The following is a 57347-nucleotide window of genomic DNA, read 5'->3' on the forward strand; positions in this document are numbered from 1 at the left end:
TCCTCAATCTCCGCCAGCAGTTCCAGAAATGTCTGGTTCATTCTCGTACCTCCTGTCGGGGTTTTGGGGCGTTTTCGGTGTTTCTTTGTATTCTACCGCAGGGAAGGCTTTCTTGGGATGAACTTACACTTCTGAGTTGCCGTTTCCTCTCTTTTCGATTTACAGGGGCCTTGTCAATTTACAGGAACCTTGCTCGGAAGATTTTTCGTAAGCGATTGACCTGCCAGAGCAGTGACCGGATCTCCGTGCGCCGGAACGGAAACGCAACATCTTCTTCGGTATGCTTGGTTTGAATATTTGCTCGTAGAACACCAGTGGACACAACTGATGAAGATAATTTTACAATGGGGCTATCTTACAACTAAATATTTGAAACAGATCGCTCATTATAGCCAAGTCCCATTGTTTTTATTGCAAAAATTTTGAGATAGCTTAAAATAAGCACCAAGAATAGACACACTCTCCAATTAATCGAATAAAAATGATCTTCTTGTGTCCAGAGCCAAAGAAATATTCAAATGGAACGATACATGACGGGAGGCTCGCTCATGGAGCTACTTCAGCTACAATATTTCATTAAATTAGCGCAAAGGCAACATTTGACCCAGACTGCGAAAGAACTCATGATCTCAGCCTCCTCTCTCAGCGCCACAATCAGAAAGCTGGAAAAAGAGCTAAATGTCGAGCTTTTTGAGCGTAAGGGGCGCAACATCCGCTTAAGTGCCAGCGGTAAAACTTTTTATAAATATATCAGTCAAGCTCAGGCTTTGTTTGACACTGCAGTAGCGGAAGCACAGCGCAGCCGCCAATCGCAAACGCTGCTGATCTTTGTAGAAAATACGCATATCTGGGCAGAGACTTTCCTTGACTTCAAAAACAAATTCACAAATATTCAACTTAATATTACTCCGCTTGTCGACTTTGGCCAATTAACAGAGCCTTTTGACTTTTATCTAGGGAATGTATATAACGTCACCGATAACAAATTTAAATACCACATTTTATTCAAACCGGAGAAGTACTATGTCCTCATGAGCAGTGGTCATCGTCTTGCCAAGCGTGAAAGCGTCAGTCTCAATGATCTGAAAGATGAGACCTTTTTTCAGTATTACAAAAAAGCTAACCCACGTAAATACCAGCACTCACTCACGATTTTTCGAGACAATGGAATCAATCAGCCCAAGATTCTTGAAAGCGATGAAATACTACGATACGATCTGATTCGAGCTCAAAAATGTGTTTTTATTACGACGAACGTTGGGCTGGGTGCTAATTTCTCGCGTCTTGAAGGGCTTACCGCCGTTCCTTTTACCTCCCTCATTCGTGAACCTCGAACACAGGTTATTGCATGGAATAAAGCGATTGAACTGACGAACATTAGGCGCACTTTTTACACTTTTATCGTAAACGCAGCGCTATCCCTTGAGAAAAAATTTCACATCGACAGCTTCAAACCACTAGTCTTCCCCAATTCGTCAAGTTAGGGAGGCGTCAAGAGCGCTGACTTCAGTTTCTGGAATGTCAGTAGATATCATCTTGGGCAGAATGAGATTTTTGAGAAAATGCCATTCATCAGCGCTTTCCTAAAAATATCCTGGAGTGCCTTTAGCGTCTTGCAGCTGGAAAAGATCCAGATTCTGCAAGATGTTTTTATTTTTCTCTACAAGACTGTCCCACTCAAAAACTGTTTCATAAAGCAAGAATATTACGTAATAGAGAATTGATGATTATCAAGCTTTATCCTTGTCATAACATGAAATGCACATCGAATCCTAATGAGATCAAAAAATAATTTTCGTTTGAGGTCAAAGCAGTTATGATTTGACCGTGGCCACGATGACGATATCCTTGAATACCTGCGCAGGCTACTTACTAGTCGCGACTTCGCAAAACGTACAACATTCTTTTGACAATCAGTGGATTGGATGGAGGTGTTTTCCGGATGGAGAATAATATCAGCAAACTTACCCTGTCTCAGCTGGTGTGGTTGGCGACGGGACAGGTGGTCGGCGCCGGCGTTGTTACAATTGTGGGGGCAGCCCTTGGCGTTACGGGATATTCGGCATGGTTCGCTTATTCTGCTGCAGTAGTTATGGGGCTTGCCCGAATCTTCCCGCAAATTTTCTTTTTCAGCACGGAGGTTGTTCCCGGCGGCATTTACGGAATGGTGACACGTACTTGTGGACGTCAGTACGGCGGCATGATTACCATCTCATCGCTGGTTAACTGGATGGCACGCGGTACAGCTGTCCTTTCCATAGGTAATTATTTGGCGGCCATGTATCCCTCGCAGAATCGCATCGTCATGGCTATTGCCGTATGGGGAGTACTGACATTGGCCAACCTTTTCGGTGTCGATGTGATGGCCAAGATTCAGTCATTTGCGACTCCCTGCTTGTTGATTTGCTTGTTTACATTCTCTGCTGTCTGCTGTTTCCAAATTCAGCCCGGTTATCTGGATTTTGATAGTCCAAAGATGTTTACCAATGGCTTGATGGGCTGGCTTTCAGCGGTTGTGTTACTCAACTACTCAACTAACGGACATTCGCTGGTCGCAAATTTCGCGCCACGGGCGGAAAACCCCAAAAGGAACATTCCGCTTGCCATGCTCATTACGACGGGTATTATCTTTCTACTTTATACCGCCGTAGGATTCGCATCAGGCGCCGTGCTTCCTCTTGAAAAAACAGCCAACGGTACTATGACTGATACCGCCAGGGCCATATTACCGACGTTCTTGTATTATATGTTCATGTTTGGCGGTCCCATTTTTGCTCTACTGACAACGATGAATTCTGGCATCATGAACTCTGCTCTGCCTGTTCTGGCAGGTGTCAAAGAAGGCTGGCTGCCGAAGTTTTTAGCAAAACAGAACCGCTTTGGCGCGTATTGGGTCGCGATTATAATTATTTTTGTTATCGGTTGCTTGCCTATCTGTACGGGGATGAGCGTTAAACAGATTACCAACTCAACATTGATTCTCAGCGGTTTCCAGAATGCTCTGATAATTATGTCGGGATTTATCTTCCCCATAAAATTTGCAGAGAATTGGAAGAGGTCTTGGCTGCATATGCCAAATTCTGTCTATTATGTTTTGATGTTTATCAGCGGCTGCGCTCAGGCATATATTATTTACAAGTCCGTTATCGATCTTAATATGCAATTGGCCGTCATCAATGTATGCGTTCTTGCTGCAGCTGTTATCTACGGTATCATTCGCATGCGTACCACAAAGATTACTGAAACGGATTTTGTATGAATCATTTCATTCGAGCACTAAGCATCTCCAAAATCATAGAACGGAAAGGGGTTATGAGATATGAAAATTACGAGTATGAAGGTCTTTCTAACAGAATATGATCGTTCCAAAACTCCGGAATTCCCTAAGAAAAGTAAGGTTGTTGGCGTCCGTATTTTTACCGACGAGGGGATTTACGGCGATGGTGAAGTCGCCGGCATTCACGCAACGTATGCGGCCTATGGAATGATTCGCGATCTGTGGCCTCTGATCGTGGGGCAAGATCCTTTTTCCAACGAAGTCCTTTGGGATCACATGATGCTTCGCACCTTTTGGGGGCAGAACGGCGGCGCTTTTTGGTACAGCGGCGTAAGCGCCATCGACATCGCGCTGTGGGATATCAAAAGCAAAGCACTGAAGATGCCCCTGCATAAGTTGCTGGGGGGCAAGCGTCGTAACAAGGTTCGCTGCTACGCAAGCCAGCTGCAATTTGGCTGGGGAGAGTACGACTCGCCCGCCGTCACGGTGGAAGACTATGTCGAGCGCGCTAAATTGGCACTTGCTGATGGTTACGATGCCATCAAGATTGACTTCTTGAACTGGGACGATAAAGGTAATATTCTTCGCGAAGACGGTCGTCTCGGTCTTCTGTCTCCTTACTACGTCAATATGTATTCCGAACGCGTTCACGCGGTTCGAGATGCTATCGGTCCCAATGTCGATCTGATCATTGAGAACCATGCCGGTACCAACACACAATCGGCTATCCAACTGGCTGCGGCTGTCCAAGATTGCAATATATACTACTTCGAAGAGCCCAATACGCCTGTGTTCTACAACAACAAGAACGTTAAAGACAACATTAAAATGCCAATTTCGCATGGCGAACGCATCTTTGGCCGCTGGGAATATCTCCCCTATTTCCTGAACAAGTCGGTGCAGGTCATTCAACCTGACCTTGGTAACGCCGGAGGTATTACCGAGACAAAGCGCGTCTGTGACCTTGCCTACGTGTTTGATATTGGAGTTCAAATTCATACCTGCGCTTCGCATCTGCTTACGCCTCCGTCAGTACAGATCGAGGCCTGTCTGAATAACTTCGTTATCCATGAGCAGCACGTGCGCAGCAAGAATCCAACCAACATGGAGTTGACCGACAAGATCATCATGCCCAAAAACGGTTACTTAGAAGTTTCCGATGACCCCGGACTTGGTATCGAATGGTCTGAAAAAGCGCTCGCTAGCCCCGAACAATATACCTTGGAAGCATGAAAAAAAGTTTTGTGTTAGAAAATATTTAGAATTTGTTTGCTATAGTATATAAAAACTTTCCCTGGAACAGTCCATAGTTCTGTTTCAGGGGAAATTTTTTATAAGTGACATGGGTATTTATAAAAGGTCTCCCCAAACTAAAACTGTAACACTAATACTATTTCTTAATTAAGAAGCCGAACGCAAGGGCGTTGTAGGGGGGATTCACAAAACGAGCTGCGCAGCAGTCGAGGTAGTTCTGAGCGACTGAACTCCCCCAGCGGCGCCTGTTATCCCCGATTCCGGTTCAGCAGCAGGTCGACGGCGTCGAGGTAGCCTTTCAGGCCGCGCCCGGCGATCTGGGCGACGCAGGCTTCGCGGGTGTAGGAATGGCGGCGGAAATCCTCGCGCGACTGGATGTCGCTGACGTGGACTTCGACGGCGGGGATGCCCACGGCGCGCAGCGCGTCGGGAATGGCAACGCTGGTATGGGTGTAGGCGGCAGGATTGATGACGATGCCGTCGACGTTCCCATAGGCTTCCTGGATGCGGTCGACGATCGCGCCCTCGTGGTTGCTCTGGAAGAATTCCACGTCCGCGCCGGCGGCGGCGCAGTGGGCGCGGATCATTTTCTCCAGGTCGGCCAGCGTGGCGCGGCCGTAGATTCCCGGCTCGCGCACGCCGAGCATGTTCATGTTGGGGCCGTTGACGACGAGGATCTTCATAGCTGCAAAGCCTCCTTGATTTTTGCGGCGGCATCCTGCGCCGACGACGCGGAAACGGTCAGGTCGGCCCAGGCGCGGTACAGCGGCAGACGCCGGCGGCGCAGTTCTTCCACGCCGACGGACTGCGACAGGGGCCGTCCGTCGACGGGCAGTTCGCCAGGGCGGTCAAGCCAAACGCAGACGCCGTTCTGACGAAGCAGCGGACGGTTGCGCGGCTGCGTGACCACGCCGCCGCCGGTGGCGATGACGATGCCGCTCTCCTTGGAGACGCCGGCCAGCGCTTCGGTCTCGAGCCTGCGGAAGGCGGTTTCGCCGCGTCGCGCGAAGATTTCGGCGATCGGACGGCCTTCGCTCGCCTCGATCAGCTGATCGATGTCGCGCACGGGGCGCCCCGTCAGCCGGCCGAGCGCCCGCGCCGTTGTGGTCTTGCCGCAGCCGGGCATGCCGATGAGCGCGACGTTGCCGGTACGGCGGGCGATGGCTGCGGTGATGCGGTCTGCCAGTGTCGCGGGCAGTTCGCGGCCGAGGAACAGTTCGCCGGCGCGCACGGCCTGGGCAGCCAGCATCGCCAAGCCGCCGCGCGCGGGGAGGCCGAGCTCTTCGGCCTGAAGGAGCAGCGCCGTGCGCAGAGGGTTGTAGATCACGTCGAGCACGAGCCGGCATCTGGGAAAGAGCCGCAGGTCCACGGGGGAGGCGCCGTTTTTCGGGTACATTCCCACGGGCGTCGTGTTGACGATCAGTTCGGCGTCGGCGTGTCGTTCGAGGGTGGCATAGGTATCGTCCCCCGAGCGCGAGATCACGGCGAAGGGAATGCCGCAGCTTGCCAGCACAGCGCGCACGGTGCGCGAAGCGCCGCCGTTGCCCAGCACGAGCGCGGGACGGCCGCGCAGGCGTTCCGCATCTTCCCCGAGCAGATGCAGAAAACCGTCCCAGTCTGTGTTGTCGCCGCGCCATTCCCCGTCGGGCAGGCGCGTCACGGTGTTGACGCAGCCGATGGCGCGGGCGCGCTCCGACAGCTCGCGGCAGCTTCGCATCGCGTCGATCTTGTAGGGAATGGTGACGTTGAAGCCATCGCCGTCGCTTGCGCGCAGAAAGCCGTCCAGCGCTTCCGGCTCCAGGGGATAGAGCTTGTACTCATAATCGCCGATCAGGGCGTGGATAGCGGGCGAGAAACTGTGGCCGAGCGCGCGGCCGATCAGGCCGAAGCGCCCCATTTACACCACCTCGGAGTAGCTGCCCAGATATTTGAGCGTGGTGACGGCGCCCTGCAGGTCGTCGAAGACGCGCAGGAAGGAATCGTTATAGACGGAGGAGTCGAGGTCGAAATAGAACATGAATTCGAAATCGCTGTTGGCCAGCGGCCGGCTCTCCAGTTTGAGCAGATTGATGTCCAGGGCCTTGAAACGAGACAGCACGTGCGACAGCGAGCCGCGCTTGTGCGGCAGCACCATCATCAGGCTGGTGCGGTTGGCGCCGGGATAGATCTCCAGATCTTTGGCGATGCAGATGAAGCGCGTGAAGTTGCTGCCAGCGTCCTGCACGGAAGCTTTGAGGCAATCCAGACCATAGAGTTCGGCGCAGCTGCGCGACGACAGCGCCGCCAGATCTTTGCGCCCCGACTCGCGCACCATCTGCGCGGCGACGGCCGTGTTCTTGACGGGCGTGACCTTGACCCCCAGCGACTTGAGGAAGCTCTGGCTCTGCGCCAGCGCCTGCTCGTGAGAGATGATCTCTTTGATGTCGCCGATGGAAACGCCGGGATTGGCAAGCAGGCAGTGGTCGATCTTGACGCGGCAGCTGCGCACGATGTAGCAGCTGTGCTCCATCATCAGATCGTAGATGCGGTTCACCGAGCCGGCCGTGCTGTTCTCGATGGGCAGCACGCCGTAGCGGCACAGCCCCTGCTCGACGGCGGAGAAGACGTTTTCGAAGTACTGAAAGTACATGATGCTGCCCGAGGGGAAAATGCGCTCGCAGGCCATCTGCGAATTGGCCCCTTCCACGCCCTGGCAGGCGACCGCAGAACGGACGGGAAACTGCGCCGGCGTATTGGCCAGCGCCAGCGAGATCTGCTGTTTGAGCGGCGAGCCGCCGGCGATGATGCGGTGCTGCTCGGAACGGCTCAGGTCGAAGATCAGCGAGAACAGCGCGTCCATGGACGGCGCCAGCTCTTCGCCGACCGAATCGGCCAGATCGTTGAGCTTCTGACGTTCGCGGGCGGGATCGTGGATGGGAATGTTGTTTTTGGCCTTGTAGGCGGCGATATCGCGCACGACGGCGAAGCGTCGCGTGATCAGGTCGACCAGGCCGCGGTCGATCTCGTCGATTTGAGTGCGAAGATCTTTCATGTCCATTTTCATTCGGCTCCTTTGAGCGGTTCATAGTTTCCCGGAAGCAAGGCGTCGCAGAGGGCGACGGCGGCGGCCGCTTCGACGGCGGGGACGGCGCGCACGGCCACGCAGGGATCGTGACGGCCTTTGATATTCAATTCCGTGAGCTGCATGGCGCTGAGGCTGAGGGTCCGCTGCGCGCGGGCGATGGAAGGCGTCGGTTTGAAGGCGGCGCGGAAGATCAGCGGCATGCCCGTGGAAATGCCGCCGAGAATGCCGCCGGCGTTGTTCGTGGCCGTGACTACGGTGCCGTCCCGCAGCGCGAAAGGATCGTTGTGCTCGCTGCCCCTCATGGCCGCGGCCGCGAAACCGCTGCCGAATTCCACGCCCTTGACGGCGGGAATGCCGAAGACCAGGGAGGCGATCCTGTTTTCAAGCCCGCCGAACATCGGCTCGCCGAGCCCCGCCGGCAGGCCGGCGGCGGCGCATTCGACCACGCCGCCGAGCGAATCCCCCGCGGCGCGGGCGCCCTCGATCGCCGCGGCCATGCGTGCCCCGGCGGCCGCGTCGAGCACCGTCAGCGGCGAGAAGAGGCGTGCGTCGAAGTCGGCTCGGGAGACGGACACGGCGTCGAAAGCGCAGTCCTCCACGCCGCCGACGCTTCTAAGATGCGCACCGACGAAAATTTCCCGCGCCTCGAGAATTTGCAGACAAACGCCGCCGGCCGCGGTCAGCGGCGCCGTGAGCCGGCCGGAAAAATGGCCGCCGCCCGAGGCGTCCTGAAAACCGCCGTATTTGACGGAACTCGTGTAGTCGGCGTGCCCCGGCCGCGGCACGTCCCGAAATTCGGAGTAATCGCCGGGACGCGCGTCGGCGTTGCGAATGATCAGACAGAGCGGAGAACCGCACAGCCGCCCGCCGGCAAGCCCCGAAAGGAACTCGATCCGGTCGTCTTCGCGGCGCGGCGTCGCCAGCGGGCCGCCGGGCGCGCGGCGTTTCATGAAGGCGTCCAGACGCTCCATGTCCACGCGGAACCCGGCCGGAAGCCCCTCGATTACGGCGCCGACGGCGGCCGAATGGGACTGCCCGAAGATGGAGAGACGGATGCGTTCGCCCCAGCTTGAACTCATGATCATACCTCCGTTCTGACGACGCCGCCGAGCGCGGCGAAATCGTCGAAAAAGCCCGGATAGGATTTGTCCACCGCTTCCGCGCCCGTGATCGTGACCGTCTCGGAACACAGCACCGAGGCGGCCGCGCCCAGCATGGCGATGCGGTGATCGCCGCACGCGTCGACGATGCCGCCGCGCAGCGAGCCGCACCCGTCGATGAGGATGCAGTCGCCGTCGGGTACCGCGTGCCCTCCCAGCGCGTTCAGCGCGCCGCAGACCGAGGCGACGCGGTCGCTTTCCTTGAGGCGCAGCCGCCCGACGTTCACGATCGCCGTGCGCCCTTTGACCGCGGCGGCGGCGACGGCCAGCGCGGGCACCAGATCGGGCGTGTCGCCCACGTCGATGCATGTTTCGCGCAGCTCCGCCGGCGCCACCGTGATGGAATCGCCGGCGATCGAGACCTTGGCGCTCATGCGCCGCAGAATTTCCGCCACGGCGCTGTCGCCCTGCAACGACGGCAGCGCCAGCCCCGTGACGGCGAGCTTTGCGCCGGCCGCTCCGGCGCAAAGCCAAAAGGCCGCGTTGGACCAATCGCCTTCGGCTCTCAGCCCGGCGGGGGCGACGTATCGCTGCGCGCCGGAGACGGAGAACCTGCCGGCGGAACGGCCGATGACGATGCCGAAGGCGGCCAGCGCCGCCAGCGTCATGTCGACGTAACCGGCCGATTCCAATCGGTCGGCGATGAGGACGCGGCTGCTGCCTTCGAGCAGCGGCAGCGCAAAGAGCAGTCCCGTGAAAAACTGCGACGACACCGTGCCGGGCAGACGGTACCGGCCGGCCGTCAGCCGTCCCTCGACGACGGGGTGATCCGTTCCCTTGCCGGCGATGACGACTCCATGCCGCTCCATTTCGTTCCACAGATCGTCCATCGGCCGCGACGGCAGTTTGCCGTGCAGCGTGAAGCGCGCCTTTCGCCCCAGCGCGGCCGCCAGCGGCGTCATGAAACGGTACGTGGAGCCGCTTTCCCCCGGGTCGAGTTCGACCGCGCCGCTCGCGTTCCGGTCCAGCGGCGTGACGGCGATGACGCTGCCGTCGACGGCGATCTCGGCTCCCAGCGCTCTCAGGCAGCGCATTGTGGCTTCGATGTCCTGCGAGACGACGCGGCAGGGCAGCGTCGCCGGCCGGTCGCCCAGCGCGGCGCAGATCAGCAGGCGGTGGACGTGCGACTTCGAGGGAATGGCGGCGATCGTGCCGCTCAGCTTGCGGGGCGTGATGGTGACGATCATGCCGTGACAACCTCCGTTTCGTCCGCGGACAGGGCTTCGAGCCCGTCCGCGAGGAACGCGCGCGCCTCTTCGAGCATGACCTTGCGCCGTTCCACGCTGCCGATGCTGCGGGGAAGCACGAGCGTGACCGTGTCGGAAGCGCGCTTTTTGTCGGCGAGCATGCCTGCGAAGAGTTCGTCGGCTTCGAATCGGGTCGTCTGCGGCAGGCCGCGCAGCCGCAGCGCGCCGGACAGCTGGATAAGGGTCTCCGGCGCGCAGATGCCGCGTTTGGCGCAGGCGGCGGTGACAATCATCATGCCGATGGCGACGCAAAAACCGTGCGGGATCGAAAAGCCGCTGCACTTTTCCACGGCGTGGCCGAACGTATGCCCGAAGTTGAGGATCTGGCGCAGCCCCGTCTCCTTCTCGTCGCGGCGCACCACGTCGCGTTTGATCTCCACGCAGCGGTGCACGATTCCGGCGATTTCGGCGGCGCCGAGGTTGGGCTTGCGCGCCGCGTCGAAGAGTTTGGCGTCGCGGATCATGCCCGTCTTGATGATCTCGCCGAAGCCGTTGGCCAGCTGCTCTTTCGGCAGCGTCGCCAGCGTTTCCGTGTCGTAGAGCACGAGATCGGGCTGGTAGAAGGTTCCGACCAGGTTTTTGCCTGTCTCGAGGTCGATGGCCGTCTTGCCGCCCACCGATGAGTCGACCGCGGCCAGCAACGACGTCGGCAGTTGTACGAGGCCGATGCCGCGCATATACAGCGAGGCCGCCAGCCCGCCCAAATCGCCGACGACCCCGCCGCCGAGGGCGAAGAGCGTGTCGCTGCGGATCATGCGCAGGGCGGCCATGCGGTTGAGCAGGTCAAAGAGCGAACGCATGTTCTTGTTCTGCTCGCCGGCGGGAACGACGTGCAGAGTCGGCCGGAAACCGGCGTGTTCCAGCGAGTCGACGACGCGCCGCGCGTAGAGCGGCGCCACGTTGGCGTCGGAGACGATCAGCGCCTGCCCGGCACCGCGCAGGGGCGCGGCGATCTCGCCGGCGGCGCTGAGCAGATCGGCGCCGGTGTGAACGTAGTACTTCTTCGAAGGCGTGGAAACTGTGACGCTGTTCATTTATCCGTCCACCTCTTCCTTTCTCCGGCGTCCCTCCTCGAGCAGCCGCCAAAGCCGTTTTTCGTCGCCGGCGGCGATGGCGTCGCGATACTGTCGCAGTTCGCCGAGAATCTGGTCGATCTCGAAGAGCAGATGGTCGCGGTTCTCGAGGAACAGGTCCGTCCACATCGTCGGGTTCAGCCAGGCCACGCGGGTCAGATCGCGGTAGGAGCCGGCGGAGAAGCCGTGGTGCTCGCGCGCTGTCGGGCTTTTCACGTAAGCGTTCGAGACCACGTGCGCCAGCTGCGACGTGAAGGCGATCAGCCGGTCGTGATTCTCCGCCGTCGTCACGGCGAGGCGTTGGAACCCCGCCGGCATCACGAAACTCCTGACGCGCTCCAGCAGCGTGACGTCGTCGTACACTCGCGGCACCACGACAAAACTGGCGCCGCGGAACATGTCGGCGCGACTGTTTTTGAATCCCCAACGGTGCGTGCCCGCCATCGGATGGCCGCCGGCGTACTCGAAACCGTACTGCCTGGCGAGCCGGAAGCCGAGCTCGCAAATGCGGCGCTTGGTGCCGCAGCAGTCCATCGCCAGCGCCGATGCCGGAATGAAGGGCGCGTTTGCCTCCAGCCACTGGCAGGAAAGTTCCGTGTGCAGGCAGACCAGCACGCCGTCGCATTTCCCCAGCGTCTCGCGGTTCAGTTCGCCGTCGATGGCTCCCAGCAGCCGGGCGAATTGCAGCGTGGACTGATCTTGTTCGGCGGCGTAAACGACAAACGTCTCGTCGGCCGCCTTGTAAGCGCGCGCGAACGAACCGCCGATCAATCCCAGTCCGACGATGCCGATCGTCTTCATGCCAGCGCCTCGCGTACCCGCCGCACCTTCCGCGCCACCTCGTCGAACTGCCCGGGCGTCAGCGATTGGGCGCCGTCGCACAGCGCGTGGGCGGGATCGTTGTGGACCTCGATGATCAACCCATCGGCGCCGGCCGCGGCGGCGGCATAGGACATCGGCGCCACGTAGCGCGAGTAGCCCGTGGAATGACTGGGATCGATGATCACGGGCAGGTGAGTGAGCTCGTGCAGCACGGGCACGGCGGAAAGATCGAGCGTGTTGCGCGTGTAGGTTTCGAACGTGCGGATGCCGCGCTCGCAGAGAATGACGTTCCCGTTGCCGCCGGCCATGATGTACTCCGCGCTCATCAGCAGTTCCTTGAGCGTGTTGGCCAGCCCCCGTTTGAGCAGAATCGGCTTGCGGCAATGCCCCAATTCCTTGAGCAGGTCGAAGTTCTGCATGTTGCGCGCTCCCACCTGAAGCACGTCCACCTCGGCGAACAGGTCGAGATCGTTGATGTTCATGATCTCCGAGACCAGCGGCAGCCCCGTTTCCTTCTTGGCCTCGAGCAGCAGCCCGATCCCCTCGCCGTGCAGCCCCTGGAACGCGTAAGGCGACGTGCGCGGCTTGAACGCGCCGCCGCGCAGCATCGTCGCGCCCGAAGCCTTGACGGCTTTGGCGACGGCGATGATCTGCTCGCGGCTTTCCACCGAGCAGGGACCGGCGATGATCTGGAAATGGCCGCCGCCGATCTTGACGCCGCTCACGTCGACGACGGTGGGCTCCTCGTGGAACTTGCGGTTCGCCTTTTTGAACGGATCGCTGATGCGCGTGACGCGCTCGACGATGGACAGGCTCTCGAGCATCTCGATATCGACTTTGCTGACGTCGCCGATGAGGCCGATGATGGTGTGGAACTCGCCCTGCGAAACGTGGCAGGAAAGCCCCATGCTCTCGAACCATTTGCAGAGACTGTCGCGCTGCTCCGGGGTGGTGCCGTTTTTCAAGACTGCGATCATGCAAAACTCCTCCTTAAAAAATCGTCGAAACCGTCTCGTCCTCTGCGGACGGAAAAAAACAAGGCCGTGCAGCGATTCTGCACGGCCTTATGACTCCCCGAAAAAAACTGCGTTTTACCGATCAGCTTTTTGGCAGCACAAAATCACTTTTCTGGAAGCTCCAAAAAAGTAAAAGTAATAGTATTCGGCTGCAAAAAAGCTGACGTTCATCATCAGGAACGCTCCGTCATGCCTCTGTGGGCAAGATACTTTTCGATGCTGCTAAGTATACAGCGCCTCCCCCGAAATTGTCAATGAATATTGCGAAGATTGCGGGATGATCGTAGTGCCGGTGGCGTTTGCCGCGTTTCTGCCTTACAATAGTCTCAGTTTTTCCCAACGACTTTCAAGGAGGCATGCTGATGAAAAAATTTTTGGTCTGCACGGCTGTTTTTCTGAGCGTCGCGGCGCCGGCGGCCGCGTCCGAATCGATCACGGTGTACGGTTTCGACGCCGCCCAGCTGCAGACGTTTATCCTGGCGACCTACGACGGCGCCGGTCAAATGGATGTGATCGAGCGGAACGACGCCACCATGGCGATGGCGAAAGAGATTCCCGCGTCCCGCGTGGAACATTTGATGCCGGAGTACCGCGTCCCCTCGCGCGACCCCCTCGTTCCCGACCGCTGGGAACGCGAGCCCGTGGACTTCGCCGAGGAGCGGGCCACGTTCAACTTCCGTCCCTCCCGCGACGGCGGCCTGACCGTGAGGATGCGCGCCGACCTGGTCGCCAATCCCGGCATGTGGCGCCGGGAGCGCACCGTATCGCGCGACTGCGGCGACTTCCACGCCTACGTCCGCTACGCCCAGGCCTTCTTCACGGGCGGCTGGGGCTCGGGGCTGGACCTCGAAGCGCGGAACGGCCGCATGTACGTGGCCGACGTGCTCGAAGGCAGCTCGGCCTGGGACGCCGGCATCCGCGCCGGCGACCGCATCCGCATCATCAATAAGACCCCGGCCGACAGCGTGGCGCTTGATTATTTCGGCCGCAAATACCAGTGGAGCGACTACGGCAAGCCCTTCACCGTCGAGATGGAGCGTCCCAACGGCGAACGCTACCACGCCGAGCTGAGCAACGACTACATCCCCGCCCAGACGGCGCGGCTCGAACGACTCTTCGGGGTGAGCGACGTCTGGCCGGGCTGGACGCGCGAAGAAGTGGAAGCCTCGACGCGGCGCTGGGTCTCCCCCGAAGAGAAGAAAGCGCGCGAGGCCGCCCTCGCCGTTTCGTCCAGCGGCATGGAGTTCGACGACGCAGGGCGCGTCATGTCGGTGGCCTCTGGTTCGCCGGCTGAGACCGCGGGCGTGAAGCCTGGCGACGAGATCGTCGAAATCAATTTGGTCACGTTCGGCGACATGGGCGCCGCCAAAGCTCGCGAAACCATCGAAAAGCGCGTTGCCGGCGGTCTGACGGCCATCCTCGACCTGAAGCGCGGCGGCTCGACCGTCACCGTCCGGGTGAAAAAGCCCGCTTCGGGCAAAAAATAAAAGGAGCGTGCGTTCAATGAAAGAAATCATGCGGGTCAAAGGGCTGAAACCGCGCGGACATTACGCGCTGGCGCTGATTCACGACGGACTGATCTTCATTTCCGGCCAGCTCTCCAAAGATCCGGAAACGGGCGAGAACCGCCCCGGGTCCATGAAAGAGGAAACCATGCGCGCGTTGAACAACGTCGACCTCATCCTCAGAGAGTGCGGCTCCTCGCGCGACAAAGTGCTGAAGACCACCGCCTTCGTCGGCAGCCAGGACGACTGGGCCGCAGTGAACCAGTGCTACGCCGAGTTCTTCGGCGACCGCCATCCGGCCCGCTCGATCGTCCCCGTCGGCGCACTGAACGCCGGCCTGAAAGTGGAGATCGAAGTCATCGCCGCCGTCGAGTAAAACAAGATCCGCCGCGGAGAAGCGGCGAAGCGGAGAAAAGCGAAAAACGGTTTCATGGAAATACGGCGTCCGCGGATTTTTCCGCGTCGTTGTGTCCGCGCGGCGTTTTTTGTTTTCCGATGTTCCACGTGGAACATTTTTGCGCAGATCGTTGCGGCATAACGGTTTGGTTTGTATGAGAAAAGGAGGATCACCGGAAATCGGCGATCCTCCTTTTGTCGTGTCGCGACGTCTTTGCGATTTCGCGTCGCGTGCTAGAAGTCCCAGCGCACCGTGGCGCCGACGCCGAGATCCTTCTGGTTGCTCGAGAACTGCCCCGACAGGTTCAGTCCCAGCGTCATGTTCCTGCGCTTGCCTTCCAGCTGCAGTGCCGTGCGGAAGCTGTTCTCGTCCGTCACCGCCGAGGTGAAGTCCATGGCCGGCAGCGTCGAGCCGCTGCCGAGGAATCTCAGGCGGGAATCGATGTCCGTGTCGCCGAAAGCGCGCACGTAGGCGATCTCCAGCGACGGTTTCAGCTCCCAGTCGCCCCGGTTCTTCAGGTTCCAGTCGAAGCGCACGCCCAGAGGCAGCGTCCACTGGTCGACGGAGGAGTCTTCGGAGCGGATCTTCTGCTCGATGAAGCTGCCCTTCATGTCGTAGGCGTCCTGGTCGTAGCGGCTGAAGCGCAGGCCGAGGAACGGCGTCACCTGCACGGAACCGCGGGCCGGCAGATGCCAGTTGGCGCGTACGCCCGCCGTCGCTACGTGTCCCTTGACGCCGTCGGCGCTGAACGAGCCGCCCGACAGATTCGCCGTCACGTCCGTGTCGAACCAGTTGTAGCCGAGGTCGCCCGTGAACTCCCAGGCTCCGCGTTTGAAGCCGCCGTACAGGCCCACGCCGATGAACTTGCCGTCGGCGTCGGAGCCGTACGCGCCGTCGATGTCGTACTTGCCCAGCTGCACGGCCAGACCCGTGGTGAAGCCGCGGCGCGTGAAGTCGCCGCCGATCGTGGCCCCGTAGGACTTGGTGGTGCTGTCCTGCTCGAAGACGCCCTTGGCGCCGGCCACGGTCATGCCGTCCACGTCGCTGTGCCCGTACCAGATCGAGCCCCACACGCCCTTGTCGGCCGCGGGAGCGCCGGCGTCAGGCACGAAGTTCATGCGCCCGAGACTGCTCAGGTCGCCGGTGGCGTTCTGGCGGCTGGAAGCGCGCGCGTTGAGCGTGCCCGCGAAGGAACGCGAGAGCGTCAGCGCCGTGTTGGCCAGCGACAGCAGCGCGGCCGGATCGGATTCCATGCGGAAGCGGTCGGTGAACGTCACCGTTCCCTCGTCCCACAGCGTCACGTAGCCTTCCGTGATCGGATCCCACGCGCCTTCGGGCGCGTAGGCGAGCGCCGCCTCGTCGAAGATCGCGCCCGCGTAGGGCTGCGTGTGCCAGTTCATGACGGGGCCGTAGCCGGCGAAGCCGTCGACGATGCGGTAGGGGATGTTCAGCTCCGCCTTCTGCACCATCAGCGCCGCGCCCTTTTCGACGTTCAGCGCCGCGCTTCCCGTGCCGCGCACGACGGCCATGCCGCCGGCCGTCCGCGTCCCGTCGGCGACCAGCTGCGAAGCCGCGCCGGCCGTGAAGGACTCCGTCACCGCCACGTCGAGATTGGCGAAGGCCGTCTTGCCCGATCCCGTCAGCGCCAGCGCCGGCGTGCCGATCAGATGCGGCGCGCCCGCCGTCGAGACGAAGGCGTAATCCTTTGCCCCCGCCACGGTCATCGCGCCGGGCAACACCACGGGATCGACCACGTCCACGACGTATTCTTTCGCCGTATCGTCAAAGGCGACGCGGTCGGCGTTAAAGAATTTCTCGGCGGCGCCGTTGCCGTCTTTCCAGTTTTGCGTTGCGTCGATGTCCCAATCGGCGTTGGTCGTGCCGTTCCAGACCAGATCCTTGCTGTCCTTCACGTCGAGGTAGTAGTGCCGCGCGTCGCCGTCCACGTCGAAGCCGACGGAGGCGTTGCGGTATTTCGTCGCCTTGAAGGCGCCGCCGCCGGTGATGGCCGGGCTTTCCACGGTCATGAAGTAATGTTTGCCGTCGCCGGAAGCGCCGAGGACCATCGCTTCGGAATCGTTTTTCAGGTCGACCGTATCGGCGGCGATGCGGAACAGTCCGCCCGGCTCGCCCTTCTCGCCGACGAACGCTTCGACCGCCGTCAGGTCGGCCGCGCCGCCCGCCGGAGTGAAGATCTTGGCGACGGCGTCGGGAACGCCCGCCTCGCTCAGCGCCAGCTTCTGGTCGACGAGTTCTGCGCCTTTGACGCCCAGCAGCGTTTCGCTCTCGATCGTCAGCGTGCCGCGGAAGACCGCGTCGTCGCCGGCGCTCATGAAGGCGACGCGCCCCTGCGGGGCGATCAGATTCAGATCACCGAACGTGTAGACCGCGCCGCCCAGCGCCAGCGTGCTGCCGGAAACCTTGTTGCCGGCGAAGGTGACGTTGCCGTCCGACTCGATGTCAACGTTGCCGAAGCCCGTCACCGCGCCGCCCAGCGCCACGCCCAGGTCGCCCTCGGCGGCCGCTTCGTTGGCGACGAAGTTGACCTCGCGCCCGGCGAAAATGTCATCGGGCATGAACGCCGCGCCGCCCGCCGCGAAGGCGATGGAGCGCGCGCTCAGCGCCGCGTTCGCCAGCGCCTTGAGCCCTTCCTCGTTGGCCGGGTCGAGCGAACCGACCAGGTTCACGGCCAGCTCCTTGAGCGCGTCGCCCTCGATGCTCAGCGGGATGCCCGTGCTGTTGCGGGCCAGCGCCCGGTTGCGGGTGAAAGCGACCTCGTCGGGATAGTTCGTATTGTCCGTGGAGAAGTCCGCCGTCGCGCCGCCCAGCGCCGCCGCCAGCGAGCCGTCGGCCGACGCCCGGTTGTCCGCGAACAGGACCGCGCCGCCGTTGGGAAGCGTGTCGGCGGTGACGATTCCCGCGCCGCCGATCGCCGCCGCGACCGAGCCGCTCAAACTCGTCGTCCCTTCGCCGAACGGCGTCATGCCGCCCAGCTTCAGCCCCGCGACGCTGAGCGAGATCTTCTCGCTGCCCAGCGCCTCGGCGCGGTTGCCGCGGAACTGCGCCGACACAGGATTGCCCGTGCCGGGATCAGCGACGGTCGTCATCCCGACGCCGCCGATGGCCGCGGCCAGGCCGCCCTGCGCCAGCGCGGCGTTGTCCGATACGACGAGCTTCTCGGTCTCGATCCAGCCGTCTCCGGCGATCGCGCCGCCGAACGCCGCCGCGATCGGGGCGCGCCCTTCCAGTTTGCCGAGCGAGACGGGCTGCGGAAGGAAGCCCGGCAGAGCGAGTTCAAGCCCTTCAACGTTCAGCTCCGCACCGCCCGCGGCCTTGGCAAAGGCCGTGTTGTTCGCGAGCGAGACGCGCTGCGGCGCGATCAGGTCGATGTAGCCAAGGCCGGCCAATCCGCCGCCCAGCGCCGCGGCGATGCCGCCGGACGCCGAGGCCGAGTTGCCCGACAGTTCGATCGTCTCCGCGGCTTTGGCTTCGATGCCGCCGATGCCCGCCCCCGCGCCGCCGATCGCCGCCGCCACGGGCAGCTTCAGCGCGAAGGCGCCGAGCGAAACTTTCGCGCCGGGAGCGGCGAAGCCGAGGTCGAGCGACAGGCCCTTCGCCTCGAGCGACAAACCGCCTTCCGCCGTCGCGGAAACGGCGTTGTCCTTCATCTCGACGGTTTTTCCCTTCAGCGCCGCGCTGCCGAAATCGGCGAAACCGCCGCCGGCCGCCGCCGCGAGACCGCCGGAAGCCGCCGCCGCGTTGCCGTTCAGGGCGAGCGTTTCGCTCCCCGCGTCAAGATACGTGCCGACGCCGAGCACGCCGCCGCCCAGCGCCGCGGCGAGGGAACCCTGCAGCGACAGGGAATCGAGCGACTGCTTGTAGTTCGGCGTCGCCGGGTCGGCGTCGTCGTCGTAAACGACGGAGACGCCCTCCAGTCCCAGCAGCTCGAAGTTCTGCGCCGTCGCCTGCGCGGCGTTGCCCGTGACGGAAACGCCCTTCGGCCCGATCAGATCCACGTCGTCGAAGCCGGCCAATCCGCCGCCCAGCGCCGCGGCGATGCCGCCGGACGCCGCAGCCGTATTGCCCGACAGTTCGACCGTCTCGTCGGCGGTGACGTCGATATCGCTGACGGACGCTCCCGCGCCGCCGACCGCCGCCGCCAGGGGCAGGCGCAGCGCGCCTTTTTGCAGTTTCAGCTCGGGGAACGGAGGCAACACGCCGTCAAGCGCCAGCCCTTCGACGGTCAGCGCCACGTTTCCGTTTGACGCCGCCGACGCCGAATTGCCCTTCAGCGCCGCGGATTTACCGGTGATCTCGATCTCTTCGACCGCAGCCAGACCGCCGCCGGCCGCCAGAGCGAGCGCGCCCGACGCCGCCGCCGAGTTGCCCGACAGCAGAACAGCGCCGTCGTTGCCTTTTACTTCGATCCAGCGGCCGGAGAAAGCCGCGCCGCCGGCCGCCATGGCCAGAGAACCTTCGAGGGAAACGCCGTCGAGGATCTTTTTCGGTCCCGGCAGCGCCACGGCCCCGACTTTCAGACTCAGCGGGCTGTTTACCTGGGCCGAGGCCGAGTTGCCCGCGAGAGCGACGCCCTGATCGCCGTCGAAATCGACGTTCCCCATCACGCTGAGGGCTCCGCCGCCCAGCGCTGCGGCGATGCCGCCCGACGCCGTAGCCGAGTTGTTCGAAAAGTCCACCGCGCCGCTGTTGCTGACGATTTCCGCCGGTCCCGTCATGGCCGCCGCCGCGCCGCCGCCGGCAAGCGCCAGCGAGCCTTCGAGAGCGACGTTTTCAACCGTGGCGACGCCCGTTACCTCGAGTTTTTCGACAGACGCCTTGAGCGGGGCGCTTACGTGCGCCGCAGCAGAGTTGCCCGCGACGCTGACGTCTTTGTCGCCGTCGACGGAGGCGTCGCCCATCACGCTGAGAACGCCGCCGCCCAGCGCCGCGGCGATGCCGCCCGACGCCGAGGCCGAGTTGTTCGAAAAGTCCACCGCGCCGCTGTTGCTGACGATTGCCGCCGGTCCCGTCATGGCCGCCGCGCCGCCGCCGGCAAGCGCCAGCGAGCCTTCGAGAGCGACGTTTTCAACCGTGGCGACGCCCGTTACCTCGAGTTTTTCGACAGACGCCTTGAGCGGCGAGGCGACCTGCGCCGAAGCGGAGTTGCCCGTGACGCTGACGTCTTTGTCGCCCGCGACAAAGACGTCGCCCATCACGCTGAGAGCGCCGCCGCCCAGCGCCGCGGCGATGCCGCCCGACGCCGAGGCCGAGTTGTTCGAAAAGTCCACTGCGCCGTTATCGCTGACGATTGCCGCCGATCCCATCATGGCCGCTGCCGCGCCGCCGCCGGCCACGGCCAGCGAGCCTTCGAGAGCGATAGCGTCGGCTTTGACGGAGCCCGCGTCCAGCGCCTCAACGGAAGCTTTGAGCGGCGAGACCACCTGAGCCGAAGCGGAGTTGCCCGTGACGCTGACGCCGGTCTGGCCTTTCAGCGTACTGCCTCCCCTGACGCTGAGCACGCCGCCGCCGAGCGCCGCGCTCAGCGCGCCGGTCGCGGAAGCGCTGTTGCCGGAGACGTCCAGCGCGTGCGTGGCGCTTTCGGCGTTGACGTTATCAAGGGCCGCCAGCCCGCCGCCGCCGGCCGCGGAGAGATTCAATTCTCCGCTCAGGGTGCCCGTAACCAATCCCGTCAGCGGCGGAATGTCTTCCAGCTTGAGCGAGAACGGCGCGAGGGCGGCCGAAGCGCCGGCAACGGCGTGATTGCCGGTGACGGAAAGGGCCTCGCCGGTCACGCTTTCGTTCACGTCGCCGGTGATGTTGAGCGCGCCGCCGCCGGCGGCGAAGTTGACAATGCCGAGCTCGATCGCAAAAGGATTGTTGTTGTCGATCGTCTTGGCCGCCGCCGGCAGCGACGAGGCGGCCAGCAGCAGCGAGGCGGCCAGCGCCTTGGCGGCCAGCCCGCTGCGGTAACGCGCGATTTCCTGTTTTCGGTTCTTTTTCATGCGAACCTCCTTGAATGGGATGGATTGTGCCGCCGCGGCTTTTGAAACCGAAAACGGCGGCTTCTGACGAAACGGAAAAAAACGCAACAAAGATAAACGCCCTTTTGTGTGTAAAATTTAAACCGATTTTTACTGTTTTTGCAAGACATCACGAAGGCATACCCCCACCCCGAAGCGTTCTTTTAGTTATCATTCAAAAGTAAAGTCCCGATTTTTATGCGCCGACCTTTTTTGGATAATCAAGTATTATTTGTTAAAAACTTTGCCGACAGCGCCGGAGCACGGCAAAAAAACGACGAGGGCGTCATCGCCGCGAGAGGACGTCGCTCCCGTGGAGGGGCCCCGCCGCCCGCGCCGACAAGACGAAAGCGGCCCTCCGCCGACGCGGAGAGCCGCTTTCGTTATCGCCGATATTTTATCGCCGCCCGTTGGAGCCGCCTCCCGGAACTTCCGCCGCCGTCACGCGCGCCACAGTTCCCGGGGCCGCGTAACCGATCCGGCAGCGCCGGCCGAGCTCGGGGACCGAATCCAGCGTGTCGATCCGGTGCTGGACGAGACCGCTCCCGGTCTGCTGGTACAGCACGCCGACGGTTTCGTTGACGGCGGCGACGGCGCCTTCGCAACTCCCCGGAGCCAAGGCTTTTCGGATCGGAAGCTCCGCATACAGCGCGGCGGTGTGCCGCGCGCTCGAGGAACCAGCTGACGATTGTGGTTTTCGTCAATGTGGGAGATGTACGCGCAGTGCTAAAATAATCTACACTCATTTCAGACAGGAGGTCCATCGTTCATGAAAGTTTTCCCCTTGACTCTTTTTTGTGCCGCGCTGCTGGCTCTTTTCGCCGGGCCGGGGTACTGCGCGGGCGGGAAGCAGCACGGCGTGCCTCGTCAGACTGAATTGCCCGACATCGTTCCCCGCCTTCCTCTCCTTCCGCCGGTCCGGCTTGAGGTGAAGGGCGCCGAACGTCCCGTGGAGCTTCGGGAGCTTGCCTTTAAGGCGGAGATCGTGGGCAGTCTGGCGCGGACTGCCGTGGAGATGACCTTTTACAACCCCAACAGCCGCGTCCTTGAAGGGGAGCTGCAGTTCCCCCTGCTGGACGGTCAGACAGTGACGGGCTTCGCTCTGGACATGGACGGCGCCATGCGCGACGCCGTGCCCATCGAGAAGGACAAGGGGCGGCAGGTCTTCGAAGACGTGATACGCCGGAAAGTGGACCCCGCGCTGCTGGAGGTCACTCAGGGCAACAGCTTCAAGCTGCGCGTCTATCCTATTAACCCCGGCACGGCGCGGAAAGTGCGCCTCGTCTACGCTGAAAGTCTCGGCAGGACCGACGGCCGCGGGCTTTATGTCCTGCCCATGGCTTACGCTCAGCAGCCCGAAAAGTGTTCTCTCGAGGTGTCGGTGAGGGGCGGGGGCGACGCGGAAATCCTCCGGAATCCCTTTGGCGCCCTGAACGTGAGCGAGGCGGGGGGCGTCCACGTCATGAAGGCCGAGGCTGAAGGGGTTTCTCTGACGGGCCGCGCCTTTGAAGCGGCCTTTTCAGGGCAGAAAAACGTCGCCGTCCTGGGGCATCGCGGCGGCGACAGGTGGCTCTACGCCGAGATCCCCGACGCGCCGGCGGCTGAAACGTCATTCCGCCCGAGGAACCTTACCATCCTCTGGGACGCTTCCATGTCGGCGCTGAAGCGGGACCGCGAGGGCGAGCTGGCTTTTTTGGACGCTCTGTTTCAGGAGCTGAAAGACCTGGACGTGCGGCTTCAGGTGGTTCGCGATGCGCCGTTGCCGCTTCGGGGGTTCAAGGTCGCCGGCGGCGGCTGGCACGACCTTCGCGCGGCTTTGGAATCGGAGCCTTGCGACGGTGCTACGTCGCTGGAATGTTTTGACACTCAGTCCGATGGTTCTGAACTGTATCTTCTCTTCACCGACGGGCACGACAACTACAGCGCCGGTGCCGTGAAGGCTCCGCGGGTTCCTCTTTACGCCGTGATGTCCGCGGCCGGCGGCGACGCCGTCAAGCTCCGCGGCCTGAGCGAGGAGAGCGGCGGAACTCTTGTTGACCTGACGAAACTGACCGCGGCTGACGCGGCGCGGCGTCTTTTGAGCTTCACGCCCCTGCGGGTCAGCGTGTCGGGGCTCTCCGACGCGGCGGTCCGGAGGGAGGCGGGGCGGTTTATCGCTGTGGCGGGAGCGCTGAAAGACGCGCGCCCCATCACGGTGACGCTCTGGGGCCCCAAGGGCGAAAAGCTGGGGGAGACGGCGCTTTCTGTGCCCTCTGACGGTTCGCCGTCGGACTTCGTCCCTCAGATCTGGGCTTCCATGAGGATCGACGAGCTTTCCCGCGAATACAGGCTGAACAGGGGCGAGATCCGCCGGCTGGGCAAGGCTTTCGGTCTGTCCACGCGGGAGACGTCGCTCATCGTGCTCGACAGCGCCGAGGACTACGCGCGCTATGATATCACGCCGCCCGCGGAGCTGAAAAAAGCCGTGGAGGCGCTTCGCGCCAAGGGCGTGCCGGCGGCGCAGACTGAGAAAAACAAGCTGGCGCGGGTCCTCGCTGAATGGACTGATTACCAGAAGTGGTGGGAAAAGGAATTCCCCAAAGGCCCCTACATTCCGAACCTGATAAAGGCGAAGCTGCCGGCGCTGGACGGTGCTCCCGGCGTAGGCCAGGCGCTCTTCAGCGCACGCCGCAACGCCGGGACGGTGGAGAGGAGTATGCTGCGCTCCGAGTCGGCGCCCTCCTCGCCCGAAGCGGAGGACGCTCGGGCCGCGGCCTCGGGCGCTGTGATTCGGATTCAGCCCTGGACGCCCGACAGTCCCTACAGGGACCGCATGAAGGCCGCCCGCACGGAGGACCTTTACAGGATTTATCTGGACGAGCGTCCCGACAGGCAGTCCAGCGTGGCCTTTTTCCTGGACGTCTCGGACCTGCTGGCCGAGCGCGGGCTGAATGACCTGGCTCTCAGAGTGCTCTCCAACCTGGCGGAGATGGACCTGGAAAACCGCCAGATCCTGCGCGTTCTGGGGTATCGTCTGCTCCAGTCAGAGCAGGCGGCGCGGGCCGTCATGATTTTCAGGAAGGTGCTTGAACTGTGCAGCGATGAGCCTCAGTCGTTCCGCGACCTTGGCCTGGCTCTCGAGCGCAGCGGGCATCCCCAGGAAGCGGTGGAGACGCTCTACGAGGTGGTGCGCCGTACTTTCGCCCGTCAGTTCCCCGGCATCGAGGTGATCGCCCTGTCGGAGATCAACGCCATCGCATCACGCCACGAGGAAATGGACCTCGCCTTCATGGACCGTCGCTTCGTCAGGGCCATGGCTCTTGACTTGCGCGTCGTGCTGACCTGGGACAGCGACAACACGGACATCGACCTGCACGTCATCGACCCCAACAAGGAAGAGGCTTACTATGGCCACGCTCTGACCTATCAGGGCGGCCGCGTCTCCAAGGACAACACGCTGGGCTATGGCCCCGAGGATTATTCTCTCAGGATCGCCAAGCCGGGGATCTACCGCGTGGAGGTGAACTTCTACGGCCACGGACAACAGGTTATCAGCGAGGCCACGACGATACAGCTGGACTTTTTCACCGACTGGGGCCGCGCGAACCAGAGCCGCCAATCAGTCACAATGCGCCTCAAGGACAGAAAGGACCGCATCTTTGTGGGCGAGTTTGAGGTGAAAAAATAACAGCGTGGGCCGGAGGGGGCGCGGCTTTCCTCCGGCCCGCCGACGCGGAGATTTCTCAAGGCGGGACGTTTGCTGCGGAAAATCCTGTACTCGCGTTCTCCTGCTACCCACGCGGAATAACGGGGAACCAAAAAGCCGTTCCCGTCTCTGCCTTGCGGCGCGAGCGGGAACGACTTTTTTCGTTTGGGGCTTACAGGCGCGCGGCCTGTGCTTCGATCTGGGCGGCGATCTTTTCCAGCGCGGCGCGGTCCGTTTCGTCGAAGCGGGCCGGTTCGGGGCTGTCGAGGTCGAGCACGCCCCATGTCCGGCCGCCGACGGTCAGCGGGATCACCAGCTCGGAGCGGGAGGCGTCGTCGCAGGCGATGTGCCCGGGGAAGGCGCGCACGTCAGGGACGAGCTGGCTCTTGCCGGCGCGGACGGCGGCGCCGCACACGCCCTTGCCGGGCGCGAGGCGCGAGCAGGCAGGCTTGCCAGCGAAGGGGCCGAGCACAAGCTCGCCGTCGCGCAGGAGATACAGCCCGACCCAGTTGACGCCGCCCACGGTCCAGTACAGATAGGCCATGAAGTTGCACAGGTTGGCGAGCGGGTCGCGTTCGGCGGCGGCCAGGGCGGCCAGCCGGGCGGAAATGAGGCGGTAGCGTTCGTCCTTCGTCAGTTGGGCGGGGATTTCGACGGGGATCATTTTACAGGCTCCTTTCGCAGCGGGCGCTTTTGCGCCGCGTTTCTGCCGGCATTGTACCATGAAAGGGCGGACAGGCGGCGGGAAAATATTGTACAATAAGGCCACACCGGGAAAAAAACGGCGCGAGGAGGAACGGGAAACCATGAAGTACGTCTGTTCGAGATGCGGGAAAGAGGAGGACGCCGCAACGCGAAAGCCGCGCTGCGAGTGCGGCGGGCTGTGGAACCTCGAGTTCGAGAGGCCGAAGTTCAGCCTCGACCTCGTCGACCGGGACGAATGGAGCATTTTCCGCTACCGCGCCTTCATGCCGCCGCTCGGCGACGCGTGGAGAGCCGTCAGCCTCGGCGAGGGGCTGACGCCCGTGGTGCGCCTCGACGACGATCTGTCGCTGAAAATGGATTATTTCATGCCGACGCTGTCGTTCAAGGACCGCGGCGCCGCCGTGCTGGTGTCGCACTGCCGCGCCGTCGGCGTAGAATCGGTGGCGCAGGACAGCAGCGGCAACGCCGGCAACAGCGTGGCGGCCTACTGCGCGCGGGCCGGCATCGCCTGCGAGATCTTCGTACCCGAAGGCACCTCGCCGAAGAAGATCGACATGATCCGCGCCCACGGCGCCGTCGCCAACGTGATTCCCGGCTCGCGCGACCACTGCGCCGACGTGTGCCGCGCCGCCGTGCGCGAGCGCGGGCTGTATTACGCCAACCACGTCTACAATCCCTTCTTCTACGAAGGGACCAAGACCTACCTGTACGAGATTTACGAACAGCTGGGGCGTGTGCCGCGGAACATCTTCGTCCCCGTCGGCAACGGCACGCTCTATCTCGGCATCGTCAAAGCGCTGGAAGAGTTCCTCGCCGCCGGTCTGATCGCGGGAATGCCCAACGTCGTCGTCATGCAGAGCGAAAACTGCGCGCCGCTGCTGGAAGCCTGGCGCAGCGGCGAGGAGCGGCCGGCGCGGATCGTCCCCCGCCCCACGCTGGCCGAAGGCATCGCCATCGGGCGACCGATGCGCGGCGAGGCCATCCTCGCTTCGGTGCGCAAATACGATTTCAAGATCGTCGCCGTACCTGAGGACGCGATCCTCGCCTGCCGCCGCGAGCTGGCCGCGAAAGGCATTTACTGCGAGCACACGACGGCCGCCAATTACGCCGGCTACCGACGCTACTGCGAACTGTACGGGAGAACGCCCGACAGCGTCATCCCCATGTGCGGCGCGGGGCTGAAGTCGGATCATTGAGGCGCGAAAACGACGTCCGGCATGAAACGGTGAAAACGGAGATGTCGCGCCGACACGGAAAACATCGGCGTCAAGCGCGCAATGTTCCACGTGGAACATTGCGCGTCGCGCATCGAGAGGAGTGAAACGCATGGAACGGAACGGCGGGAAAACGGTTATTCAGTTGGATGTGAGTCGGGACAAGGCATGTGTGTACGCCGAACTCGCTGCGTTTCTGGACGAGGCGGCGCGGGCCGCGCGGACGCCGCTGAGCGGCTTTCGCGTCGGCGCGGCGGCGCTTGGAAATTCGGGGCGCGTCTATCTGGGCGCCAATCAGGAATTCGCCGCGCTGCCGCTGAACTTCACCGTCCACGCCGAACAGGCCGCGGTGACCGCCGCCCGCGCGGGCGGCGAAACGCGGCTGATCGCGCTGGCCGTGTCGGCCGCGCCCTGCGGTTACTGCCGCCAGTTTTTGACGGAGCTGAAAGCGCCGCTGGATATCGTCCTGAACGGCGAAGCGCGCCCGCTTGCGGAATACCTGCCGCACGCCTTCGCGCTGGAAAGCGGCGGCGAGAATCTGCTTACCCGCGCCGCGGTTCTGAAAGCGGCCGGTTTGGACGAGCTGGCGCGGGCCGCGGCCGCGCACAGCTACGCCCCCTACACGGGCACGCGCAGCGGCCTGGCGCTGCGCACGGCTTCCGGCCGGGTCTACGCCGGCTGGCTGCTGGAAAGCGGCGCCTACAACCCTTCGCTGACGGCGCTGCAAACGGCCCTGACGCTGCGCGCCCTCGACGGCGCGGCGGACGACCCTATCGCCGCGGCCGTATCGGCCGAAACCGGCCCCGCGCCCCTGGCCCCGCTCCTGCCCGCCCTGCTGGCGCGTATCGCCCCGCGCGCGGCGATACGGACGCTTCCTTTGAACGACTGAACGACGTTTCATAAAAGACAAGCCTGTCTCAAAGCTCGCGTAAGGCGAACCGGGAGACGGGCGGAGTCACCTTCGCCCCGCCGAGAATGCCACGGTGAGCGCGGCTCCCGCGGAAAGGCGCGCACAAAGAACCGCCCGGCCAGTGAATTCGGCCGGGCGGCTTTTTGTGCGTGGATACGTTTGTTACTTGGCGGGACGGGTGATCGGGCCGTAGCCGATGAAGTCGTTCCACTCCTGCGGATAGGGCGTGGTCTTGAAGTTGACGTAGCCGAGCGCGTACTTGCCGAGCAGCACGTCGCCGAGGGTCTGCCAGCGCTGGTTGAAGTCGACGGCGTTGGCGTAGGCGAAGTCGGTGATCAGGGAGACGGCTTCGTCGCGCTTGCCGGCCTTGATCAGCTCGGCGGCCTTGTCCTGGACCATGGGCGTCAGCACGTAGAGAGGCTGGAGCTTCTCGTCGCGGGCGGCGTGGATGTCCTTGCGGGCGTCCTGATAGTGCAGGCCGGCGATCTCCTGGACGCGGGTGTTGACCCACCAGCCGGACTTGCTGTCGTAGGGATGGAAGCGGTCGCCGGTATTGTAAAAATCGGGCAGCTTCTTCATGATGGGCCAGAGCGGCGTGATGTAGGTGGTGTCGGAAGCGCCGTAGCCGAACCAGCTGATGCCGCGGATCTCCTCAGGCAGATCGCCGCGGACCTGGGCGATGTGCACGTAGCAGGTGCGCATCATGTTGATGGAACGCTCCCACGTCGAATCGGGCTTGGTCTTGCTGCTGTTGGCGAAGCGGATCGGATTGCCCCAGGGGCCGGCGGCGGGACCCTTGCTGAGGTCGTAGGGTGTGTCCGCGTACCAGTCGCCGGTGATCGTGAAGATGTCCTGAACGCTGACCTTCTTGTCGGGAACGATGGACATGGGCAGCTCCATGGCGTTGGCGTCGAACGTCTTGCTGGGGGCGATCAGCGACAGCACGCGCCACTCGCGGCGCATGGCGTACAGCTCGGTGCTGGGGCAGTACACGTCGGCGGGGCTGAAGTTCTTGCGGTCGACCTTCTTGGCGTCGACGAAGCCGTTCTTGACGGCGAAGTCGACGATGTCGGGGCAGGCCATGACGTTTTCCTTGTCGTCGAGGTTCAGATTGCGCAGGCGGGCGCGGTTGGCGGCCACGAAGATGTGGTCGTCGGGCATGCGCCAGGCGGCCCAGATGCCGTTGCCGTAGACTTCGAAGATCCAGACTTCGTTGCCGTCGGTGATGGGCATGGTCTCGCTGGCGTCGTAGAAGCCGTGCTTCTCGACCATCTCCCCCATGACCTTGACGGCCTCGCGGGCGGTGGAAGCTCGTTCGAGGGCGATGTCCTGAAGGCTCCAGGCGTCGAGGGAGCCGACGGCGTCCTTCTCCATGATCTGCTTGACCTTGAGTGCGCGCTCGTCGGTGTCGTCCACGCCGTTGGTGGCTTCGCTCATGGCGACGCCCTTCTCGTTCATGAAGGAGTAGCGGGAAGAGAAGTAACGGTAGGTGTGCTTGACCTGAGGCGTCTCGTCGAGCTTTTGCTGTTCGCCCGGGTAGCCGTGCTGGTCCTTGACGATCGGGCGCATCGAGCCTTCGGGCCAGTCGGCCTCGGGCACGATGTACAGGCGCGAGTTGGCCGTGCGCGAGTCGTCGTTGTGCGTGATCATGGCGCTGCCGTCGACGCTGGCCTTCTTGCCGACGGCGATGACGGTGCAGGCGAGTGACGCCTGAGCGGTCAGCGACAGGGCGAGCAGTGCGCCGACGAGAACTTTGCGGTTCAGTTTCATAAATGGATCCCTCCTGAAAAATTATTTTCTCTCCGGCAGCCGGAGAGAGCGGTGCAAGGGCGGCCGAAGACCGCCCGAAAAACCAATCGCGTCAGTTGAGGAACACTTTCTTGGGATCGGCCGTGGCCGGATCGTGCAGGAACGCGCCCAGCCCCTTTTCCTTCAGATCGGGATGACGTGGGAACTCCACCAGCAGCTCCTTTTCCGGCTCGTCGGTCAGAAAATCGTTCATCTGGTTGATCATCTCGAGCGCGCCCGAAAGGTGACGGCCGACGCGGTCCCACATCGGGTAGCCGACTTTGATGTCGTAGTCGCAGTAGAGCAGGCCGTGATCCGCCGCCGTCTGCAGAAATTCGTCCTTGCCGTCCATCATCAGCTTCTCGGTGATCTTGCCGGCGACGCGGTCGATAAACGGTTCCGGCGTCTCCATCAGCACCACGTAGGAGTCGCAGAAGTCGCCCGCGTCGCGGTGGCTCAGGCCGCGCAGACTCTTGGGCGAGGCTTCGCACTTCATCGGGAACTCGGAAGCCGTCAGCACCATCGAAGCCATCATGGCCATGTCCAGCGAACGGTCGTGGGCCACGTAGGTGGCGACCACGGGGTACATCAGCGACGCTTCGTGCGAATCGACGAACAGCGTGATGTTTTCCTTGCGGTTCACTTCCATGATCGCCCAGGTCAGCTGCTCGGTCAGGTTGCCGTCGGGGCGTCCCGGATAGGTGCGGTTAAGGTTGCGCGAGTCCGTGTAGTCAAGGTTCTGCCCCGAAGGATAGTGCACGTAGGTGAACGGATCGGGCCACTGATCCACCGGCGCCGTGTTGCGGTCGCCGATGCGGTAGCGGCGCAGACCGTGACCGGTCTCCACGTGGAAGAACTTGGGATAGGCGTTGCCCAGCATGCCCACGGTGGAGGCGCTGTAGTTGGCGTGCGGCGCGATCAGCACGCGCCCTTTCTTGACCTTGATGTTTTCCATCATCACGTAGGCCGACATCGACGTGGCCGGCTCGTAGGGGTGCGTGCCGCCGAGGTAGAACATGCTGCCGCCGGGCACGCCCGAGTCGAACACATAGACGGGGGTGTCCACGCCCGTGCCCTTGATCGGCGGGAACCAGTCGGAGAGCATCTTCTTCTCCGTGAACGAATCGGAAACGACCACCTGCTCCTTGTAGTTGCGAAGCTCCAAAAATTCTTTGCCGCCCATCCAGGCCATGACGCCCGCGACGGCAAGAAACGCCAGCTTGCGCACGACGGCGCCTTTTTCGTAGTTGAAAGCCATTTGTCCGACCTCCTACTTGATGCGCAGCGCGCGCAGGATGAAGGGGATCAGCGTGTACGCGTAGACAATGTCGTAAACGATCGACCGGCGCGTTTTCCTGAAAAACAGCCCTCTCAGCAGGACGAGGCCGCAGACGCCGGCCATGCCGAAGTAGATGTAGTGGATGATCTCATTGGCGTTGCGCATGAATTCGTCCATGTTCAACCATCCTCCCTAGTAAACGATGAGCCAGCTCAGCTTGTTGGCGTAGATCAGCATGAGCACGGCGACGACGGCCATGAAAACGCAGGGGACGAGAATGGCCCCAAGGAACGACATGTAGCTGCCCTTGTAGCCCGAAACGTCGACCGCGACGCGGCCGGAGATGCGCGAAGGCGGCAGGCAGTCGCCCAGCGGGTAGAGCAGGCTCAGCGCCGTGGCGATGATCGTCACGTTGACGCCCACCGAATTGAACAGGAAGATCAGCGGTGTGCCGAGGATGATGCCGCTGCTGTAGCTCAGCGAGCCCTGCGCGAGGGGCAGCACGAACGGCGCGAAGACGTAGATCAGCACCACCGGCAGCGTCACGAACGTGATCGCGATCAGGCCGCGCACGCCCGTGGCGGTCATGATGTTGACCAGCACGCCGACGCTGATGACTGTCGCCAGCAGCGGGAAGACCTGCTCCGACGTGTTGGCGAGCACCTCGTACCAGCGCCTGAAGCCGCTCTTCTTGGGCGAGACCAGCATGGCCACCAGCGTGCTGATCAGAAAGATCAGCGGGATGCCCAGCGTCGGGATGCTGAAAGCCGCGTACTTGGAGAGCAGCAGCAGCACGATGAAAACCGCCAGCGGCGCGAGGATGCGGAACCAGTTCATGCCCGCGGGCACTTCGGGCAACTCGGCCAGGATCTGTTCCTTGGATTCGGGCTTGCCGCCGCGCAGCAGATAGAACACCGTGAAAATCGTGATGAGAACGATCGGCGCCAGCAGCGGCACGTCGAAGCCCACGTAGGGCATGTTGGCCTGGGCGCACATCAGCATCACCCACAGGTTGATGGGCGGCGCCACGGCGGCTAGCATCGAAGTGACGTAGATGAAGGCGACGATCTTCCTGTCGCCGATGCCCATGAAGCGCAGCACCGTCGCGACCATGCCGCCGACCACGAACATGGAGACGCTGCCCGCGCCGGTCAGCGCGCCGGGGATCAGCATGATCACCGCCAGCAGGAAGAAGAGCACCCACTTGGAGGCGTAGAAGCGCTCCACCATCTTGCGCACCAGCGCGTCCATGGCGCCGGTCTCGGAGTAGAAGTTGATGAAGATCGAAGCGGTCAGGAACGTGAAGGCCACGTCGAAATACGTGAACGTGCCCTCCACGAAAAGGCGGACGGGGAACCCCAGACCGCCGGCCAGAGCTCCGGCGATGGCCGTGACGACCATGGAGAGCTCGGGCGATTTCAGCTTCCAGCTGGCCAGGGCGAAAACGATCACCATGACCGCCAGAACCATAGAAGTTTCGGCGTACATTACGAACCTCCTGTCACAATAAAGAGCGCTCGACCGGCGACGCGGGGGGAAACGAAAACTTTTCTCTCACAGGCCGGAATCCAGCGCTCAGCTTCTGGTGCCGCGAAATTCTACTTGGCGTACATCGTCTTGACGAATTCGCCCAGATCCATGGCGCTGTCAAGATAGGTGATGGGGATGTTCTTTTCCTTGGCGAGGTTCGTGAACTTGCCGTCGGTGTCGCCTTCCGTGTTGACCACGATCTGGTCGGCCAGGGGGATGATGGCGTCGATGGAACGCTCGTCGGCGCTGCCGGGTTTGCCGCGGCGGGCCTTGCCCTCGATGTGGGCGGCGATGACCTGGATGCCGAGCTCCTTGGCCTTGGCCATCATCGCGTCGAGACGCACGATCTCCTGATCGATGGTGATGCCGGACGCGCCCAGCCCCTTGGCGGACGAGCCGATCACCACGATCATGGTCTTGAAGCCGCCGGCGACCAGGTCTTCGGGCTTGGGCTCGGCGTTGTAGGTCAGGTCCTCCACGGCCTTGGCGCGGCGGATCAGCAGACGGCCCATCTTGCCCCCGGGGCCTTGGCCGGCGTTGGTCACAAGCAGCGGCAGATCGCCCTTGGGCGCTTCGGCGCCGGTCACGGCGGCGAACGAGCACGCCGCGAGCGCAAGGCACAGCAGCATGGTCAGAAGCAGCGACAACGAAATTTTCTTCATGAAAAAAGCCTCCTCACAAAAAATTGCGGCCAATCTTTTCTCCGGCGTCGTTTCGCCGGGAAATTGGCGCAGCCTGCACTACAGCATACTGAACTTTTATAAAGCGAAAATGCTTTTTCATCAAGAAGAAAATCAATGCAATATTGTATACTCGCGACTGCGCCGCGCGTCTTTTGAGCGTGTTGGGGACGCAAATCGAACAAAAACGTACAAAATCTTGCCGGCATCGAGCGGAATCTTTTGTAAATCATAGGGAGTGGAATCGACAAGGCTTTGAGTTCATGAAATCTCCCGAATTTTGTTCGCGCGCGAAACGGACGGCAAACTATAAAAAATATCCGGCCTTCTTCCCCGCGGAAGAAGGCCGGATATTTTCTGCTGCCTTTTGCGGCAAAAGCGGCATTTTGCCGCAGCTTAAAGTTCCTGGCCGGTAAGAAGTTTATAGGCCTCTTTGTACTTGCCGATCGTCTTGGCGACGATGTCGGGCGGCAGCGTGCCGTCGTTGTCGGGATGGGCCTTGTACCAGTCGCGGGCAAACTGCTTGTCGAACGACGGCTGGCCGTGCCCCGGCTCGTAGCCGGCCAGCGGCCAGAAACGGCTGCTGTCGGGAGTGAGTACTTCGTCGCCGAGCACGACGCGGCCGTTTTCGTCGACGCCGAACTCGAATTTGGTGTCGGCGATGATGATGCCGCGCGACAGCGCGTAGGCGGCGCACTTCTCGTAAAGGGCGACCGTGCTGTCGCGGATCGTGCGCGCGTATTCCTCGCCGCGGCCGGGGAAGACCTTTTCGAGCAGCGCCGTGCTCTGTGCGAAGTCGATGTTCTCGTCGTGATCGCCGATCTCGGCCTTGGTGCTGGGAGTGAAGATCGGCTCGGGCAGCTTTTCGCACTCTTTGAGGCCCGCGGGCAATGCGACGCCGCAGACGGATCCGTCCCTTCGGTAACTGGCCCAGCCGCTGCCGGTGATGTAACCGCGCACGATGCACTCGACGGGAATCATCTTCAGCTTTCTGCACAGCATGACGCGCCCCTGGAAGCGGGGCGCGCGGAAAAATTCCGGCAGCGCCGCGTTATCGGTGCTGATCATGTGGTTGGCGATGATGTCCCGCGTGAAGTCGAACCAGAACCGGCTCATCTGCGTGAGCACGGCGCCCTTGCCGCGCACCTCGTTTTTGAGGATGACGTCGAAGACGCTGATGCGGTCGGTGGCGACCATAACGAGATTTTCGCCGAGGTCGTAGATCTCGCGGACTTTCCCTTCTTTTACGGGCACGAACTGCTGCATCGTTTGTATCACTCCTGATTTTTAAGGATGGAAAATCTTAATTTCAGCATTTAGTATAAAACAAATCCCGCAGGATACAAGAGATAAGTAAGAAATGCGAATGAAAATTTTTTGCATCCGCCCGCGCCGGAACGCCGGCGCGTTGCTCTTTGCCCGGACAGATTCTATAATAAAACCGATGGCGACGGCCGGGCACGTCGCGCGACGACGCGCCGCCGAAGCTGAAAAAGGTCCTTTCAGCGGAAGGGAGCGAGTTCAATGAGCCTGAACGACACGCCGCGCTCCGAGCGGCTGCACATCGGTATTTTCGGACGGCGGAACAGCGGCAAGTCGTCGCTGGTCAACGCGCTGACCGGGCAGGCGGCGTCCATCGTCAGCGACGTGCCGGGCACCACCGCCGACCCGGTCTACAAGGCCATGGAGATCCGCGGCGTCGGCCCCGCGGTGCTGATCGACACGGCCGGCTTCGACGACGAAGGCGGGCTCGGCGCGCTGCGCGTGGCCAAAACGCGCGAGGCCGCCGACAAAACCGACGTGGCGCTGATGGTCTTCACCGGCGCCCCATGCGCCGAAGAGCTGGAATGGACCGCCCTGCTGAAAGTGAAGGGCGTCCCCGTGATCGCCGTCCTGAACAAGACCGACCGCATGAACGGCGGCGAGCGGGAGGCGGCGCTGCGAAGCGTCAAGGCCGCGACGGGCCTCGACGCCGTGCCCGTCAGCGCCGCGAACGGCGAAGGCGTGGCGGCGCTGCGCGAAGCGCTGCTGACGGCGCTGCCCGAATGGGAAGACCTGAGCATCACCGGCTCGCTGTGCCGCGCCGGCGACACGGTGGTGCTGGTAATGCCGCAGGACATACAGGCCCCCAAGGGGCGCCTGATCCTGCCGCAGGTGCAGACGATCCGCGAACTGCTCGACAAGAAATGCCGCGCCCTCTGCGCGACATCCGACGGTTTTTCGGCGGCGCTGGCGTCGCTGAAGGAGCCGCCGGCGCTGGTAATCGTTGATTCGCAGACGTTCGCCGAAATTTATCCGCAGGTCCCGCCGGGCGTGAAGCTGACGTCGTTCTCGATCCTGTTCGCCGGCTACAAGGGCGATATCGCCGCTTTCGCCGCCGGGGCGCGGGCGCTGGAAAAACTGACCGCGCGGTCGCGCGTGCTGATCGCCGAAGCCTGCACGCACGTGCCGCTGGAGGAGGACATCGGCCGCGTCAAGATCCCGCGCCTGCTGCGCAAACGTTTCGGCGCGGAGCTGACGATCGACTTTGCGCGCGGCGTCGATTTTCCCGCCGATCTCGGCGGCTACGACCTCGTCATCCACTGCGGCGCCTGCATGTTCAACCGCCGTTTCGTGCTGGCGCGTATCGACGAAGCGTGCGCGCAGGGCGTGCCCATCACCAACTACGGCATCGCGCTGGCATGGCTGACGGGCATCCTCGACAAAGTCAGCCTCGGCGCGGAGGTTCGCCCATGAAGTGCCGGATTTTCGCCAAGCGCTGCGTCCTGCCGGCGCTGCTGCTCGCGCTCTGGTGGTGGGGAAGCGCCCGTCAGTGGTGGAGTTCGTACGTGCTGCCGTCGCCCGCGCAGGTGTGGCGCGCTTTCTGGTCGATGACACGCAGCGGCGCATTGATCGGCGATCTGTGGGCCAGCGTGCGCCGCGTCGCCGTCGGATTTTCCATCTCCTTCGCTCTGGCTTTCACGTTGGGGTTGGCGTCGATCTGGACGCGTCGTGCCGAGTACTACGGGCACATCGTCGAGTTCTTGCGCCACGTGCCGCCGCTCAGCCTGATCCCGCTGCTGATCCTCTGGTTCGGCATCGGCGAGAGGTCCAAGACCGTGCTGATCGTGCTGGCGACGTTTTTTCCCATCTACATGAGCGTCCACAAGGGCTTCGTCACCGCCAACGCAAAGCTGATGGAGGTGGGGCGCACGATGGGATTTTCCAAATGGCAGCTGTTTTCGCGCATCATGTTCCCCTGCGCCGTGCCCGACATCCTTGTGGGGATGCGCATCGGCATCGGCTACAGTTGGCGCGCGATCATCAGCGCGGAGATGATCGCCGCCGCCAGCGGGCTCGGTTACATGATCCTCGACGCCCAGCAGATGTCGCGTTCCGACAAGGTCGTGGCCGGTGTCTTCGTGATCGGCCTCGTCGGCTATCTGACCGACGCGGCGCTGGCGGCGCTGATCGCCCGCGCCGCGCCCGGAGCGGGAGGCGACGACGTTGGCTAGGTACGAGATCGTCGGCCTGCGCAAGAGCTTCATCCTCGGCGGCGAAAAGCTGCCCGTGCTGCGCGGCCTGGACCTGACGCTGGAAGACGGAGACTTCGTGGTCGTGGCCGGACGCAGCGGCTGCGGCAAGACCACGCTGCTGCGCATCCTCGCCGGGCTGGAATCCTACAAGGGGGAAGTGCGCGCGCCGGAGCGCGCCCGCGTCGGCATGGTCTTTCAGGAACCGCGCCTGATGCCGTGGCTGAGCGTGTACGACAACGTCGCTTTCGGCGTCGAAAAGCCCGAAAGGGAGCGCATCATGGAGCTGATCCATGCCGTGCGCCTCGACGGCTTCGAAAGCGTCAGGCCGGCGCAGCTTTCCGGCGGCATGCAGCACCGTGCCGCGCTGGCCCGCGCACTGGCGCTCGAACCGGGCGTGCTGCTCATGGACGAGCCATTCGCGGCGCTCGACTACTTTACGCGCATGTCCATGCAGGAACTGCTCGTCGAACTGTACCAGCGCACCGGCGTCACCGTGGTGTTCGTCACTCACAGCATCGACGAGGCGCTGCTGCTCGGGCGCCGCGTCGTCGTCCTCGACCGCGGCGTCATCGACGCCCACTACGACCTCGGCTCGCTGCCCTATCCGCGCGACCTTTCGTTGCCCGAGGTGGGCAGGCTGCGCCGGGAGATCCTGGCGCGCATCATGAAGCAGAATCTTCATTAAGGAAAGAAGGAAAACGATGAAAAAATACGTATGCTTGTGCCTGTTATGGCTCGCCTCCGCCGCGCCCCTCGCGGCGGTCCCCGCGCCGCTGGAGCGGCTGCGCGTCGCCTTCGCGCCGGGGGCGGGGAACCTTTCCGTGCTGGCCGCCGCGCCGGAATCGCTGTGGCGCGACCATCTTGGCCTGCCGGTGGAGAAAGTTTTCTGCGCCGGCGAAGAAGAGCAGCTGACGGCGCTGGCCGAAGGGCGCGTCCACATCGTCGCCTCGATCCGCGCCTCGAAAGTCCTCGCGGCTGCCGCCCGGGGCCAGGCGCTGCGCATCGTCACCGTCGCCTGCCGCCCGCGGCCGGAACTCGCCGGCCACGCGGCGGAAGACGATGAACTGGTCTCTGTCACGACCGGCCAGTTCATCATGGATCACAACGACGCCGTGCGCGCTTTCATGGACGCGCAGGCCGACGCGGCCGAATGGCTGGAACGGGACGGAGGAGCGGCGGCGCTTCTGGCGCGGGCTGCCGACCTTGACGCCGCTCAGGGCGAAGAGCTGCGCCGCGGACGTTCCTTCTCGCCGCAGCTGACCGACAAGGACTTCGACGCGCTCACGCGCACGCAGGCGCGCCAAAGAGCGCTCGGCCTCGCCGGGCCGCAGGCCCTGCGCTCGCTTATTTACTATCGCCAACTGCGCCTGCTGACGCCCAGCTGATGCAGCGAATGATCTCCGGCGGAGATCGTACAGCTGCAAAAAATCGCGCCGCAGCGCGGCGCTCGCGCAAAGGAGGTTACCTCATGCGCATCGCGGACTTTGATCATCTCGTTCTCACCACGGCCGATCCCGAATCCTGCCGCCGTTTCTACTGCGGCGCGCTCGGCATGGAGTATCGCGAACGGGACGGGCGCGGCGCCTTCTATTTCGGCGCATGCAAGATCAACGTTCACGCTCGCCCCGCCGAGTTCCTGCCGGCGGCGGAACGCCCCCTCCCCGGCAGCCTCGACTTCTGCCTGATCACTGCGGACGACATCGAAACCGTCAAAGCCGAACTCATCGCCAGAGGCGTGCCTATCGTCGCGGGGGTCGTCGGCAGGAACGGCGCCCGCGGTCCGATGCGGAGCGTTTACGTGCGCGACCCCGACGGCAATCTCGTGGAGATCGCTCAATACGCCCATCGACAAGGGGGCCGACGATGAACGGACATCTGAAAAAGCTTGCCGCCGCATTGCTGCTGTCGCTCGCCGCTCTGTCCGCGCGCGCCGGCGGCAAGATCGCCGTGACCTACATCACGCCGCCGCTCAACGTTCCCTCCATGGTCGAGAAACGCCTCGGACTGTTCGCAAAGCATTTCGGCCGGCCTGTGGAATACGTTGTCCTCAGGAACGGCCCCGAGCAGGCTCACGCTCTCGCGGCCGGCGACGTCCAGTTCCTGCCCGCGACCGGTTCCACCAGCGTGTTCCTGTCCGTCGCCAGCGGCGCGCCGTTCAGGATCCTCGGCATCTTCGCGCGTTCGCCGCGCAGTTTCAAGATCCTCGCGCCCAAGGATTCGCCGCTGGCGCGCCCCGAAGACTTGCGCGGCAAAACCGTCGCCGGACCGCGCGGCACCATCCTGCACGAACTGCTCGCCCTCTGGCTGGCCGAAGCCGGCATGACCGTCAAAGACGTGAACTTCGTCTCCATGAATGTGCCCGCGGCGGCCGCGGCCCTCGCCGCCGGCAGGATCGACGTTGCGCTCGTCACCGGCGCGCCGGCCTGGCGGATGGCCCGCGCCGGTTACGCAGTGCTGCGCGACGGCGACGGTCTGGTCGGCGGCGAAGTGCTCTCCGTCACCACGGAAGCGATGCTGCGCGATCACCCCGACCTGGTGGAAAAATTTCTCGCCGCCCGCCGCGAAACGCTGCAATGGATCGCCGATCATCGCGGCGAGGCCGTGCGCATCGCCGCCGAGGAGCTGGACCTGAACCCCGAAGACGTGGAAGCGCAGCTGCCGCTCTACGATTTCTCCATGGAGATCACCCCCGCCGACGCCGACGGCCTGCAGCGCACCGCGGACTTCATGGCCGCGCAGGGCATGATGGAGCGCGCCGTCGACGTGCGCAGCCTGTTCGCTGCGCCGCGGCCGTAAAAAAGCGCGAGGATGCAAATTCCCGCTCATCGAAAAATCCCCTGCAGCCTGGCGACTGCAGGGGATTTCTTTGCGCATGCGATACTGATACTATTTCTTAATTAAAGAGCCGAACGCAAGGGGGCCGCGGGGGAGATTCACAAAGCGAGCTGCGCAGACCGCGCAGCGGTCGAGGTAGTCCTGAGCGACTGAACTCCCCCGCAGCGCCCTGCAAACTATGTGAGTGCTTTTTATCAAGAAATAGTATCAGTATCCGTATGCGGCGATGCCGAGGGAGGCTGACAGAATGATCAGCGCGATCGGCGATATTCTCCGCCGATGCGGCAGGACGGGAAAGAAAAACGCTGCCGCCAAAAGAGCCGAAAGAGCCATGGCCTTTACGTCGGCTCCGCCCGCCTCCCCGCGCAGGCAGTTACGAACGGTCATGCTGACGCCGGCCGCGAGGACGATGCCGATCACGGCAGGTTTCAGGCCGGATAAGACGGATTGGAAACGTTGGTTGCGAAACGCGGCGCTGAAAAAGCCCATGACCAGCAGGATCATGACGAAAGACGGCAGCACGACGGCGGCAGTGGCGACAAGCGCTCCCGGAATGCCGGCCTGTTGGCTGCCGACGCAAGTCGCCAGATTGACCATAATGGGACCGGGCGTGCTTTCGCTGACGGCGATCCAGTAGGTTAGCCTCTCCTCGCTAAGCCAGCCGTAAGACAGAACGACGTCGCGGATGAGAGGGATGGCTCCGTAGGCGCCGCCGAAAGCGAAAAAGCCCACCTTGAGAAACGCGCACAGCAGATCGGCAAGGATCATTTTTCTTCTCTCCCGGCGCGGAGAAGATTTCCCGCTGAAAACAGCGCGAGGCTCAGCAGGGCGGCACACGACAGAAGCGCGATCGAGGAGATTTTCAGCGCGAAAATTTCCGACGCCCCCATGGTTAAAAACGCGCCGGCCATGAACAGGCGGGGGCGCGCCTTTCTCGGCATCTTCCGAACCATGCGGATCCCCGCGTCCAAAACAAGAAGGCCGACAGACAGCTTGATGCCCTGAAACGCGGACGACACGGCTTTTATTGCGAGAAAACGGTCGAAGCGGGAGGCGATGAGATAGATCACCGCGAAAGACGGCAGCACGATCCCCAGCGTCGCCGCCAGCGCGCCGCCGAGACCGGCCTGGCGGTAACCGACGAAGGTGGCGCAGTTGATGGCGATCGGTCCGGGCGTCGACTCGGCGATGACGACGACGTTCATCATGTCGTCGTGAGTGATCCAGCCTTCTCGCTCGACGCAGAGATGTTCAATCAGGGAAATCATGGCATAGCCTCCGCCAAACGTGAAGAAACCGACTTTCATGAAGACGCGCAGCAGCCGGAGCAGAATGCCGGGCTTTTTCATTGCCTCTCCTCCTTCGTCTCGCGCCCGTCGTCAGTTGAAAAGTCCGATCGACAACGAGCGCCCGCGTTTGGGCAGCTCCGTTCGTCGGGCGGGCATGCCCGTCCGACGGCGCCCAGGTCTCCGATTCCCCGGGCCAGGTCTTGAAGAGTCCGACGGTCGACGTCGTAATGCATAAAATATCCCCGTCTCTGCCCTATGACGATGTCGGCCTCCCGCAGCACTTTCAGATGCTGGGATACGGCGGCTTCGGAAAGCTCCAGCTCGCGGGCCAGCGCGCGTACGCAGCGGCGATGTTCGAGCAGCAGCCTGACGATTTTCAGGCGTGTTCCATCCGCAAGCGCTTTGAAAAGAACCAGATGTTCCATTTTGAAGGCTCCTTTAATTAAGTGTATACTTAATCAGATTTTAGCGGGAGCTTTTGATGAAGTCAACGATAAAAACGTGGCGGATGCAAACCGGGCTGCGGCGAAAGGCTTTTTCTTTCGCCGCAGCCCGGTCGTACAGGTTTTCGATTTAACCTTATCAATCAAGAGACTGAACGGTCCCGCGCGAACGCTCCGTCCCAGACGATGCGGCGGTAGTTGGCGCGGTCGGTGGCGCCTTCGGTGGAAAAGCAGAGCACGCGCGAGTTTTCGTCCAGGCGCAGCTGCTCCTTGAGCCATTTCAGCCCGGGGTTGCGCAGGACCTCGGTCACCAGGCCGAAGGCGGAAGCGCCGCTTTCGCCGCTGATCACGCGCGGGTCGCCGGGCAGCGGCGCGCCGAGGATGCGCATGCCCTGCGCGGCCGGATAGTCGGGCATGGAGACGAAGTTGTCGGCGCAGCGCCGCAGCAGCTCCCAGGCCGTCATGCCCGGCACGCCGCAGGCCAGCCCGGCCATGATCGTGCGCATGTCGCCGTTCACGGCATGGATCTTGCCGTCCCGCGCCGCGGCGGTGTGGTAGATGCAGTCGGCCTGATTCGACTCGACGATGGTGACGATCGGGCGTTCCGCGCCGTACAGATTGGCGAAGAACGCCGCCGCCGCGGCCGGCATGGAGCCGACGCCGGCCTGCAGGAACACGTGCGTGGGCTTTTCGCCGTCCAGCTGCTCCGCGGCTTCCAGCGTCATGGTCAGATAACCCTGCATGATCCGCAGAGGGATCTCCTCGTAGCCCGGCCACGACGTGTCCTGCACCAGCGTCCAGCCGTTCTTCGCGGCGGTCTCGCGGGCCAGTTCCACCGTGCGGTCGTAATTGAACTCGGTGATCGAAGCGTCGGCGCCCGTCCTGCGGATGTTCTCGAGGCGTTCGGCGGCGCTGCCCTTGGGCATGTAGACGACGCAGCGCTGCTTCAGCTTCGCGGCCGTCCAGGCCACGCCGCGGCCGTGGTTGCCGTCGGTGGCGGTGACGAAGGTGGAGCCGTCGATCTTCGCCAGCACTTCGGGGCTGGTCAGCTCCGCGAAGGTCAGCGAATCGGGCTCGAGCCCGAGGCGTTCGGCGACGCAGCGGCCAAGGCAGTAGCTGCCGCCGAGCACTTTGAAAGCGTTGAGGCCGAAGCGGCAGCTTTCGTCCTTGACGCGCAGCGCGGCGATCCCCAGTTCGCGCGCCAGGCGCGCCAGATCGGCCAGCGGCGTGGGCGCGTACTCGGGAAAGCTGCGGTGGAAGGCGCGCACCTTCTCCGCTTGAGCCAGGCCGAATTGTTCCGCCGCCGCGTGATCGACGCCGGCGCCGCGCTCGTAATGAACCGCCTTGAACAGTGATTCCATTTTCGTTCCTCCTTGAATGAACATCCTCGCACCCTTTTTCAGAGCGTCTCGATCAGATGGATATAGAAGCAGCATGCTTCTTCAACCTTTGCGAGAGCGCAGCGCTCGTCGGTCATGTGCGCCAGTTTGTACTTGCCGGGACCGAAGCCGATCGTGGGCACGCCCATCGCCACGGGAACGACGGCGTTGGTGCCGAAGTCCCAGAAGTCGTAGCGAGCGGGCGCTTCGCCGAACGTCTTTTCGTACGCGGCGTTGCAGGCGAGCGTAAGCGGGTGGCTCTCGTCGATTTTCCAGGGATCGTGCTCGGGCCGATAAACGAGCCGCGCGCCGTTCCAGCTGGTATGGATCAGCGTGCCGGGCTCGACGGAAGCGCGTTTGCCGGCGGCCAGCGCCGCCAATTCCGTCGCGACCTGCGCGGTGGTCTCGCCGAGGCGCAGGCGCCGGTCGAGATAGATCTCGCAGCGGTCGGGCACGGCGTTCAGCGACGCCGTCTGGCAGGAGATGTGCGACAGCACGATGGTGCCGCCGCCGTTCTCGCGCAGTTTGGCGTTGAGGGCTTCGACGCGCTGGATGATCTCCGCCATCTCGTAGACGGCGTTGACGCCTCTTTCCGGCGCCGAGCCGTGCGCCGAGACGCCGTGCGTGACAACGCGCGCTTGCACTTTACCGGCGTGACCGAGCGTGATCACGTTGTCGGACGGCTCGCAGATCACGCAGAAGTCGGGGCTGACGCCGCTGTCGCGGTAAAAATGTTCAAGGCAAACGCCGTCGCAGTACTCTTCGCAGACGGAGCCCGTCACCCAGACAGTCTTGCCTTCGAGCAGGGCGAGCTTTTTCGCCGCTCCCGCCGCGCAGATCGACGCAGTCAGGCCGCCTTTCATGTCCACGGCGCCGCGGCCGTAGAGCATGCCGTCCTCGATCTCGCCGGCAAAGGGCGGATGCTTCCATTCGGCCGCGTTCTCGGCCAGCACGGTGTCCATGTGCGAATCGAAGTGAATAACCTTGCCGCCGCAGCCGACGCGGCCGCAGACGTTGCCCGCGGCGTCGACGTATGCCTCGTCATACTCCAGCTCCTTCATTTTGGCGAGGAGTTTCTGCGCCAGTTCGCCCTCCTGATCGGAATAGCTGCGCGTTTTCACGGCCTCGACGTAAAAATCCAGCAGGTCGCGGCGGTGCGTTTCGTCCCAGAATTTCTGAGCGATCATAAAAAAGCCTCCTTCGCGAATGATGTTCCCGAACTGATTCAAGTATATTGATTTTCGCGCCGCAAAGTATCACAATAGAAGCGAAAAATGCAACGTCATTGCGCAAAAACTTCCCCAAACGGTATGAGAGCGCATTGTGCGGAAAGATTCGGAGGAAGATCATGAGATCCGCCAGGGAATACCCAAACATCGTTTTCGACATGGGACACGTGCTGTCCGAGTACGACTCGCGCCGCGCCATCGCGCAGTTCACGGACGACGAGGCCGTGATCAGGGAGATCCGTTACGTGCTGTACTGTTCCTGCGAGTGGCAGATGCTCGACACGGGGCTCATCGACGAGGACACGGCGCTGCGCTACACGCTGCGCCGCCTCAGTTCCGACGCCGTGCGGGAGATCGCGCGCCGCAGCTTCGAGCATTGGGAGGATTACAACCTGTGGCCCAAGCCCGGCATGGAAGAAGTGGTCAAAGCCGTCAAGGCACGCGGCCAGCACGTCTACGTGCTTTCCAACGCGGGGATGCGCTTGACGCGGTGCTGGCGGCGCGTGCTGCCCTGTCCGGATCTGTACGACGGCGTCGTCTTCTCCGCGCCGGAAAAGTGCGTCAAGCCGCAGAAGTGGATCTATCGGCTCTTCTTCGAGCGTTACGGCCTGAACCCGTCCGACTGCCTGTTTATCGACGACCTGCCCTGGAACGTGCAGGGCTCCGTCGACTGCGGCATGGACGCCTGGCAGTTCGCCAGCGGGGACGTGGCCGAACTGCGCCGCGTGCTGGAGCTGGACTGAAAAATCCCCGCTCCGCCGCTCGCGATTCGCGCGGCCGCTGACCGGCGAAGCGGAGATTGTCTTTCGGCCGGGCTGAAAGCGTTTGGAAAATTTTCTTGTAAAGCCGCCCGCAGCGGACTATGATTCGGGCAGGTTCAAAATTCAAACGGAATTTTTCGAAGGAGCCCGTTCCCATGAAACGAATGCCGACAATTTTCCTCGGTCACGGCGATCCGATGATCGCGCTGGCCGACAACGAGCTGACGCGCCGCTTCCGCGCGCTGGGGGAGCGGATCGTCGCCGGGTTCGGCAGGCCGAAAGCGATTCTGGCGGTTTCCGCTCACTGGTACAACGCGCGCACGTTCGTGCAGACCGATCCCGAGCCGCGCCAGATCTACGACATGACGGGCTTCCCGAAAGAACTGTGCGAGGTGAAGTATCCCGTCCGCGGCGACGCGGGGCTGAGCGCCCGCGTGCTGGGCGCGCCGGGGCTCGACGCGCGCGTCGACGACAGCTGGGGCATTGATCACGGCGTGTGGTCGGTGCTGGTGCACGTGTTCCCCAAAGCCGACGTGCCGGTGGTGCAGCTGAGCGTGAACCGCTTTCTGGACGCGGCGGCGTCCTACGAAGCCGGCAAAAAGCTGGCCTTCCTGCGCGACGAGGGCTACCTGATCCTCGCCAGCGGCAACGTGGTGCATAACCTGCGCCGCGTGGACTGGAACAACCCCGCCGGAACGCCCGAAGCCGACGCTTTCGACGAGTGGATCCGCGCGCAGGTGGAAGCGCGCCGCGACGACGCCGTGATCGACTACAGGCGGCACGACGACGCTGCCTACGCCGTTCCGGCTCCCGATCACTTCCTGCCGCTGCTCTACGCGCTGGGCGCGTCGGCCGGCGAAAAGCCCTGCGCGTTCAACGCCGTGCGCACACTGGGCGCCATCTCGATGACCAGCTATGCGTTCGGCATGGATGTTTGAGCCCGCCCGAAAATTTTTCGATAAAAATATCCAGCCCCTGCGTTCGCAAGGGCTGGATATTTTTTCGCCTGAAGGGCTCACCGCGCGGCGGAATGTTTTTCCATCGCCGCGGCGATGAAGGACGCGAACAGCGGATGAGGACGGACGGGGCGGGATTTGAACTCGGGGTGGAACTGTACGCCCACGAACCAGCGGCAATCGACATTCTCCATGATCTCCACCTGTCCGCCGCTTGGACAAATGCCGGCCACTTTCATGCCGGCGGCTTCGTAACGGGCGCGATAGCGCTCGTTGAACTCGAAGCGGTGACGGTGGCGTTCGCTGACGGCGGCGACGCGATAGATTTCGTCTCGCGCCTTCGAACCGGCGACGAGATCGCAGGGATACGCGCCGAGGCGCATGGTGCCGCCGCGCACGGCGACGCCTTTTTGAGCCTCCATAAGGTGGATCACGGGATCGGGCGTGTTGGGGTTGAACTCGCAGCTGTCGGCTTCGGGGAGGCCCAGCACGCCGCGGGCGAACTCGATGGCGGCGACCTGCATGCCCAGACAGATGCCGAGGTAAGGCACGTCGTGCACGCGGGCGAAGCGGGCGGCGAGGATCTTGCCGGGAATGCCGCGGGCGCCGAAGCCGCCGGGCACGAGGATGCCGTCGGCGCAGCCCAGCGTCTTGTCCACGTTTTCGGGCGTCAGTGTTTCCGAGTCGACGGGAACGATCGTGACGGCAGCGCCGTTGGCGATGGCCGCGTGAGACAGTGCCTCGTTGACGCTCAGATAAGCGTCCCTGTTTTCGGTGTATTTGCCGACGAGCGCAATGGTCACGGTTTGGGCGGCGGCATCGCGCCTTCTCAGGAACTGGCTCCAGTCGCTCAGATCGGGATCCTTGGTGCCGTCGAGCCCGAGACAACGCAGCACGAGCGCGTCGAAGTTTTGGGCGCGGAGTACCTCCGGCACGCGGTAGATCGTGTCGGCGTCGCGCTCCTCGATGACGTTCTGCGGCGGCACGGAGCAGAACAAGCCGATCTTCTCGCGCGTCTCCGCCGTCACGGGAAGGGGCGAGCGGCAGACGATGACGTCGGGCTGGATGCCGAGACGGCGCAGCTCGTTGACGCTGTGCTGGGTGGGCTTGGTCTTCAGCTCGCCGGAGGCGTCGATGTAGGGCAGCAGCGTCACGTGGCAGTACAGCACATTGCCCTTGCCGACGCGCGCGGGCAGCTGACGGATGGCTTCGAGGAAGGGCTGTCCCTCAATGTCGCCGACGGTGCCGCCGATTTCGGAAATGAGCACGTCGCACGCAGCGCCGAGCGCGGTAATGCGGCGCAAAATCTCGTCGGTGACGTGGGGAATGACCTGTACGGTGCGGCCGTCGTAATCGCCGCGGCGCTCGTTGCTGATGACCGACAGGTAGACCTTGCCGGAGGTGCAGCTGTTGGCGCCGCTCAGGTTTTCGTCGATGAAGCGTTCGTAGTGGCCGAGGTCGAGGTCGGTCTCGGCGCCGTCGTCGGTGACGAACACTTCGCCGTGCTGGAACGGGCTCATGGTCCCCGCGTCAACATTCAGATAGGGATCCATCTTGAGGATGCCGACGTTCAAGCCGCGCTGTTTCAGCAGCATGCCCAATGAGGCCGCGGTGATGCCCTTGCCGAGCGACGAAACGACGCCGCCGGTGACGAAAACGTATTTTGCCATACAGATCTCTCCTTCGATGGCGGCGCAACCCTTATCTCCACTGCGTGATTCGGCTTTGCGCCGCCGTGGTTGCGTCTCGAAAACGCTTGAAAAATAAAAACGCCCCCGCGGAGACGGGGGCGCGTGACGCTTAGACGACGCCGAGGATCGCCCTGAGGGCGTCGGCGGCGCTTGGGAATTTGACGACATTGTGGTTGAGCTGCGTACCGACGGAAATGAAGTCGCCGCGGCCGAGGCTTTCCATCAGCTCGAGGTCGGCGGGAAGACTGCCGAGATAGAGCGGCCAGCGGCAGCCCAACGATCTGCACAGGTTCTCGAGACCGGTAGCGTCGGGTTTGCGGACAATTTCCGACGTGATGCAGCGTTCCTTGGGCAGATCCTGCCAGCCGAGCGTCCGTAAGGCGCAGTCAAGCTCGTCTCGGTCGCGCGAGGTGCAGATGCCCACGGGAAGAGGCAGTTTGTCCCAGCGGGTCGAGAAAAGCGGCCTTTCAAGGACACGGGCTCCTTCCGGCAGGTCTTCCAGCAACGGCGCCTTGTCGTCGGTCGGTCCGAAGTAGATGTCGTTGTAAAGGGCGACGATGGTGCGGCAGTCGGTGGCGGAGATCGTGGACGTGAAATCCTCCATGCCGTGTCCGTTTTCAGCGGCGATCAGACGGGCCTCCCATTGTTCCGGGGTGGGCAGCGCCTCGGCGAGACGCTGCCGTTCGGTTTTCATGGCCAGGGACAGAAGCGCCCAGGCTATGTCGCCGCGGCTGCCGAAAATGTTGTGCCGGCGCGCCGCCTGCAGGTAGGGCGCCGCGTCGACCGGCTCCGACGCTTCCCGCTTCAGCAACTCGCTCCAGCTGAGCGAGAGCGCGCGGGAAAGGGCGGCGGAGATGCCGGCGCCGTCGACGAGAACGCCGTCGACGCTGAAGACAATACAGTCCGCGCGGCTGGGACTTAGCAGCATGGCTCACACTTCCTTTCGCAAAGGCTTCTCAAGTGAAAACCCCCTTGCCGTCAGCGGGGGCAATTTCCCACGGGAAATATCATACCACATTCTTGAGCGGCTGAGGAAAACAGCTCCAAAAATTTGCGGAGATGGCTCTAGGTGTCGTCACTGTTCTGGGATTCTTCGCGCAGCTTGCGGCGCAGGATTTTGCCGAGGGCGTTGCGGGGCAGATCGGTGACCAGCTTGATGCTGCGCGGCACTTTGTAGTGGGGCAGGCGCTCGCGGCACCATTCCGCCAGCTCGGAAGACGAGCAGGTGACGCCTTCCTTGAGGATGACGAAGGCGCGCACGATCTGTCCCGTAACCGAGCGCGACACGCCGACGGCGGCCGATTCCCTGACTTTGGGATTGGCGTTGAGCACGGTTTCGACTTCCTGCGGGTAGACGTTGAAGCCGCCGACGATGATGAGGTCGCTGACGCGTTCCTGGATGAAGACGTTGCGCTTCTCGTCGACGCGCACCATGTCGCCGGTGTTGAACCAGCCGTTTTGAAATTTCTCGGCCGTGATCTGCGGCGCGTTGAAGTATCCCGACGCGACGTTGGGCCCTTTGACCCAGAGCACGCCTTCGTCGCCGGTCGCGGGGGAGCCGTCGATGTCGCGCAGCTGGTATTCGATGTCTTCGAGCAGCGGCCCGACGGAACCTTCGGGAGAACCGCCCGTTGCCTGCGCTGCGAGGATGGGCGAGCACTCGGTCAGGCCGTACCCCTCGATGGGCTTGCCGCCGAGAAGCTGAGCGATGCGGTCGCGCAGCGAGGGCACGAGGCGGTCGCCGCCGGAGACCACGTATTTGACGCGGCGGGGCTTCCAGCCGGTCTTGGCCGCGGCGCCGCAAAGAAAGTGCAGCAATGTGGGCACCGTCACCAGCAATGTGGCGCCGCCTTCGTCGATGGCGCGCATGGTGCCTTCGACAGGCAGGAAGTTGCTGCGGATCACCTGAGGAATGCCGACGAAGAGGGGCATGAAGCCGGAAACGACGCAGCCGAGCGTGTGAAAGTTGGGCAGCACGTTGAGCATGGTCTGTTCGCCGATGTCGGGAAGAACCTGTTTCAACGCCTGATCCAGACAGGTGAGGATGTTCATGTGAGTGAGCGGCACGCCCTTGGGCGTGCCCGCCGTGCCGGAGGTATAGAAAATCGAGCAGCAGTCTTCGCTGGATTTGAGCGAAGGCACGGCTTTGAACTCGGGCAGCGAGCCCGTGGCTTCGAGAAACACGAGCGGGACGGGCAGCCCTTTCAGCCCTTCGGCATGTTCCTTCAACGCCGGAGCGGCGACGATCACCGCCGGCATGGAGTGCTTGATCAGCGCGCCGAGCGCCTGAGGTCCGGCCAAGGTGTTGAGCGGGGTTACTGAACCGCGCATTTTCCAGGCCGCCATGCACAGCGCCAAAAACGACGGACTGTTGGGCAGCATCGTCACGATGCGGTCTCCGGCGCCGAAACCGGCTGCCTGCAGCCGCTTTACGTTTTCCCCTACGAGACGGAACACGCGCTCCGCGGTCCACCATTCGCCCTCGTACCATGCCATCTGCCGAGGCGCCGACCAGTGAGCCGCAATAACGTCTTCCAGTCTCAATTTCTCTGCCATGGAAATACCCCTCCTGAAAAATTCCTTTGAACTCTCACAAATTTGCCGTGAAAAGCATAAGAAGACCTGCGGGAAGAACTTCGCTGCATAAAAAACGGCGTTTCGACCGCAAGCGGCAAACGTCGTAAAATCGCCTTTCGGCCGCAGCGATTGTCCCTTGGCGTGCAAAAAAAGAAAAAAGAGACGCATTTTCCCCCTGAAAAAAATGTCCCGATCGTGTCTCAAATGCCAGGCAATAGTGTATCATATGCAGGACAAAGTGGAGCGATTTTTTTGAAATCTTTTCGCCCTTTCGTGGGATAATGGGCGACGGACGAAAATATTCAGCGTAGGAGGCTGATTGCGATGGCAGCACCGTGGGTATACATCAAGGATCTGAAAGAACACGTGGGCGAGAGCGTCTGCGTGAAGGGATGGATGTACAACAAACGCAGCTCGGGAAAGATTCACTTCCTCCAGCTCCGCGACGGCTCGGGAACCGTTCAGGGCGTGATGGTGAAAGGCGAAGTCCCCGACGAACAGTTCGACGCCGCCAAAGGGCTGTGGCTCGAAGCCAGTCTCGAAGTCACCGGCGTCGTGCGCGCCGACAGCCGCGCGCCCTCCGGCGTGGAGCTGACCGTGGCCGACCTGAAAATCCTTCAGAACCCCAGCGAAGAGTATCCCATCGGCAAGAAGGATCACGGCATCGACTTCCTGCTCGATACTCGCCATCTCTGGCTGCGTTCCAGCCGCCAGAACGCCCTGATGAAGATCCGCAACGAGATCATCTGGAGCTGGCGCTGCTTCTTCCACGACCGCGGCTTCATGCTCATGGACAGCCCCATCCTCACCGGCTCCATCGGCGAAGGCGCCGACGGCCTGTTCGAACTCGATTACTTCGATCAGAAAGCCTATCTGGCCCAGACCGGCCAGCTTTACGCCGAAGCCGCGGCCATGGCTTTCGGCAAAGTCTACTGCTTCGGCCCCACTTTCCGCGCCGAAAAGTCGAAGACGCGCCGCCACCTCACCGAGTTCTGGATGCTCGAGCCGGAAATGGCCTTTTATGACAACAAGATGAACATGCAGCTTCAGGAAGACCTGGTTGTCGACACGGTGAAAAACGTGCTCGCAAACTGCGAGAAAGAACTGGGCGCGCTCGAACGCGACGTCGAGCCGCTCGAGAAAGTCGTTGCCGGCCCGTTCTACCATCTCAACTACCGCGACGCCGTCAGGAAACTCAACGAGCTGGGCAGCGACATCAAATTCGGCGACGACCTCGGCGCCGACGACGAAACCGTCCTCACCCAACAGTACGACCGCCCCGTCTTCGTCGAGAACTATCCCAAAGACGCCAAGGCCTTCTATATGAAAGCCAACCCCGAAGACAACGGCGAGACCGTGGTCTGTTCCGACCTGCTCGCACCCGAAGGCTACGGCGAGATCATCGGCGGCTCCCAGCGCGAAGAGGATTACGGCCGGCTGCTGAACCGCATGAAGGAACTGAAGATGAACCCCGCCGACTACGACTGGTATCTCGACCTGCGCAAGTTCGGGTCCGTGCCCCACAGCGGCTTCGGCATCGGCCTCGAGCGCACCATCACGTGGATCTGCGGCCTGCCCCACATCCGCGAGGTCATTCCTTTCCCCCGCACCATCTACCGCCTCAAGCCGTAAATCGGAGCGAAAAGCAGCGAGATTCCTCTCCACGAAAATGGGGCCGCTTTCACACGCTAAAAATTTGGCGGGCGTCACGTGTGAGACTCTTACGATGACCTCCGCCGGCAAATTCTTATGCTGTTTTTTGATAGAAAACGGCAAAATAGCCTGCTTCGCTCGCCTTCCGAGTGAGTCCAGTCGCTCGGGATTGCCTTGACCGCTGCGCGACTGACGTTGCGGATCTCTCTCGGAGCGCGCGGGGATCATTCGTCGTTTGAGTCAAGAATTTAGTATTGCAACGCGGGAGGACGATCATGAGTTGCAGAATATCGTGGATTGCGGCGTTGCTCTGCCTGACGGCACTGAACGCCGCCGCTCGGGCGGAACCGGCGGGGATCGACATGACGCGGTGGCGGTATAACGCCGAAGACAACGTGTATTATCAGCTGGGGATCCCTTACTGCGAAAGGCCCGTGGATCTGAATTACCAGACGCTGGCGCTGTTCGTCCCCGGCTCGTATCTGAAGGGCAGCCCCAACGGCGACGGCACCTATCGCTGCGTTATCGACGAAAAAGGTTCCGCGGGCGGGTATCGGGCGGAAAACGCCCCGATCGTGGTTCCCGTGGAGACGCCCGGCTACATGGCTATGCCCGCGCTGACAGACTACGCCAGTGTCAAAGCCTACGCCGACGCGGGCTTCGTGCTCGTTTATGCGGGCTGCCGCGGACGCGCTCACGGCGCGCCGTTGGGCGTCGTGGATCTCAAGGCGGCTGTCCGTTTCGTACGGCGCGAAGCGGAACGTTCAAAGGACAGCGCCGAGCGGTTGCCGGGAAGTGTTGACCGCATCTTCACGTTCGGCATGAGCGGCGGCGGCGCTCAGTCGGTCCTGATGGGAGCTGCAGGCGACAGTCCGCTCTACGCGCCTTACCTGACGGCCATTGGCGCGGTCCAGGGCGTCAGCGACGCCGTTGCCGGAGCCATGTGCTGGTGCCCGATCACCAACCTCGACTGGGCGAACGAAGCTTACGAATGGAATCTCGGCGTTTCGCGCACGGGGTTGAGCGCCGAAATGCGCGAACTTTCCGGCAAGATGGCCGAGAGCTACGCCGCCTACGTGAACGCCGCCGGTTTCAAAGACAGCCGCGGCAACGTGCTGACTCTGGAACAGTCGCCCGACAGGCGCTGGCAGTCGGGCAGTTATTACGACATGATTAAGGCCGAGGTGGAAACGTCGCTCAACCATTTTCTGGCCGACACGCCCTTTCCCTACGATGCCGGCGCGGCTGCTCGGCAGCGGGGCATGAGCGTCATCGGGCGGCTGGATCTGCCCGCCGCGGGCGGTTCCCGGGCGGAAGCGTCCGGCGCGATCGAAGAGCGCGACCATGTCGTCCGCCGCAGCGCGGCGGGCAGCGTGACGCTTTCCGGCGTCTACCGGACCGCGCAGGACTACATAGACGCGCTGAACGCCGCCGGAACGTGGGTGAGCTACGACGCCGCGGCGAACACTGCCACGATCTCCGGCCTGGACGATTTTGTGAAGGCCCTCAAGCCTGCCGCGAAAGCGGTGGGAGCCTTCGACGACCTTGGCGCCAGCCAGGGGGAGAACATGCTCTTCGGCGTCGGCGATGGACAGGGCGCCCATTTTGACGCGCACATGGCCGAGCTGCTCGACGGCACGGAGTACGGCCCCGCGTTCGCCGCCGATCTCGCCAAGACTGACGCGCTGGGTGTCGGCGTGCAACAGCGTCTCGACATGTACACGCCGCTTTATTACCTGCTGGAAAGCTCCGCCGGCTTCCGCACGTCCAACGTCGCGTCCTGCTGGCGCATCCGCACCGGCATCGAACAGGGGGACACGGCGCTGAACACGGAAATCAACCTCGCCCGTGCGCTGGAAAACTGTGAAAGGGTCCGGAGCGTGGACTTCGCCATGGTCTGGGGTCTGAAACACGTCGAGGCCGAGCGCCGGGGCTCCGGCACGGAGAACTTCATCCAGTGGGTCAACGCCTGCCTGGCGGAGGGCGCCGCGCCGCCGGCGCGGTGAAAGCGGGACGGGAGGAAAAATCATGGAAGCGATTCTCGGCAACGTGATGGTCGATTGCAACGACGAAACGGAACTGCAAAATTTTTACGCGGAGCTGCTGGGTTGGGAAAAGTGCGTGCTGTTCGGGCGGCCGGCGGTCAGGAGCTCGGGCGGCGTCGTCTTCCTGTTCACCGGGGAAGAGGATTACGTCCCGCCCGTGTGGCCGGAGGAAAAGGGAAAGCAGCAGAAGCAGATGCACTTCGATTTTCAGGTGGAAAACGTGCCGGAAGCGGTGAAAAAGGCCGAAGCGCTGGGCGCGGTCAAAGCCGCAGCGCAGTTCGGCGGCGGCCAGTTCGTGACCATGCTCGACCCGGCCGGACACCCGTTCTGCCTGTGCCGGAAATGAGTCCGACGTCAAAGAGGAAAAATAATATTCGGTGCAAACTAGGTTTCCGCAATGATCCGCAGAAAATGTTCCACGTGGAACATTTTGCGTCGAAAAAACGGGCATTCTGACGTCGCGGCTTTTCGGCGGCGCCTCCGCGCCCTTGGGCGGACCGGCGCTGCGCTTTTCGGAGCCTGCGCGGCGCGCCCTTCGCTCTGGTATCGTGAGACGGTCTTTTCTGGCTCGCGCCCCTCGTGCCAAAGGAAGTGCTGCTGATGAATTCAATGAAATGGCTCATGGCCGGAGCCATGCTGATCTTCGGCTCGATCGGCCTGTTCGCGCGCCGCGTTCCGCTTTCGTCGGCGCAGATCTCGCTGTGGCGCGCCGCCGTCGGCGGCCTTTGCCTGCTTGCCGCGGCCGTGACGGTGGGCAATGGACTTTCATGGAAGAGAATCCGCACCAACGCCAGATACTTGCTCATGGCCGGCGTTTTTATAGGCATGAACTTGATTTTGTTCGTCGAAGCTTTCCGCTGGACGTCGATTGCCACGGGCACGATCTGTTATTATCTGGCACCCGTGTTCATGCTCTGTCTTGCGCCGTGGCTGCTGCGCGAAAAGCTGGAAAAGCGTACGGCCGTCTGCGTCCTCGTCTCGCTGTGCGGTCTGGCCTGCGTCGCAGGCGGCAGCGGCGGCGCGGGGAGAAACGACCTGCTCGGCGTCGCCTGCGGCGTCGGCGCGGCCGTCTTCTACGCCTGCGCGGTCATGGCCAATAAATTCCTGAGCGGCGTCACGCCGTACGAGTCCACCGCGGCCGAGCTGCTGCTCGCGGCCGCTTTTCTCGCCCCCTACGTGCTCGTCAAAGGGGGCCCCCCGCTGGCCAGTCTGGACGGCATGGGCTGGCTCTGCCTGGCGGCGCTGTGCCTGATCCACACCGGGCTGGCCTATCTGATGTACTTCACGGCGCTGCGCCGCCTGCCTGCCCAGACTACGGCGGCGCTGAGCTATATCGACCCGCTCTCGGCGGTTCTCATGAGCTGGCTGCTCCTCGGCGAGTCGATGACGCCGCTGCAGCTCGCCGGCGGCGCCCTGATCCTCGGCGCGACGTTCCTGAACGAAATGAAAACGGGCTGACGCAAAAAGTCCCCGCTTCCAAACGGAAGCGGGGACTTTTTGCGCGCTGCGCGCTATTGATTGAGGAACGCCCAGGCGCAGGCGGCTTCGAAGGCCGCGCCTTTGCAGAGCTGGGATTCGTCGATGGTGAACTTACAGTGGTGGTGCGGCCAGTCGGTCCCTTTAGCGGCGTCGCCGCAGCCGATGAAGAAGAACGCGCCGGGGATTTTTTCGAGGTAGAAACTGAAATCCTCGCCGCCCATGGTCGGCGGTACTTCGCGCACCATGTCGGCGCCGAAGATCCCGCGCCCGCTCTCCGCGCCCAGCCGCGCCATGGCCGGATCGTTGACGGTGGGCGGCAGGTTGCGGCGGTAATCCAGCTCCGCCGTACAGCGAAAGGCCGCGCCGATGTTCTCGGCCATGCGGCGGATGAACGCCTCGCAGTCACGGCTGATCTGCGGTTCGAAGGATCGGGCTGTGCCGGTCAGCTCCACTTCCGAGGGGATGACGTTGAACGCGCCGCCGGCCTTCATGACGCCGGTGGAGAGTACGGCGCATTTCAGAGGGTTAACCTCGCGGCTGACGAACGTTTGCAGCGCGCAGATCAGCTGCGCTGCCGCCACGGTCGGGTCGTGCGTCTGGTGGGGCGAAGCGCCGTGCCCGCCTTGGCCGTGCAGCTTCACCGTCCACGAGTCGGAACAGGCCATCATCGGCCCGGCGCGCCAGCCCAGCACGCCCGACGGCAGCGGGCTCCACAGGTGCACGCCGAAGATCGCGTCCATGCCGTCGAGCGCGCGGCCGTCCTCCACTACGGCCCGAGCGCCCTGCACGAATTCGGCCGATTCCTCAGAGGGCTGGAAGATCAGCCGCACCGAGCCGCGCAGCCGCGCCTTTGCTTCGCAGAGCATCCGCGCCGTGCCCAGCAACATGGCCATGTGGCCGTCGTGGCCGCAGGCGTGCATGACGCCGGGACGCTGCGAGGAAAACGGCAGCCCCGTTCCCTCCGCGACCGGCAGCGCGTCGATGTCGGCGCGCAGGGCGACTCGCCGCCCGGGGAGTCCGCCCACAATGTCGGCGATGACGCCGGTGGGCCGTCCGCGCGTGCCGACGGCGACGTTCTCGCAGCCCATCTCCGACAGCGCCGCGGCGATGGAATCGCTGGTCTTCACTTCGTCGAAAGAAAGCTCGGGAAACGAATGAAAATGCCGCCGCCAGGCGACGACGGCACTTTCAAGTTCTTGGGCGCGGGCTTTGAAATCAGGCGTTTTCATGACTTAATTCCAGCCGATGGCGATTCCCACGCACATGAAAACCCAGCCGAGCAGCACTACCTTGACGACCAACGGGAACACGAAGCGGAACCAGCGGTCGAAGGGCACGCGCGTCAGAGCCAGCATGGCCAGCATGCCGCCGACGGTGGGATAGCACAGGTTGGTGACGCCGTCGCCGATCTGGAACGCCATCACGGAAACCTGGCGGGTCATGCCGACGAGGTCGGAAAGCGGGATCATCACGGGCATCGTCGCCATCGCCTGGCCGGAGCCGGAAGGGATCAGGAAGTTGATCAGGCAGTGGGCGAGCGACATCAGCACGGCCGAAGCGTAGACGCCGAGCCCCTGCAGCGGCGTGACCAGTCCGTGGATGACGGCGTCGGTGATGTTGCCGTCCTTCATGACGACCTGAATGGCGAGCGCCACGCCGATGGCCAGCGCGCCGCCGGCGACCGACTTGGCGCCCTCGATCATCAGCTCGACCATCCGGTTGGGGCGAATGCCGCCCACAAACGCGCCGACGATGCCGATGAGCAGGAACAGCCCGGCCATCTCGTTCAGATACCATTTCCACCTGAGCACGCCGAAGATCGTGAAGGCCATGCCGGCGACGAACACCGACAGGACGGCCTTGTCGCGGCCGGTCAGCTCGTACTCCTCGATTGGACGCGTCAGCGTCAGTCCCGAAGTGTCCGCATCGGGAACGAGACTCTGGGAAGGATCGCGGCGGATTCTGTCCATGTAGCCGGTGACGTGGAAGCCCGTGAGGATGATGGCGCACAGGCAGTAGAGCGAGCGGAAGGCGATGCCCGAGTAGATGGGCAGCTGGGCGATGGCATGGGCCGTGCCGACCGTGTAGGGATTGATCGGCGAAGTGGCGAAGCCGATGCCGATACCGGCGATGGCCATGCCCGCGCCGACCATCACGTCGCCGCCGAGAGCCAGCGCCACGAACACGGCGATGGGCGTGACGGCGATGTTGTTCTCGAAGCCGACGGTGGCGCCGAGGAAGCCGAAGATGAGCATGACGATCCAGATCAGCTTCCTGTAGTTGCCGACGCCGATCCGTTTCACCGCGTAGCCGACGCCGTGCTCGATGGCGCCGGTGCTCTGCAGCACGTTGAACATGGCGCCGGAGATGAACGTGATGACGACGACGATGCCGGCGTTGACGATGCCGCGGGGAATGGCCGTGAGGAACTGCATCAGCGTCACCGGCGTGGGATCGACCGCATGGTACGTGGTGGGATCGACGACCTTGCGTCCGTTCACGACGACGCGGTCATACACGCCCGGCGGCAGGAAATACGTCAGGACCGCCACCGCGACGACGATCAGGAACAGCAGGATATAAGGATGGGGCAGTTTTTCATACCAGCGCTTCCGTGCAATTTCTGTCATAGGAAATTCCCCTTTCCGAAAATAATGACGGACTATGAAACTAAACAATAGAATAGCACCGCAAGAAGCCGAAATCAAGAATAAAACTGCATGGTGATCAAAAAGAATCAAGTAAAAAACATTTTAAGTCATCAAAACGCCTAAAACTACGGAGAAAAAACAAGCCGCGAAAAAACGCGGGCGGATGACCGGACAGAAGCCGGGCCTTCGCTCCCGCATTTTTTTCGCGGCGTCCGGCG

The 57347-nt window shown here is 62.7% G+C and carries 48 protein-coding genes; 21 read left to right on the top strand and 27 right to left on the bottom strand.

The genetic code is table 11. The features are described from left to right. Positions 1-548 precede the first annotated feature (548 nt). The 3 genes from FYJ74_RS11135 (at position 549) to FYJ74_RS11145 (ending at position 4510) form a co-directional block, all read left to right on the top strand. Complete coding sequence (locus tag FYJ74_RS11135) at positions 549-1484, top strand: LysR family transcriptional regulator (RefSeq protein WP_195838898.1); 936 nt, start codon at positions 549-551, stop codon at positions 1482-1484. Between the two features lie 458 nt (positions 1485-1942). Then, positions 1943-3259, top strand: a complete 1317-nt coding sequence (locus FYJ74_RS11140) for an APC family permease (RefSeq protein WP_154529642.1) — start codon at positions 1943-1945, stop codon at positions 3257-3259. Between the two features lie 60 nt (positions 3260-3319). Continuing rightward, a complete protein-coding gene (locus FYJ74_RS11145; protein WP_154529643.1) occupies positions 3320-4510 on the top strand; it encodes a mandelate racemase/muconate lactonizing enzyme family protein in 1191 nt (396 codons plus the stop codon). 269 nt (positions 4511-4779) lie between these two features. Here FYJ74_RS11145 and aroQ read toward each other — a convergent pair whose 3' ends face one another. Genes aroQ through aroF form a run of 8 tightly spaced genes read right to left on the bottom strand, consistent with a single transcriptional unit; the run spans position 4780 to position 12874 of the window. Further along, positions 4780-5214, bottom strand: coding sequence for a type II 3-dehydroquinate dehydratase (aroQ, locus tag FYJ74_RS11150; protein WP_154529644.1), 435 nt, complete (start codon positions 5212-5214; stop codon positions 4780-4782). After that, positions 5211-6428 carry a shikimate kinase gene (locus FYJ74_RS11155; RefSeq protein ID WP_154529645.1) on the bottom strand — a complete coding sequence of 406 codons (1218 nt, stop codon included), beginning with the start codon at positions 6426-6428 and terminating at the stop codon, positions 5211-5213. Before FYJ74_RS11155 ends, aroQ begins: the two co-directional genes overlap by 4 nt. Further along, positions 6429-7568 (bottom strand): bifunctional chorismate mutase/prephenate dehydratase, encoded by a 1140-nt coding sequence (locus FYJ74_RS11160; protein WP_154529646.1) that lies wholly within the window; start codon positions 7566-7568, stop codon positions 6429-6431. 2 nt (positions 7569-7570) lie between these two features. Beyond that, complete coding sequence (aroC, locus tag FYJ74_RS11165) at positions 7571-8674, bottom strand: chorismate synthase (protein ID WP_154529647.1); 1104 nt, start codon at positions 8672-8674, stop codon at positions 7571-7573. A gap of 2 nt (positions 8675-8676) precedes the next feature. Continuing rightward, positions 8677-9942, bottom strand: coding sequence for a 3-phosphoshikimate 1-carboxyvinyltransferase (gene aroA, locus FYJ74_RS11170; RefSeq protein WP_154529648.1), 1266 nt, complete (start codon positions 9940-9942; stop codon positions 8677-8679). Further along, on the bottom strand, positions 9939-11036 hold the full coding sequence (gene aroB, locus FYJ74_RS11175) for a 3-dehydroquinate synthase (protein ID WP_154529649.1): 1098 nt from the start codon (positions 11034-11036) through the stop codon (positions 9939-9941). The genes aroA and aroB overlap by 4 nt, the downstream gene beginning before the upstream one ends. Then, the gene (locus FYJ74_RS11180; RefSeq protein ID WP_154529650.1) at positions 11037-11876 is read right to left on the bottom strand and encodes a prephenate dehydrogenase; all 840 of its coding nucleotides are present in this window, start codon (positions 11874-11876) and stop codon (positions 11037-11039) included. After that, positions 11873-12874, bottom strand: coding sequence for a 3-deoxy-7-phosphoheptulonate synthase (aroF, locus tag FYJ74_RS11185; protein WP_154529651.1), 1002 nt, complete (start codon positions 12872-12874; stop codon positions 11873-11875). Before aroF ends, FYJ74_RS11180 begins: the two co-directional genes overlap by 4 nt. Before the next feature lie 401 nt (positions 12875-13275). Here aroF and FYJ74_RS11190 point away from each other — a divergent pair, with 401 nt between their 5' ends. Together FYJ74_RS11190 and FYJ74_RS11195 are read left to right on the top strand one after the other, a co-directional pair. Continuing rightward, positions 13276-14400 (top strand): PDZ domain-containing protein, encoded by a 1125-nt coding sequence (locus FYJ74_RS11190; RefSeq protein ID WP_195838899.1) that lies wholly within the window; start codon positions 13276-13278, stop codon positions 14398-14400. 16 nt (positions 14401-14416) lie between these two features. Further along, a complete protein-coding gene (locus tag FYJ74_RS11195; RefSeq protein WP_154529653.1) occupies positions 14417-14794 on the top strand; it encodes a RidA family protein in 378 nt (125 codons plus the stop codon). 254 nt (positions 14795-15048) lie between these two features. Here FYJ74_RS11195 and FYJ74_RS11200 read toward each other — a convergent pair whose 3' ends face one another. Next, positions 15049-20817, bottom strand: coding sequence for an autotransporter family protein (locus FYJ74_RS11200; protein WP_154529654.1), 5769 nt, complete (start codon positions 20815-20817; stop codon positions 15049-15051). 415 nt (positions 20818-21232) lie between these two features. After that, the gene (locus FYJ74_RS11205; RefSeq protein ID WP_154529655.1) at positions 21233-21454 is read right to left on the bottom strand and encodes a KfrB domain-containing protein; all 222 of its coding nucleotides are present in this window, start codon (positions 21452-21454) and stop codon (positions 21233-21235) included. Between the two features lie 150 nt (positions 21455-21604). Between FYJ74_RS11205 and FYJ74_RS11210 the strand changes: the two genes are divergently transcribed. Then, a complete protein-coding gene (locus FYJ74_RS11210; protein WP_154529656.1) occupies positions 21605-24502 on the top strand; it encodes a VIT domain-containing protein in 2898 nt (965 codons plus the stop codon). 190 nt (positions 24503-24692) lie between these two features. On the opposite strand, the gene FYJ74_RS11215 is transcribed toward FYJ74_RS11210, so the two are convergent. Then, the gene (locus FYJ74_RS11215) at positions 24693-25184 is read right to left on the bottom strand and encodes a GAF domain-containing protein (RefSeq protein ID WP_154529657.1); all 492 of its coding nucleotides are present in this window, start codon (positions 25182-25184) and stop codon (positions 24693-24695) included. Positions 25185-25326: 142 nt separating this feature from the next. Between FYJ74_RS11215 and FYJ74_RS11220 the strand changes: the two genes are divergently transcribed. Together FYJ74_RS11220 and cdd are read left to right on the top strand one after the other, a co-directional pair. After that, a complete protein-coding gene (locus FYJ74_RS11220; RefSeq protein WP_154529658.1) occupies positions 25327-26421 on the top strand; it encodes a threonine synthase in 1095 nt (364 codons plus the stop codon). 130 nt (positions 26422-26551) lie between these two features. After that, positions 26552-27328, top strand: a complete 777-nt coding sequence (gene cdd, locus FYJ74_RS11225; RefSeq protein ID WP_154529659.1) for a cytidine deaminase — start codon at positions 26552-26554, stop codon at positions 27326-27328. 183 nt (positions 27329-27511) lie between these two features. Here cdd and FYJ74_RS11230 read toward each other — a convergent pair whose 3' ends face one another. The 5 genes from FYJ74_RS11230 to FYJ74_RS11250 form a co-directional block, all read right to left on the bottom strand. Beyond that, the gene (locus FYJ74_RS11230; protein ID WP_154529660.1) at positions 27512-29119 is read right to left on the bottom strand and encodes a dipeptidase; all 1608 of its coding nucleotides are present in this window, start codon (positions 29117-29119) and stop codon (positions 27512-27514) included. A 91-nt stretch (positions 29120-29210) separates the two neighbouring features. Continuing rightward, positions 29211-30395, bottom strand: coding sequence for a M14 family metallopeptidase (locus FYJ74_RS11235; RefSeq protein WP_154529661.1), 1185 nt, complete (start codon positions 30393-30395; stop codon positions 29211-29213). A gap of 12 nt (positions 30396-30407) precedes the next feature. Further along, a complete protein-coding gene (locus tag FYJ74_RS11240; protein ID WP_009165725.1) occupies positions 30408-30593 on the bottom strand; it encodes a hypothetical protein in 186 nt (61 codons plus the stop codon). Between the two features lie 15 nt (positions 30594-30608). Beyond that, positions 30609-31904, bottom strand: a complete 1296-nt coding sequence (locus tag FYJ74_RS11245) for a citrate transporter (RefSeq protein ID WP_154529662.1) — start codon at positions 31902-31904, stop codon at positions 30609-30611. Positions 31905-32014: 110 nt separating this feature from the next. Further along, positions 32015-32608, bottom strand: a complete 594-nt coding sequence (locus FYJ74_RS11250) for a DUF6305 family protein (RefSeq protein ID WP_154529663.1) — start codon at positions 32606-32608, stop codon at positions 32015-32017. On the opposite strand from FYJ74_RS11250, the gene FYJ74_RS11680 reads away from it, so the two are divergent. Further along, positions 32607-32861: a hypothetical protein gene (locus FYJ74_RS11680; protein ID WP_195838900.1), complete on the top strand. Its 255-nt coding sequence runs from the start codon at positions 32607-32609 to the stop codon at positions 32859-32861. The two genes, FYJ74_RS11250 and FYJ74_RS11680, sit on opposite strands and share 2 nt — an antisense overlap. Before the next feature lie 161 nt (positions 32862-33022). Here the strand turns inward: FYJ74_RS11680 and FYJ74_RS11255 are convergent, their stop codons facing one another. After that, a complete protein-coding gene (locus FYJ74_RS11255; protein WP_154529664.1) occupies positions 33023-33892 on the bottom strand; it encodes a phosphoribosylaminoimidazolesuccinocarboxamide synthase in 870 nt (289 codons plus the stop codon). A gap of 258 nt (positions 33893-34150) precedes the next feature. On the opposite strand from FYJ74_RS11255, the gene hydF reads away from it, so the two are divergent. From hydF to FYJ74_RS11285, 6 genes are all read left to right on the top strand, one after another. Continuing rightward, on the top strand, positions 34151-35362 hold the full coding sequence (gene hydF, locus FYJ74_RS11260; protein WP_154529665.1) for a [FeFe] hydrogenase H-cluster maturation GTPase HydF: 1212 nt from the start codon (positions 34151-34153) through the stop codon (positions 35360-35362). Beyond that, positions 35359-36120 (top strand): ABC transporter permease, encoded by a 762-nt coding sequence (locus FYJ74_RS11265; protein WP_154529666.1) that lies wholly within the window; start codon positions 35359-35361, stop codon positions 36118-36120. The genes hydF and FYJ74_RS11265 overlap by 4 nt, the downstream gene beginning before the upstream one ends. After that, the gene (locus tag FYJ74_RS11270; RefSeq protein WP_154529667.1) at positions 36113-36826 is read left to right on the top strand and encodes an ABC transporter ATP-binding protein; all 714 of its coding nucleotides are present in this window, start codon (positions 36113-36115) and stop codon (positions 36824-36826) included. Before FYJ74_RS11265 ends, FYJ74_RS11270 begins: the two co-directional genes overlap by 8 nt. Before the next feature lie 16 nt (positions 36827-36842). After that, complete coding sequence (locus FYJ74_RS11275) at positions 36843-37526, top strand: type 2 periplasmic-binding domain-containing protein (RefSeq protein WP_154529668.1); 684 nt, start codon at positions 36843-36845, stop codon at positions 37524-37526. A gap of 83 nt (positions 37527-37609) precedes the next feature. Beyond that, positions 37610-38008: a VOC family protein gene (locus FYJ74_RS11280; protein ID WP_154529669.1), complete on the top strand. Its 399-nt coding sequence runs from the start codon at positions 37610-37612 to the stop codon at positions 38006-38008. Next, positions 38005-38937 (top strand): ABC transporter substrate-binding protein, encoded by a 933-nt coding sequence (locus FYJ74_RS11285; RefSeq protein WP_154529670.1) that lies wholly within the window; start codon positions 38005-38007, stop codon positions 38935-38937. The genes FYJ74_RS11280 and FYJ74_RS11285 overlap by 4 nt, the downstream gene beginning before the upstream one ends. A gap of 246 nt (positions 38938-39183) precedes the next feature. Here FYJ74_RS11285 and FYJ74_RS11290 read toward each other — a convergent pair whose 3' ends face one another. The 5 genes from FYJ74_RS11290 to FYJ74_RS11310 form a co-directional block, all read right to left on the bottom strand. Further along, positions 39184-39744 carry a chromate transporter gene (locus FYJ74_RS11290; protein WP_154529671.1) on the bottom strand — a complete coding sequence of 187 codons (561 nt, stop codon included), beginning with the start codon at positions 39742-39744 and terminating at the stop codon, positions 39184-39186. Continuing rightward, a complete protein-coding gene (locus FYJ74_RS11295) occupies positions 39741-40325 on the bottom strand; it encodes a chromate transporter (RefSeq protein ID WP_154529672.1) in 585 nt (194 codons plus the stop codon). Before FYJ74_RS11295 ends, FYJ74_RS11290 begins: the two co-directional genes overlap by 4 nt. Continuing rightward, positions 40322-40690 carry an ArsR/SmtB family transcription factor gene (locus tag FYJ74_RS11300; protein ID WP_154529673.1) on the bottom strand — a complete coding sequence of 123 codons (369 nt, stop codon included), beginning with the start codon at positions 40688-40690 and terminating at the stop codon, positions 40322-40324. The genes FYJ74_RS11295 and FYJ74_RS11300 overlap by 4 nt, the downstream gene beginning before the upstream one ends. Before the next feature lie 161 nt (positions 40691-40851). After that, a complete protein-coding gene (gene dpaL, locus FYJ74_RS11305; protein WP_154529674.1) occupies positions 40852-42069 on the bottom strand; it encodes a diaminopropionate ammonia-lyase in 1218 nt (405 codons plus the stop codon). Between the two features lie 38 nt (positions 42070-42107). After that, positions 42108-43274, bottom strand: a complete 1167-nt coding sequence (locus tag FYJ74_RS11310) for a YgeY family selenium metabolism-linked hydrolase (protein WP_154529675.1) — start codon at positions 43272-43274, stop codon at positions 42108-42110. Between the two features lie 161 nt (positions 43275-43435). On the opposite strand from FYJ74_RS11310, the gene FYJ74_RS11315 reads away from it, so the two are divergent. Then, entirely contained in the window at positions 43436-44059 is a 624-nt protein-coding gene (locus FYJ74_RS11315) for an HAD-IA family hydrolase (RefSeq protein ID WP_154529676.1), read from the top strand. Between the two features lie 173 nt (positions 44060-44232). Then, on the top strand, positions 44233-45015 hold the full coding sequence (gene ygiD / locus FYJ74_RS11320) for a 4,5-DOPA-extradiol-dioxygenase (protein WP_154529677.1): 783 nt from the start codon (positions 44233-44235) through the stop codon (positions 45013-45015). Positions 45016-45092: 77 nt separating this feature from the next. Here the strand turns inward: ygiD and FYJ74_RS11325 are convergent, their stop codons facing one another. The 3 genes from FYJ74_RS11325 to FYJ74_RS11335 form a co-directional block, all read right to left on the bottom strand. Beyond that, on the bottom strand, positions 45093-46703 hold the full coding sequence (locus tag FYJ74_RS11325; protein WP_154529678.1) for a CTP synthase: 1611 nt from the start codon (positions 46701-46703) through the stop codon (positions 45093-45095). Between the two features lie 130 nt (positions 46704-46833). Further along, complete coding sequence (locus tag FYJ74_RS11330; RefSeq protein WP_154529679.1) at positions 46834-47652, bottom strand: HAD family hydrolase; 819 nt, start codon at positions 47650-47652, stop codon at positions 46834-46836. A 137-nt stretch (positions 47653-47789) separates the two neighbouring features. Then, positions 47790-49280, bottom strand: coding sequence for an AMP-binding protein (locus FYJ74_RS11335; protein WP_195838901.1), 1491 nt, complete (start codon positions 49278-49280; stop codon positions 47790-47792). Positions 49281-49625: 345 nt separating this feature from the next. Here FYJ74_RS11335 and asnS point away from each other — a divergent pair, with 345 nt between their 5' ends. The 4 genes from asnS to FYJ74_RS11355 all read left to right on the top strand — a co-directional run bounded on the left by asnS (position 49626) and on the right by FYJ74_RS11355 (position 54457). Further along, positions 49626-50933: an asparagine--tRNA ligase gene (gene asnS, locus FYJ74_RS11340; protein ID WP_154529681.1), complete on the top strand. Its 1308-nt coding sequence runs from the start codon at positions 49626-49628 to the stop codon at positions 50931-50933. A 296-nt stretch (positions 50934-51229) separates the two neighbouring features. After that, positions 51230-52960, top strand: a complete 1731-nt coding sequence (locus FYJ74_RS11345; RefSeq protein WP_154529682.1) for a subtype A tannase — start codon at positions 51230-51232, stop codon at positions 52958-52960. Between the two features lie 22 nt (positions 52961-52982). Beyond that, positions 52983-53345: a VOC family protein gene (locus tag FYJ74_RS11350; protein WP_154529683.1), complete on the top strand. Its 363-nt coding sequence runs from the start codon at positions 52983-52985 to the stop codon at positions 53343-53345. Between the two features lie 254 nt (positions 53346-53599). Further along, positions 53600-54457, top strand: coding sequence for a DMT family transporter (locus tag FYJ74_RS11355; RefSeq protein WP_154529684.1), 858 nt, complete (start codon positions 53600-53602; stop codon positions 54455-54457). Between the two features lie 53 nt (positions 54458-54510). Here the strand turns inward: FYJ74_RS11355 and FYJ74_RS11360 are convergent, their stop codons facing one another. Together FYJ74_RS11360 and FYJ74_RS11365 are read right to left on the bottom strand one after the other, a co-directional pair. Next, a complete protein-coding gene (locus tag FYJ74_RS11360; RefSeq protein ID WP_154529685.1) occupies positions 54511-55707 on the bottom strand; it encodes a M20 metallopeptidase family protein in 1197 nt (398 codons plus the stop codon). 3 nt (positions 55708-55710) lie between these two features. Continuing rightward, positions 55711-57108 carry a YfcC family protein gene (locus FYJ74_RS11365; protein WP_229769474.1) on the bottom strand — a complete coding sequence of 466 codons (1398 nt, stop codon included), beginning with the start codon at positions 57106-57108 and terminating at the stop codon, positions 55711-55713. Positions 57109-57347 lie beyond the last annotated feature (239 nt).

Source organism: Pyramidobacter porci (assembly GCF_009695745.1).
Lineage (GTDB): Bacteria > Synergistota > Synergistia > Synergistales > Dethiosulfovibrionaceae > Pyramidobacter > Pyramidobacter porci.

Bases quoted from the DNA above. Each gene is read 5' to 3' on its own strand.
- FYJ74_RS11135 (WP_195838898.1), top strand. From the start codon at position 549: ATGGAGCTACTTCAGCTACAATATTTCATTAAATTAGCGCAAAGGCAA.
- FYJ74_RS11140 (WP_154529642.1), top strand. From the start codon at position 1,943: ATGGAGAATAATATCAGCAAACTTACCCTGTCTCAGCTGGTGTGGTTG.
- FYJ74_RS11145 (WP_154529643.1), top strand. From the start codon at position 3,320: ATGAAAATTACGAGTATGAAGGTCTTTCTAACAGAATATGATCGTTCC.
- aroQ (WP_154529644.1), bottom strand. From the start codon at position 5,214: ATGAAGATCCTCGTCGTCAACGGCCCCAACATGAACATGCTCGGCGTG.
- FYJ74_RS11155 (WP_154529645.1), bottom strand. From the start codon at position 6,428: ATGGGGCGCTTCGGCCTGATCGGCCGCGCGCTCGGCCACAGTTTCTCG.
- FYJ74_RS11160 (WP_154529646.1), bottom strand. From the start codon at position 7,568: ATGGACATGAAAGATCTTCGCACTCAAATCGACGAGATCGACCGCGGC.
- aroC (WP_154529647.1), bottom strand. From the start codon at position 8,674: ATGAGTTCAAGCTGGGGCGAACGCATCCGTCTCTCCATCTTCGGGCAG.
- aroA (WP_154529648.1), bottom strand. From the start codon at position 9,942: ATGATCGTCACCATCACGCCCCGCAAGCTGAGCGGCACGATCGCCGCC.
- aroB (WP_154529649.1), bottom strand. From the start codon at position 11,036: ATGAACAGCGTCACAGTTTCCACGCCTTCGAAGAAGTACTACGTTCAC.
- FYJ74_RS11180 (WP_154529650.1), bottom strand. From the start codon at position 11,876: ATGAAGACGATCGGCATCGTCGGACTGGGATTGATCGGCGGTTCGTTC.
- aroF (WP_154529651.1), bottom strand. From the start codon at position 12,874: ATGATCGCAGTCTTGAAAAACGGCACCACCCCGGAGCAGCGCGACAGT.
- FYJ74_RS11190 (WP_195838899.1), top strand. From the start codon at position 13,276: ATGAAAAAATTTTTGGTCTGCACGGCTGTTTTTCTGAGCGTCGCGGCG.
- FYJ74_RS11195 (WP_154529653.1), top strand. From the start codon at position 14,417: ATGAAAGAAATCATGCGGGTCAAAGGGCTGAAACCGCGCGGACATTAC.
- FYJ74_RS11200 (WP_154529654.1), bottom strand. From the start codon at position 20,817: ATGAAAAAGAACCGAAAACAGGAAATCGCGCGTTACCGCAGCGGGCTG.
- FYJ74_RS11210 (WP_154529656.1), top strand. From the start codon at position 21,605: ATGAAAGTTTTCCCCTTGACTCTTTTTTGTGCCGCGCTGCTGGCTCTT.
- FYJ74_RS11215 (WP_154529657.1), bottom strand. From the start codon at position 25,184: ATGATCCCCGTCGAAATCCCCGCCCAACTGACGAAGGACGAACGCTAC.
- FYJ74_RS11220 (WP_154529658.1), top strand. From the start codon at position 25,327: ATGAAGTACGTCTGTTCGAGATGCGGGAAAGAGGAGGACGCCGCAACG.
- cdd (WP_154529659.1), top strand. From the start codon at position 26,552: ATGGAACGGAACGGCGGGAAAACGGTTATTCAGTTGGATGTGAGTCGG.
- FYJ74_RS11230 (WP_154529660.1), bottom strand. From the start codon at position 29,119: ATGAAACTGAACCGCAAAGTTCTCGTCGGCGCACTGCTCGCCCTGTCG.
- FYJ74_RS11235 (WP_154529661.1), bottom strand. From the start codon at position 30,395: ATGGCTTTCAACTACGAAAAAGGCGCCGTCGTGCGCAAGCTGGCGTTT.
- FYJ74_RS11240 (WP_009165725.1), bottom strand. From the start codon at position 30,593: ATGGACGAATTCATGCGCAACGCCAATGAGATCATCCACTACATCTAC.
- FYJ74_RS11245 (WP_154529662.1), bottom strand. From the start codon at position 31,904: ATGTACGCCGAAACTTCTATGGTTCTGGCGGTCATGGTGATCGTTTTC.
- FYJ74_RS11680 (WP_195838900.1), top strand. From the start codon at position 32,607: ATGAAAAAAGCCTCCTCACAAAAAATTGCGGCCAATCTTTTCTCCGGC.
- FYJ74_RS11250 (WP_154529663.1), bottom strand. From the start codon at position 32,608: ATGAAGAAAATTTCGTTGTCGCTGCTTCTGACCATGCTGCTGTGCCTT.
- FYJ74_RS11255 (WP_154529664.1), bottom strand. From the start codon at position 33,892: ATGCAGCAGTTCGTGCCCGTAAAAGAAGGGAAAGTCCGCGAGATCTAC.
- hydF (WP_154529665.1), top strand. From the start codon at position 34,151: ATGAGCCTGAACGACACGCCGCGCTCCGAGCGGCTGCACATCGGTATT.
- FYJ74_RS11265 (WP_154529666.1), top strand. From the start codon at position 35,359: ATGAAGTGCCGGATTTTCGCCAAGCGCTGCGTCCTGCCGGCGCTGCTG.
- FYJ74_RS11275 (WP_154529668.1), top strand. From the start codon at position 36,843: ATGAAAAAATACGTATGCTTGTGCCTGTTATGGCTCGCCTCCGCCGCG.
- FYJ74_RS11280 (WP_154529669.1), top strand. From the start codon at position 37,610: ATGCGCATCGCGGACTTTGATCATCTCGTTCTCACCACGGCCGATCCC.
- FYJ74_RS11285 (WP_154529670.1), top strand. From the start codon at position 38,005: ATGAACGGACATCTGAAAAAGCTTGCCGCCGCATTGCTGCTGTCGCTC.
- FYJ74_RS11290 (WP_154529671.1), bottom strand. From the start codon at position 39,744: ATGATCCTTGCCGATCTGCTGTGCGCGTTTCTCAAGGTGGGCTTTTTC.
- FYJ74_RS11295 (WP_154529672.1), bottom strand. From the start codon at position 40,325: ATGAAAAAGCCCGGCATTCTGCTCCGGCTGCTGCGCGTCTTCATGAAA.
- FYJ74_RS11300 (WP_154529673.1), bottom strand. From the start codon at position 40,690: ATGGAACATCTGGTTCTTTTCAAAGCGCTTGCGGATGGAACACGCCTG.
- dpaL (WP_154529674.1), bottom strand. From the start codon at position 42,069: ATGGAATCACTGTTCAAGGCGGTTCATTACGAGCGCGGCGCCGGCGTC.
- FYJ74_RS11310 (WP_154529675.1), bottom strand. From the start codon at position 43,274: ATGATCGCTCAGAAATTCTGGGACGAAACGCACCGCCGCGACCTGCTG.
- FYJ74_RS11315 (WP_154529676.1), top strand. From the start codon at position 43,436: ATGAGATCCGCCAGGGAATACCCAAACATCGTTTTCGACATGGGACAC.
- ygiD (WP_154529677.1), top strand. From the start codon at position 44,233: ATGAAACGAATGCCGACAATTTTCCTCGGTCACGGCGATCCGATGATC.
- FYJ74_RS11325 (WP_154529678.1), bottom strand. From the start codon at position 46,703: ATGGCAAAATACGTTTTCGTCACCGGCGGCGTCGTTTCGTCGCTCGGC.
- FYJ74_RS11330 (WP_154529679.1), bottom strand. From the start codon at position 47,652: ATGCTGCTAAGTCCCAGCCGCGCGGACTGTATTGTCTTCAGCGTCGAC.
- FYJ74_RS11335 (WP_195838901.1), bottom strand. From the start codon at position 49,280: ATGGCAGAGAAATTGAGACTGGAAGACGTTATTGCGGCTCACTGGTCG.
- asnS (WP_154529681.1), top strand. From the start codon at position 49,626: ATGGCAGCACCGTGGGTATACATCAAGGATCTGAAAGAACACGTGGGC.
- FYJ74_RS11345 (WP_154529682.1), top strand. From the start codon at position 51,230: ATGAGTTGCAGAATATCGTGGATTGCGGCGTTGCTCTGCCTGACGGCA.
- FYJ74_RS11350 (WP_154529683.1), top strand. From the start codon at position 52,983: ATGGAAGCGATTCTCGGCAACGTGATGGTCGATTGCAACGACGAAACG.
- FYJ74_RS11355 (WP_154529684.1), top strand. From the start codon at position 53,600: ATGAATTCAATGAAATGGCTCATGGCCGGAGCCATGCTGATCTTCGGC.
- FYJ74_RS11360 (WP_154529685.1), bottom strand. From the start codon at position 55,707: ATGAAAACGCCTGATTTCAAAGCCCGCGCCCAAGAACTTGAAAGTGCC.
- FYJ74_RS11365 (WP_229769474.1), bottom strand. From the start codon at position 57,108: ATGACAGAAATTGCACGGAAGCGCTGGTATGAAAAACTGCCCCATCCT.